The sequence below is a fragment of the Kitasatospora sp. NPDC097643 genome, from assembly GCF_040302625.1.
Lineage (GTDB): Bacteria > Actinomycetota > Actinomycetes > Streptomycetales > Streptomycetaceae > Kitasatospora.
The window spans coordinates 1-54271 of sequence record NZ_JBEOSA010000065.1 but is presented as its reverse complement, the minus strand read 5'-3'; the positions used below and the strand labels follow the sequence as shown (position 1 = coordinate 54271).

49 protein-coding genes are annotated in these 54271 nt (G+C 72.5%); 18 read left to right on the top strand and 31 right to left on the bottom strand.

The features are described 5' to 3' along the window. Positions 1-109: 109 nt before the first annotated feature. Positions 110-1354, bottom strand: a complete 1245-nt coding sequence (purD, locus tag ABTY15_RS31700; protein WP_350602841.1) for a phosphoribosylamine--glycine ligase — start codon at positions 1352-1354, stop codon at positions 110-112. 367 nt (positions 1355-1721) lie between these two features. Here purD and ABTY15_RS31695 point away from each other — a divergent pair, with 367 nt between their 5' ends. Next, entirely contained in the window at positions 1722-2507 is a 786-nt protein-coding gene (locus ABTY15_RS31695; protein WP_350602837.1) for an SLATT domain-containing protein, read from the top strand. Positions 2508-2561: 54 nt separating this feature from the next. Here ABTY15_RS31695 and ABTY15_RS31690 read toward each other — a convergent pair whose 3' ends face one another. From ABTY15_RS31690 to ABTY15_RS31680, 3 genes are all read right to left on the bottom strand, one after another. Continuing rightward, positions 2562-3209, bottom strand: a complete 648-nt coding sequence (locus tag ABTY15_RS31690; RefSeq protein WP_350602834.1) for a putative DNA-mimic protein — start codon at positions 3207-3209, stop codon at positions 2562-2564. A 127-nt stretch (positions 3210-3336) separates the two neighbouring features. Next, complete coding sequence (locus ABTY15_RS31685) at positions 3337-4332, bottom strand: GntR family transcriptional regulator (RefSeq protein ID WP_350602831.1); 996 nt, start codon at positions 4330-4332, stop codon at positions 3337-3339. 198 nt (positions 4333-4530) lie between these two features. Next, the gene (locus tag ABTY15_RS31680; RefSeq protein ID WP_350602828.1) at positions 4531-5328 is read right to left on the bottom strand and encodes a carbon-nitrogen family hydrolase; all 798 of its coding nucleotides are present in this window, start codon (positions 5326-5328) and stop codon (positions 4531-4533) included. A 172-nt stretch (positions 5329-5500) separates the two neighbouring features. Here ABTY15_RS31680 and ABTY15_RS31675 point away from each other — a divergent pair, with 172 nt between their 5' ends. Together ABTY15_RS31675 and ABTY15_RS31670 are read left to right on the top strand one after the other, a co-directional pair. Beyond that, a complete protein-coding gene (locus tag ABTY15_RS31675; protein WP_350602822.1) occupies positions 5501-6322 on the top strand; it encodes a maleylpyruvate isomerase family mycothiol-dependent enzyme in 822 nt (273 codons plus the stop codon). Between the two features lie 151 nt (positions 6323-6473). After that, on the top strand, positions 6474-7295 hold the full coding sequence (locus ABTY15_RS31670) for a BRO-N domain-containing protein (RefSeq protein ID WP_350602817.1): 822 nt from the start codon (positions 6474-6476) through the stop codon (positions 7293-7295). Between the two features lie 110 nt (positions 7296-7405). Here ABTY15_RS31670 and ABTY15_RS31665 read toward each other — a convergent pair whose 3' ends face one another. The 6 genes from ABTY15_RS31665 to pdhA all read right to left on the bottom strand — a co-directional run bounded on the left by ABTY15_RS31665 (position 7406) and on the right by pdhA (position 15262). Beyond that, positions 7406-8761, bottom strand: a complete 1356-nt coding sequence (locus tag ABTY15_RS31665) for an MFS transporter (protein ID WP_350602814.1) — start codon at positions 8759-8761, stop codon at positions 7406-7408. A gap of 73 nt (positions 8762-8834) precedes the next feature. After that, positions 8835-10013: a M64 family metallopeptidase gene (locus tag ABTY15_RS31660; RefSeq protein ID WP_350602808.1), complete on the bottom strand. Its 1179-nt coding sequence runs from the start codon at positions 10011-10013 to the stop codon at positions 8835-8837. A 251-nt stretch (positions 10014-10264) separates the two neighbouring features. Continuing rightward, positions 10265-11542 carry a benzoate/H(+) symporter BenE family transporter gene (locus ABTY15_RS31655; protein ID WP_350602805.1) on the bottom strand — a complete coding sequence of 426 codons (1278 nt, stop codon included), beginning with the start codon at positions 11540-11542 and terminating at the stop codon, positions 10265-10267. 121 nt (positions 11543-11663) lie between these two features. Continuing rightward, positions 11664-13118, bottom strand: coding sequence for a dihydrolipoamide acetyltransferase family protein (locus ABTY15_RS31650; RefSeq protein WP_350602803.1), 1455 nt, complete (start codon positions 13116-13118; stop codon positions 11664-11666). A gap of 15 nt (positions 13119-13133) precedes the next feature. Then, positions 13134-14108, bottom strand: coding sequence for an alpha-ketoacid dehydrogenase subunit beta (locus ABTY15_RS31645; protein WP_502893638.1), 975 nt, complete (start codon positions 14106-14108; stop codon positions 13134-13136). After that, on the bottom strand, positions 14108-15262 hold the full coding sequence (pdhA, locus tag ABTY15_RS31640) for a pyruvate dehydrogenase (acetyl-transferring) E1 component subunit alpha (RefSeq protein ID WP_502893637.1): 1155 nt from the start codon (positions 15260-15262) through the stop codon (positions 14108-14110). Before pdhA ends, ABTY15_RS31645 begins: the two co-directional genes overlap by 1 nt. Positions 15263-15688: 426 nt before the next feature. Between pdhA and ABTY15_RS31635 the strand changes: the two genes are divergently transcribed. Continuing rightward, on the top strand, positions 15689-16348 hold the full coding sequence (locus ABTY15_RS31635) for a response regulator (RefSeq protein WP_350602795.1): 660 nt from the start codon (positions 15689-15691) through the stop codon (positions 16346-16348). A 67-nt stretch (positions 16349-16415) separates the two neighbouring features. Beyond that, positions 16416-17504 carry a phosphotransferase gene (locus tag ABTY15_RS31630; protein WP_350602792.1) on the top strand — a complete coding sequence of 363 codons (1089 nt, stop codon included), beginning with the start codon at positions 16416-16418 and terminating at the stop codon, positions 17502-17504. A gap of 96 nt (positions 17505-17600) precedes the next feature. Here ABTY15_RS31630 and ABTY15_RS31625 read toward each other — a convergent pair whose 3' ends face one another. The 11 genes from ABTY15_RS31625 to ABTY15_RS31580 all read right to left on the bottom strand — a co-directional run bounded on the left by ABTY15_RS31625 (position 17601) and on the right by ABTY15_RS31580 (position 28996). Continuing rightward, on the bottom strand, positions 17601-19361 hold the full coding sequence (locus ABTY15_RS31625) for a protein kinase domain-containing protein (protein ID WP_350602788.1): 1761 nt from the start codon (positions 19359-19361) through the stop codon (positions 17601-17603). 112 nt (positions 19362-19473) lie between these two features. Further along, positions 19474-20895, bottom strand: a complete 1422-nt coding sequence (locus ABTY15_RS31620) for a protein kinase domain-containing protein (RefSeq protein ID WP_350602782.1) — start codon at positions 20893-20895, stop codon at positions 19474-19476. 221 nt (positions 20896-21116) lie between these two features. Next, positions 21117-21722, bottom strand: a complete 606-nt coding sequence (locus ABTY15_RS31615) for a bacterial proteasome activator family protein (RefSeq protein WP_350602777.1) — start codon at positions 21720-21722, stop codon at positions 21117-21119. Positions 21723-21946: 224 nt separating this feature from the next. Further along, entirely contained in the window at positions 21947-22804 is an 858-nt protein-coding gene (locus ABTY15_RS31610) for a hypothetical protein (protein WP_350602775.1), read from the bottom strand. 125 nt (positions 22805-22929) lie between these two features. After that, the gene (locus ABTY15_RS31605) at positions 22930-23907 is read right to left on the bottom strand and encodes an NAD(P)H-quinone oxidoreductase (RefSeq protein ID WP_350602772.1); all 978 of its coding nucleotides are present in this window, start codon (positions 23905-23907) and stop codon (positions 22930-22932) included. 47 nt (positions 23908-23954) lie between these two features. After that, positions 23955-25013 carry a potassium channel family protein gene (locus ABTY15_RS31600; protein WP_350602769.1) on the bottom strand — a complete coding sequence of 353 codons (1059 nt, stop codon included), beginning with the start codon at positions 25011-25013 and terminating at the stop codon, positions 23955-23957. A gap of 13 nt (positions 25014-25026) precedes the next feature. Beyond that, complete coding sequence (locus tag ABTY15_RS31595) at positions 25027-26265, bottom strand: molybdopterin molybdotransferase MoeA (protein ID WP_502893636.1); 1239 nt, start codon at positions 26263-26265, stop codon at positions 25027-25029. Continuing rightward, the gene (locus ABTY15_RS39910; RefSeq protein ID WP_502893640.1) at positions 26262-26525 is read right to left on the bottom strand and encodes a DUF6457 domain-containing protein; all 264 of its coding nucleotides are present in this window, start codon (positions 26523-26525) and stop codon (positions 26262-26264) included. The genes ABTY15_RS31595 and ABTY15_RS39910 overlap by 4 nt, the downstream gene beginning before the upstream one ends. 97 nt (positions 26526-26622) lie before the next feature. Then, positions 26623-27204 (bottom strand): molybdenum cofactor guanylyltransferase, encoded by a 582-nt coding sequence (gene mobA, locus ABTY15_RS39905; RefSeq protein ID WP_502893641.1) that lies wholly within the window; start codon positions 27202-27204, stop codon positions 26623-26625. Between the two features lie 28 nt (positions 27205-27232). After that, positions 27233-28228, bottom strand: coding sequence for an MBL fold metallo-hydrolase (locus ABTY15_RS31585; protein WP_350602767.1), 996 nt, complete (start codon positions 28226-28228; stop codon positions 27233-27235). A gap of 132 nt (positions 28229-28360) precedes the next feature. After that, complete coding sequence (locus tag ABTY15_RS31580; protein ID WP_350602765.1) at positions 28361-28996, bottom strand: FMN-dependent NADH-azoreductase; 636 nt, start codon at positions 28994-28996, stop codon at positions 28361-28363. Positions 28997-29102: 106 nt separating this feature from the next. On the opposite strand from ABTY15_RS31580, the gene ABTY15_RS31575 reads away from it, so the two are divergent. After that, positions 29103-29513, top strand: coding sequence for a winged helix-turn-helix transcriptional regulator (locus ABTY15_RS31575; protein ID WP_350602762.1), 411 nt, complete (start codon positions 29103-29105; stop codon positions 29511-29513). Positions 29514-29604: 91 nt separating this feature from the next. On the opposite strand, the gene ABTY15_RS31570 is transcribed toward ABTY15_RS31575, so the two are convergent. Next, positions 29605-30369, bottom strand: coding sequence for a polyprenol monophosphomannose synthase (locus ABTY15_RS31570; protein WP_350602761.1), 765 nt, complete (start codon positions 30367-30369; stop codon positions 29605-29607). 249 nt (positions 30370-30618) lie between these two features. Between ABTY15_RS31570 and manA the strand changes: the two genes are divergently transcribed. Then, on the top strand, positions 30619-31818 hold the full coding sequence (gene manA / locus ABTY15_RS31565; protein WP_350602759.1) for a mannose-6-phosphate isomerase, class I: 1200 nt from the start codon (positions 30619-30621) through the stop codon (positions 31816-31818). A gap of 87 nt (positions 31819-31905) precedes the next feature. On the opposite strand, the gene ABTY15_RS31560 is transcribed toward manA, so the two are convergent. After that, complete coding sequence (locus ABTY15_RS31560; protein ID WP_350602756.1) at positions 31906-33315, bottom strand: acyltransferase family protein; 1410 nt, start codon at positions 33313-33315, stop codon at positions 31906-31908. A 162-nt stretch (positions 33316-33477) separates the two neighbouring features. Here ABTY15_RS31560 and ABTY15_RS31555 point away from each other — a divergent pair, with 162 nt between their 5' ends. Beyond that, positions 33478-34044, top strand: a complete 567-nt coding sequence (locus tag ABTY15_RS31555; protein ID WP_350602755.1) for a dihydrofolate reductase family protein — start codon at positions 33478-33480, stop codon at positions 34042-34044. Between the two features lie 19 nt (positions 34045-34063). Here the strand turns inward: ABTY15_RS31555 and dnaB are convergent, their stop codons facing one another. Next, positions 34064-35671 carry a replicative DNA helicase gene (gene dnaB, locus ABTY15_RS31550; RefSeq protein WP_350602752.1) on the bottom strand — a complete coding sequence of 536 codons (1608 nt, stop codon included), beginning with the start codon at positions 35669-35671 and terminating at the stop codon, positions 34064-34066. Positions 35672-36096: 425 nt separating this feature from the next. Between dnaB and ABTY15_RS31545 the strand changes: the two genes are divergently transcribed. Continuing rightward, entirely contained in the window at positions 36097-37422 is a 1326-nt protein-coding gene (locus tag ABTY15_RS31545; protein WP_350602750.1) for an MATE family efflux transporter, read from the top strand. A 93-nt stretch (positions 37423-37515) separates the two neighbouring features. Here the strand turns inward: ABTY15_RS31545 and rplI are convergent, their stop codons facing one another. The 4 genes from rplI to rpsF form a co-directional block, all read right to left on the bottom strand. After that, complete coding sequence (gene rplI, locus ABTY15_RS31540) at positions 37516-37962, bottom strand: 50S ribosomal protein L9 (RefSeq protein WP_350602746.1); 447 nt, start codon at positions 37960-37962, stop codon at positions 37516-37518. A 17-nt stretch (positions 37963-37979) separates the two neighbouring features. Continuing rightward, positions 37980-38216: a 30S ribosomal protein S18 gene (rpsR, locus tag ABTY15_RS31535; RefSeq protein WP_030304537.1), complete on the bottom strand. Its 237-nt coding sequence runs from the start codon at positions 38214-38216 to the stop codon at positions 37980-37982. Positions 38217-38295: 79 nt separating this feature from the next. Then, complete coding sequence (locus ABTY15_RS31530; protein ID WP_350602742.1) at positions 38296-38892, bottom strand: single-stranded DNA-binding protein; 597 nt, start codon at positions 38890-38892, stop codon at positions 38296-38298. 96 nt (positions 38893-38988) lie between these two features. Beyond that, positions 38989-39279 carry a 30S ribosomal protein S6 gene (gene rpsF, locus ABTY15_RS31525; RefSeq protein WP_049651111.1) on the bottom strand — a complete coding sequence of 97 codons (291 nt, stop codon included), beginning with the start codon at positions 39277-39279 and terminating at the stop codon, positions 38989-38991. Between the two features lie 313 nt (positions 39280-39592). Between rpsF and ABTY15_RS31520 the strand changes: the two genes are divergently transcribed. The 3 genes from ABTY15_RS31520 to ABTY15_RS31510 all read left to right on the top strand — a co-directional run bounded on the left by ABTY15_RS31520 (position 39593) and on the right by ABTY15_RS31510 (position 42225). Beyond that, positions 39593-39892, top strand: a complete 300-nt coding sequence (locus ABTY15_RS31520; protein WP_350602738.1) for a hypothetical protein — start codon at positions 39593-39595, stop codon at positions 39890-39892. A 166-nt stretch (positions 39893-40058) separates the two neighbouring features. Then, positions 40059-41177: a lipid II:glycine glycyltransferase FemX gene (locus tag ABTY15_RS31515; RefSeq protein ID WP_350602733.1), complete on the top strand. Its 1119-nt coding sequence runs from the start codon at positions 40059-40061 to the stop codon at positions 41175-41177. 13 nt (positions 41178-41190) lie between these two features. Beyond that, positions 41191-42225, top strand: coding sequence for an alanine racemase (locus ABTY15_RS31510; protein ID WP_350602729.1), 1035 nt, complete (start codon positions 41191-41193; stop codon positions 42223-42225). Positions 42226-42235: 10 nt separating this feature from the next. Here ABTY15_RS31510 and ABTY15_RS31505 read toward each other — a convergent pair whose 3' ends face one another. Both ABTY15_RS31505 and ABTY15_RS31500 read right to left on the bottom strand, forming a co-directional pair. Further along, positions 42236-43810, bottom strand: a complete 1575-nt coding sequence (locus ABTY15_RS31505) for a glycosyltransferase family 87 protein (protein ID WP_350602726.1) — start codon at positions 43808-43810, stop codon at positions 42236-42238. Between the two features lie 164 nt (positions 43811-43974). Next, on the bottom strand, positions 43975-46635 hold the full coding sequence (locus ABTY15_RS31500) for a transglycosylase domain-containing protein (RefSeq protein WP_350602723.1): 2661 nt from the start codon (positions 46633-46635) through the stop codon (positions 43975-43977). Positions 46636-46988: 353 nt separating this feature from the next. Here ABTY15_RS31500 and ABTY15_RS31495 point away from each other — a divergent pair, with 353 nt between their 5' ends. The 5 genes from ABTY15_RS31495 to ABTY15_RS31475 all read left to right on the top strand — a co-directional run bounded on the left by ABTY15_RS31495 (position 46989) and on the right by ABTY15_RS31475 (position 52210). Continuing rightward, positions 46989-47690 carry a PadR family transcriptional regulator gene (locus tag ABTY15_RS31495; RefSeq protein ID WP_350602718.1) on the top strand — a complete coding sequence of 234 codons (702 nt, stop codon included), beginning with the start codon at positions 46989-46991 and terminating at the stop codon, positions 47688-47690. 126 nt (positions 47691-47816) lie between these two features. Next, positions 47817-48899 carry an inositol-3-phosphate synthase gene (locus ABTY15_RS31490; protein WP_097236946.1) on the top strand — a complete coding sequence of 361 codons (1083 nt, stop codon included), beginning with the start codon at positions 47817-47819 and terminating at the stop codon, positions 48897-48899. 147 nt (positions 48900-49046) lie between these two features. Further along, on the top strand, positions 49047-50384 hold the full coding sequence (locus ABTY15_RS31485; protein ID WP_350602712.1) for an MFS transporter: 1338 nt from the start codon (positions 49047-49049) through the stop codon (positions 50382-50384). A gap of 96 nt (positions 50385-50480) precedes the next feature. Continuing rightward, entirely contained in the window at positions 50481-51179 is a 699-nt protein-coding gene (locus ABTY15_RS31480) for an LppU/SCO3897 family protein (RefSeq protein WP_350602709.1), read from the top strand. Positions 51180-51214: 35 nt separating this feature from the next. Then, complete coding sequence (locus ABTY15_RS31475; protein ID WP_350602707.1) at positions 51215-52210, top strand: LppU/SCO3897 family protein; 996 nt, start codon at positions 51215-51217, stop codon at positions 52208-52210. Positions 52211-52311: 101 nt separating this feature from the next. On the opposite strand, the gene ABTY15_RS31470 is transcribed toward ABTY15_RS31475, so the two are convergent. Beyond that, complete coding sequence (locus ABTY15_RS31470; protein WP_350602843.1) at positions 52312-53745, bottom strand: CCA tRNA nucleotidyltransferase; 1434 nt, start codon at positions 53743-53745, stop codon at positions 52312-52314. Positions 53746-54153: 408 nt separating this feature from the next. On the opposite strand from ABTY15_RS31470, the gene ABTY15_RS39900 reads away from it, so the two are divergent. Continuing rightward, positions 54154-54271: Rieske 2Fe-2S domain-containing protein (locus tag ABTY15_RS39900; RefSeq protein ID WP_502893639.1), on the top strand; the 118-nt coding region annotated here is incomplete at its 3' end.

Here is a 54271-nt window from a genome sequence, read left to right as displayed (position 1 = left end):
GACTGTTGTTCTCAGGTTTCATCTACCCACCCCCCCCCGCGCGCCAACCCGGGCGAAACCCCCGGGGCCCCCGGGGGCCCGCCCCCGGGGGCCCCGCGTCGACGGTCTGCTACCGGGCCGCCTTCAGCGCGATGTCGGTGCGGTGCTGGCCGCCCTTGAGGGCGATCCGGCCCACGGCGGCGTACGCGTGCTCGCGCGCCTCGGCGAGGTCGGCGCCGGTCGCGGTGACCGACAGCACCCGGCCGCCGGCGCTCAGCACCCGGCCGTCCTCGTCCGCCCTGGTGCCGGCGTGCAGCACGTACGCGGAGCCGTCCGCCTCGGCCTCGGCCAGGCCCTCGATCGGGTCGCCGGTGCGCGGCGCGGCCGGGTAACCCTCGGAGGCGACGACCACGGTGACCGCGGCGCCCTCGTCCCAGCGCAGCGGCTCCAGCTGGTCCAGCGTGCCGTTGGCGGCGGCCAGCAGCACGCCTGCCAGCGGGGTGCGCAGCCGGGCCAGCACGACCTGGGTCTCCGGGTCGCCGAAGCGGGCGTTGAACTCGATCACCCGGGTGCCCCGGGAGGTGAGCGCCAGGCCCGCGTAGAGCAGGCCGGAGAACTCGGTGCCGCGGCGGCGCAGCTCGTCCACGGTCGGTTGCAGGACGGTCTCCAGGACCTCCTCGACCAGCCCGGCGGGCGCCCAGGGCAGCGGCGAGTAGGCGCCCATGCCGCCGGTGTTGGGGCCCTCGTCGCCGTCCAGGGCGCGCTTGAAGTCCTGTGCGGGCTGGAGCGGCAGGACGGTCGTGCCGTCGGTGATCGCGAACAGCGACACCTCGGGGCCGTCCAGGTACTCCTCGATCACCACGCGCTCGCAGGAGGCGGCGTGCGCCAGCGCGGCCTCGCGGTCGGAGGTGACCACGACGCCCTTGCCGGCGGCCAGGCCGTCGTCCTTGACCACGTACGGCGCGCCGAAGGCGTCCAGCGCCTCGGCGGCCTCGGCGGCGGTGGTGCAGACGTAGGAGCGGGCGGTCGGCACGCCGGCGCCGGCCATCACGTCCTTGGCGAAGGCCTTGGAGCCCTCCAGCTGGGCGGCGGCACCGGACGGGCCGAACACCGGGATGCCGGCGGCGCGCACGGCGTCGGAGACGCCCGCGACCAGCGGGGCCTCCGGGCCGACCACGACCAGCTCGGCGCCGAGCCGCACGGCCAGGTCGGTGACCTGGGCGCCGTCCAGCTGGTCGACCGGGTGGACCGTCGCCACCTGCGCGATCCCGGCGTTGCCCGGGGCACAGTGCAGCTCGGTCACGGCGGGATCTTGGGACAGAGAGCGGCACAGGGCGTGTTCGCGGGCGCCGCCGCCGATGACGAGGACCTTCACGGTTGGCAAGGGTAGTCGGTGGCCTGTTCCGGCCGCTCTCCGGTCCCGTCGGATCGTCCAGCGGAAGACCTCCGTACGCCGACGATGTCGGAGGAACCTCCAAGTCGAGGGCCGGCCGGTGAGCAACGGGTGTCCGGGTCAGGACGGCGGGTCACCGGCCCCTCGCTCGGACGGGTGAAATCTCGCCGACCCCCGCATCCCGCTCACCTCGGGTTCCGGTGGCCGAATCCGATAACGATCATCGGTGAAGCGCCCCACGGTCAGCCATTTGGCGGTAAGAAGTGCTGTTGGACAAGCACCGGCAGACGCCGCGTCAGCCAATGGACAGCCAGACCCAGCAGCCCGCCCGCCACAGGGAGCCTCACAGGTGAGCCAGCCGGAAATGCAGCCCGAGGAGAGTGCCTGGGGCAAGGAGATCGGCGAGGAGGACCAGCCCGCCGCGACCGTCGCCCGGCGGGCCTCCACCCGCCGCCGGACCGATCTGAGCACCCGCCAGTTCCCGCTCGGCGACTGGGGTGAGCCCGCCGAGCGGCTGGAGGAGCTGTACCGCTGGTCCGAGGAGCGGGCGGTCGAGGCGATCGACTGGTACCGCCGGGACCGGGTCTGGAAGCGCCGCTGGGCGCGCCTGCTGCGGTTCGGCACGGCCGGTTTCGCGATCGGCGGCGTCACCGCCCCGCTGGTCGACCTCACCGGCACCGTCGCGCACGGCACCAGCTGGGGCTACGTCGGCCTGGCGCTCGCCGCCGCCTGTTACGGCACCGACCGGGTGTTCGGCCTCACCTCCGGCTGGATGCGCGACGTCAGCACCGCGCAGGCGCTGCAACGCCGCCTGGAGGCCTTCCAGTTCGACTGGGCGTCGGAGTGCGTGCGCGAGGTGCTCGGCCCGACCGAGGGCACCGCGGGCGAGGCCGCCGAGCGCTGCCTCGGCGTGCTGCGCCGGTTCTGCGAGGACGTCTCGGACATGGTCCGCACCGAGACCTCGGAGTGGATGCTGGAGTTCCGCGCCTCGATGACCCAGCTGCCCACCCAGGCCCCCGGGACGTGGGGCGGGCGCAGCGAGACCGGGGTGGGCGCCCAGGTGCGGATCCTGCCGCCGCCGGGCACCCGGCCCACCATGCCGCGCCAGCGGCCGCCGGAGGGGCCGCTGCGGTAGGGCCGCTGCGGCGGAGGGGCTGCCGGAGGGCCGCGGCTGAGGGGCTGCGGCGGCTCAGGCGAAGACGATCATCGAGCCCTGGGAGACGCTCCGGGTAGCCGCCGCGTACAGGCCCGACCAGGCGTGCCGCTCCCGGGCGAAGGGGTGCAGGTCGTCCAGCGGCGGCCCGAACGGCTGCTCCAGGCCCGTCGGCCCGAGCGGCCGGGTCGGCGCCGGCGGGTTGAGCGGGTCGATGCCCAGCGCCGGGGCCACCGCCTGGAGCTCGCGCAGCAGCCCGTGGCTGGAGCCGAGCGGACCGCCGGAGGCCAGCAGCGTGTCGTCCACCAGCGGCAGCGCGAACTCGATCGGCACGTACGCGCCCGCGTGGTCGAAGTGCCACACCAGGTGCGACTGTTCGGCGCTGCTCTCGAACATCTCCAGCAGCTGCTCGTAGTCGCCGCCGAGCGAGTCCACCGGCGTGATGTCCAGCCCGGTCAGGCCCAGCAGGTAGGCGCGGCGCAGGAAGTGCAGCGAGTCGTAGTCGAAGGCGGCTATCGGCTCGACCGCCCCGCTGATCCCCGGCACGTACTGGTAGACCGGCACCTCGGGCAGCCCGTGCGAGGTCAGCACGGCGTTGTAGAGGGCCAGGTCGTCCCGGAAGGGGTTGTCGGGGCTGTGGCTCAGCACGTCCACGAGCGGGACGAGCCAGAGGTCGCAGGCCATGGCCGGCAGTTCCTCTCCGGGCGGCGGGGGTCGCCGTACGGGGGCGGTACGACGACGCTGGGGACGGGGGTGGGATCGGCACCAGGACGGCCGTTTATCCGAGCGCCCGGTTCGACGACCGCCCACCTTACCGGCCCGGAGCGCGGTGCGGGTCGGACCGGCCCCGCGGTGCCTCGGGGGGCGGCTCGGGCAGCCGCCGGCCGAACCGGCCGTACGGCACCGAGCGCGGCTGCGGCACCAGACCGAGCCCCAGCCCGAGCTCGCGCCCGAGCTCCCGGCCGACCTCCTCGCCCCGCCGGAGCCCCTCCGGCCGCGGCTGCGGCTGCGGCGGCTCGGGCTGCGGCGACGGTGGTGACGGCTCGGGGGCCGGGGGCTCCGCAGGCTGTCCGTCCACCACCTCGGTGAGCAGCCCCAGCACGCTCACCGACTCCAGCGGGTGCCCGGTCAGCTCGGCCAGCAGCCGGACGGTGAACAGGTTGTACTCGCTGATGATCCGGTGCGACCCGGCCAGGTCCCCCGCCTCGACCGCGTCCACCAGGTCGAGGTGGCGGTCCCAGCACACCCCGCCCAGCACCCGCATCTCCCGCAGGTAGGGCGCGGCGAACATCCAGGACTGCACCCGCAGCCAGTCCAGGTAGTCGCCGACCCGGCGGTTGTCGAGCAGCCCGGCGACCTCCTGCCAGAACCGGCGGTCGCAGCCCACCATCACGTCCAGGTTCCCGGCCCGGGCGGCCCGCACCGCCGCGTCGGCCCGGCGGCGCAGCGAGGGCAGCCGGCTCAGGTCCGGCAGCGCCCGGCGGGCGGTGAACTGGCGGAAGTAGCTGTCGGTGAGCAGGACCCGGGCTTCGAAGATCTCCAGGAAGTCCTCCCAGCCCAGCTCGGGCACGGTGAACCCGCGGTGGTGCTCGGTCCGCAGCAGCCCCTGCGCGCCGAGGTCGACCAGCGCCTCCCGGGCCGGCGTCGCGGAGACGCCGTACAGCTCCGCGATCTCCTTGACGGTGAAGTTGCGGCCGGCCGCCAGCCGGCCGGCCATCATCTCCTCGCGCAGCGCCCCGGCGATCTGCTCGCGCAGGCTGTTGCGGTGGATGACGGGGCGGGTGTCGCCTGCGCCGTTGCCGGACATGCGCGCGACCTCCTCGGGCGGGACGGCCGGTCCGACCCTCGACGGACCGGCCGGAAACGGCGGGGAACACGACGAGTACTCATCTTCTCAAACCCGCCCCGACCGGGTTCGAACCAACCCCCGGCCGGACCGACCCTGACCCGGACCGGGGCGTCCGGACCGGCCCTGACCCGGAGCGGCCCTGACGCTGGACGGGCTCTAACGCTGGACCGGCGCCGGGATCCCGAGCAGCCGGTCCCGCAGCACCGGGAACTCCGCGCGGGCCTTGGCCACCTCCGCCGGGTCGAACTCGACGGTCAGCACCTCCTCCTCGGTGCCCGCCTCGGCCAGCACCCGGCCCCACGGGTCCACCACGATGCTGTGCCCGGCCTGCTCGACCCCGGCGTGCGTCCCGGCGGTGTTGCAGGCCAGCACGTACGCCTGCTCCTCCACCGCCCGCGCCCGGGCCAGCAGCGTCCAGTGCTCGCGCCGCCGGGCCGGCCAGGCCGCCGGGACCACCAGCAGCTGCGCCCCGGCGTCCAGCAGCGCCCGGAACAGCTCCGGGAAGCGCAGGTCGTAGCAGGTCGCCAGGCCCAGGGTGGCGAAGTCGGTGGGGGCCGTGACGATCTCCTGCCCGGCGCCCATCACCACCGCCTCGCCGCTGTCGAAGCCGAAGCGGTGGATCTTGCGGTAGGTGTGCACCAGCTCGCCGTCCGGGGCGAACAGCAGCGAGGTGTTGTAGATCGGCCCGTCGGGATCCCGTTCGACGATCGACCCCGCGTGCAGCCAGACCCCGGCCGCCCGGGCCGCCGCCGCCATCGCGTCCGAGGTGGGCCCGTCCAGCGTCTCCGCGCCGTCCGACCAGAGGTCGTAGGCGAAACCACCGAGCGGCCACAACTCCGGCAGGACCACCAGGTCGGCGCCCTGCTGGGCGCGCACCAGAGCGGCCGCCCTGGCCCTCCGCTCGGAGGGCGGCTCGGCGTCCGAGACCGCGAGTTGGATCAATGAAGCGCGCACAGTACCACCGTCCACGGCAAGAGACCTACGATCGTCACCCGAAAGCGCTGCCCAGCTGTCTCCCGGCAGCGTAACGTGCGGTTAGCGTGCGTGCCCGGAAGCCGGACCATCCCGGCGACCCCCGAGGCCGGGCGCACACGGCAAGGAAGCTGACGGAGGGCCGGAGATTCCCGTGACGGACAACCAGACCGTGCAGGCTTACACCGAGGCGTGGACCCAGAGCATCGAGTCCATATCGGAGCTGGTCGCCCCTCTCCCCGGGGACTCCTGGAACCGGGCCACCGAGTGCCCCGGCTGGTCCGTCCGGGACGTCGTCTCGCACATCATCGCGGTCGAGTCCGACCTGCTCGGCGACCCCCGCCCGATCCACTCGCTGCCGCGTGACCTCCGTCACGTCACCACCGAGTTCGCCCGCTACGTCGAACTGCCGGTCGACAAGCGCCGCTGCCACACCGCGCTGGAGATGACCAGCGAGCTGGAGTACACGATCATCCGCCGCTCCCGCGCGCTGCGGAACGCCAAGCAGACCCCCGACGAGGCCGTCCGCTGGCCGGCCGGCCCGTACAGCCAGGACGTGCCGTACCACGAGCTGCTGCGCCGCCGGGCCTTCGACGTCTGGGTGCACGAGCAGGACCTGCGCCGGGCCCTCGACACCCCGGGCAACCTGGCCAGCCCGGCCGCACTGATCAGCCGGGACGTCCTGCTGGAGCTGCTGCCCAAGGCGGTCGCCCACCACGCCGGCGCCCCGGCCGGGACGACCGTCGTCCTGGACGTCACCGGCCAGGTCGAGTTCCTGCGCACCGTCCGGGTCGACGCCGCCGGCCGCGGCAGCGTCGACGAGTCCGTCAGCCTGGCCCCCGACGTCCAGCTCACCATGGACTGGGAGACCTACGTCCGCCTCGCCTGCGGCCGCGGCCGCCCCGGTCCGGTCGGCATCGAGGGCGACAAGGAACTGGCCGAACGCCTCCTGGCCACCTTCGCCGTCACCATCTGACCCCCCGGCGCACACGACCCGGCGTACACGCACGAGTGCGCGCCGGGTCGGCACCACTCGTGCATCCATACGTCAATGCGGCACCAGCACCTCACCCGTTCGACCTCGTTGTTCCGGGCATCCGTCACCCGGAATGAGGAGGGGCGTCCCGATGGACGACGCACAGCAGCAGATGGTCCTGGTCCGGTCGAGCTTCCCGGTCACGGGGCAGCCGATCAGAGTCGTGATGATCGACGGGGAGCCGTGGTTCGTCACGGCGGACGTGTGCCAGGTCCTCGGTCGACGAAACTCGACCACTGCCGCAAATGGACTGGAGCCCCACCAGCACCGCACCGTCGACCTGCGATCGGTAACCACCCATCAGATGGGTTGTTACGACGTTTCCGCAGGTCGGAAACTCTACCGGCGGGGAAACCCATTGCTCGGCGTGGTGAACGAGGCAGGGCTGTACAGCCTCCTCATGAGGTCGGACAAGAAGTCCGCCCGACCGTTCCGGACCTGGGTCACCGAGGAGTTGCTCCCCTCCATCCGCCGCGGGGACACCGACATCCCCACCCAGCAGCGGCGGATGGCGGAGACCCTGGCCGAGGCGATCGGGCAGCAGGTGCAGATCGTCGCGGAGATCAACCACGAGGACTGGCCCGGCATGACCGTCCACTCGGACGGGACGGTCCACTGCCGACACGGCGAGATGGTCCTCCACCTGCCGAGCCGGGAAGAGGACAGTGGACCACCCTTCGGCGCGTACTTCTCCTGCCCGGGTGAGGAACGGGTCGGGATCCGGGGCAGCCGAATCGTCCCGGGCTGCCCGAAGCTGAAGCTGGTGGACCTGATCCGCCTCCGGCGTGACGCACAGCCGGAGCCCACACCCGTGCCTGCTCAACGGAGCTGGTTGACCGTGGAGATGCACGGCGCCCGGATCTACGGAACAGCTCCGCAGATCGCCGAGCTGATGCGCGAATACGGAGGCTGAGCGGTCGTCCCATGTGGGTGCACCCGCTATGGGTGAGTTCAACTCACCCATAGCGGGTGCAAACCATCACTTGAAGTGATGGTTACCGGCATTTCCGCAGGTCAGAAACCCTACGCATCCGCCGCCTCGACCCTCCGCCGGAGCCGCAGGATCATCGTCGTCCCGACCGCGAGCGGGAGGTAGAGCCAGCAGAACGCCCCGCGGAAGGCCTCGGCGGAGTAGGTGCCGGACGGGGAGAGGGTGTCGAGCAGGACGCCGATGCCGAAGAGGGTGATCATCGTGCCGATGAAGCCGCCCATGTTGACGATCCCGGAGGCGGTGCCGAGGCGTTCGACCGGGTTGCGGGCGCGGGCGTAGTCGAGGCCTACCAGGGAGGCCGGCCCGTTGGTGCCCATCACCAGGATGATCCCGACCAGCAGCCACATCGGGGGGTGGCCGCCGGGCCAGGCCAGCACCAGGGCCCAGCCGAGTCCGGTCACGGTGAGGACGGTGAACACGATCGGCAGCCGGGCCCGGACGGAGGCCGAGAGCAGCCGGCCGAAGAGCAGGCCGGAGGCCATGCTGCTGAGCACCAGCAGGGTCAGCAGCCCGCCCGCCTCGGTGCGGGTCAGCCGCTGCCCCTCCACCAGGTACGGCATCCCCCAGAGCAGCCCGAATGCGTTGCCGGGGAACTGGGTGGTGAAGTGCACCCAGAAGCCGAGCCGGGTGCCGGGCTCCCGCCAGCACGCGCGGATCTGCCGCCCGACCTTCGGGCGCTCGACGACCGGCCCCACCGGCCCCACCGCCGCCACCGCCGCCGGGGCCTCCCGCAGGAAGAGCGCGACCAGCGCGAACACCGCGACGCCGAGCAGCGCGATGGCGGTGAAGGTGGGGGTCCAGCCCTCGCTGTGCAGGGCCTGGGCCAGCACCACGGTGGTGACCAGGTTGCCGCCCATCCCGGCGAGGCCGGTCAGCTGCGCCACGAGCGGGTTCCGGGCGGCCGGGAACCACCGGGCGGCGATCCGGAGCACGCTGATGAAGGTCATCGCGTCGCCGCAGCCGAGGACGGCCCGGGAGGCGAGCGCGGGGGCGAAGGCGGAGCTGAACGCGAAGGCCAGCTGGCCGCCGCTGAGCAGCAGCACGCCGAGCAGCAGCACCCGGCGCGGCCCGATCCGGTCGACCAGCAGGCCGACGGGTATCTGCATGCCCGCGTAGACCAGCACCTGGAGGATCGAGAAGGTGGAGAGCGCGGAGGCGCCGATGCCGAAGCGGTCGGCGGCGTCCAGCCCGGCCACGCCGAGGCTGGTGCGGTGGATGACCGCCAGGACGTAGACGCTGACGCCGATGGACCAGGCCAGCCAGGCCGCGCGGCCGCCGGGCGGCGGGGCGGGCGCGGTCGACGACGGGGCCGACGGCGCGGGCGCGGCGGTGGATCGGGGAGCGGGGACGGACAGGGACGGGGCTGGACTCGCGGGCTCCACGGGCATAGTGCGTCCAGACTAGTCATCCCATCATTGGCTGCCCAGATCGAATCCGGCCCGGGCCCGCGCTCACCGCCCCTCAGCCGGTGACCGTCCAGGCCACCGACCGGGTCATGTACCGGTCCCGGAAGGCCTCGTCCCGCACCCAGTCGGTGGTGTCCCGGACGGTGGCCGTCACGGTGACCGTCCGGCCCGGGGCCAGGTCCAGCAGGGCGGTGTCCAGCCAGCCGCGGTCGGCGGTGGGCGGTTCGACCGCGACCCCGTCGACCTTCCAGTCCACCCGCAGCTGCCGCGCCCCGAACAGCGGCAGCGGCCGGACCTCCAGCCGGGGGCGTCCGGTCACCTCGCCGGGCGGCGGCACCGGGGCGTCGGTGGGCCGGACCCGGCGGTACAGCTCCTCGACGATCGCCTCCCGGGACGGCAGGTTGTACGCGCTGCCCAGGGTGCGCATCACCGAGTCCGGGGTGGGCCGGTAGAGCCCGTTGGCGCCGCGGTACGCCCCGACCGTGCCGGCGCCGTCCGGGGATTCGGCGCCCAGCCAGCGCCACCACTTGGTCTGCTTCCGGCGCATGTCGTCGGCGTTGAGGGTGGAGAGGTTGGGGTAGTCGGCGTCGTCGGGGGCGCTGTCGTACTCGTCGCCGAGGTCCCCCACGGTGTGGCCGATCTCGTGCTGGATGATCCGCCCGGCGTCGGGGCTGCCGCCGGCCAGGGTGGTCACCCCGGTGCCGCCGGCGCCGCCGTACTCGCTGGAGTTGGCGAGCGCGATCAGGTACTGCGGCCCGGCGCCGTCCCCGGCGACGCGGGCGGTGGCGGCCTCGTCGGCGCAGAGCAGCCGGGCGGTGCCCTCGCACCAGAAGTGCATGCCGAGCGGGGTGGCGGGGTTGCGGCCCCGGGTCTCCCCCTCGGCTATCCCGGAGACCGGGGAGACCACCTCGACCCGCCGTATGTTGAAGAACCCCTGGTAGGTGCGGAACGGCTCGATGTCCATCAGCGCGTGCCAGGCCCGGTCGGCCTGCTGCCGGAACAGCTCCTGTTCGACGGCCGTGTAGCCGTCGCCGAGCAGCACCAGGGTGATCCGGTTGGCCGGGTCCCCGGTGCGGCGTATGTCGACGGTCGGGGCGGCCTCGGCGCCCCGCACATCGGCACGTTGCGCGGTGTGCGGGGGCACCGCCCGGTCGGCCGGGGCGCCGGGCCCGATCACTCCGAACGGCGAGGGGCCGACCAGTTCCAGGGCGGCCGGGAGTACGGCGGTGGACACCAGCACGAGCGCGGCCAGACTCCGGACGAGACGGCCAGGGTTGCCAGGCGGCATACGGGTGCGTCCTCGGGGCTCCGGTCACCCGGCGTCGCCCGGGTGGTGGAGCGGAGACGTACCCGCACCGGCGTGTCGCCCCTACCGGCCGACGAAAATGTCACCGACCTGGCCGAACGACCCTGATCACACCAGTCATCCCAACCAATCCCCCTGCCGCTCTCTCACCCGGCCCTGACCCGGCCGTCGACCGGCCCTCACCCGGCCGTCGACCGCCTCGGCCGGGCGGTCAGCACCAGATGGGTCCCGAGCCCGAACAGCAGCCCCCAGAAGGCCGAGCCGATGCCGAACAGGCTCATCCCCGAGGCGCTCGCGAGGAAGGTCACCACCGCGGCGTCCCGCCCCCGCTCGTCCGCCACCGCCGCCGCCAGGCTGCCCTGCAACGAGGCCAGCAGCGCGACCCCGGCGACCACCGCGACCAGTTCCTTCGGCAGCCCGGTGAACAGGCTCACCAGCACCCCGCCGAAGCTGCCCACCAGCACGTACAGCACGCCCGCGGACATCCCCGCGACGTAGCGCCGGCGCGGGTCCGGGTGGCTCTCCGGCCCGGCGCAGATCGCCGCCGTGATCGCCGCCAGGTTCACCCCCGGCGAACCGAACGGCGCCAGCAGCAGCGAGACCGCGCCGGTCGACCCGATCAGCAGCCGGTCGTCCGGCCGGTAGCCGGAGGCCCGCATCACCCCGAGGCCGGGCGCGTTCTGCGAGGCCAGCGCGACGATCGTGAGCGGCAGCGCCACTCCCACCATGGCCGGCCAGGAGAAGGCGGGCACGGTGAACACCGGCCGGGTCGGCCCGCCCGAGCCCAGGTGCAGCGGCAGTCCGACGGTCAGCGCCGCCAGCACCCCGCCGACCAGCAGTGCCAGCGGGACGGCGTACCGGGGGACGGTCCGCCGGGCCAGCAGGAAGGCCGCGAAGGCGCCCACCACCAGCACCGGCGCGCTGTGCACGGCCCCGAAGATCCCGGCGCCGAAGGAGAACAGGATTCCCGCCAGCATCGCGTTGACGATCCCCACCGGGACCGCCGCGATCAGCCGCCCGAACCAGCCGGTGACCCCGAACAGCGTCACCACCACCGCGCTCACCAGGAACGCCCCGACCGCCTCCCGGTAGGGGTACGCGCCGAGGCTGGTCACCAGCAGCGCCGCGCCCGGGGTCGACCAGGCCGTGATCACCGGCATCCGGGTCCACCAGCTGAGCAGCAGGCCGCTCAGCCCGCTGCCGATGGACACCGCCCAGATCCAGGACGCGGTGTGCGCCTCGTCCAGCCGCCCGGCAGCGGCCGCCGCGAGCACCACCACCAGCGGGCCCGAGAAGGACACCGCGACGCACACCAGCCCCGCGAGCAGCGCCGGTCCGGACACGTCCCGCCGGAGCGACCGGCGCTCGCCGCCCCCGCGCGCGTCCCCGTCCCCGTTCACGTCCCCGTCCGGCAGTTCCCCCGGACGGATGGTCAGTTGATCCGTCTTATCCGTCATCCCGGCAGTATCCCGAAGCCCGTCGAATCCCGTCGGAGCCCTCCGAGGAACGGACCACAACCAAAGGGGCCCTGTTCCACACCACGGTGCGGAACAGGGCCCCTTCGACGATCGCGGCTCGTCAGCCCCAGGTGATCAGACGCTTGGGCTTCTCCAGCAGCGCGGCCACGTCGGCCAGCACCTTGGAGCCCAGCTCCCCGTCCACCAGGCGGTGGTCGAAGGAGAGCGCCAGCGTGGTCACCTGGCGCGGGACCACCTGGCCCTTGTGCACCCACGGCAGTTCCCGGACCGCGCCGAAGGCGAGGATCGCGGCCTCGCCCGGGTTCAGGATCGGGGTGCCGGTGTCGACGCCGAAGACGCCGACGTTGGTGATGGTGACGGTCCCGCCCTGCATGTCGCTCGGCGAGGTCTTGCCCTGGCGGGCGGTGTCGATCAGCTCGCCCAGCGAAGTGGCCAGCCCCGCAAGGGTCTTGGCGCCGGCGTCCTTGATGTTCGGGACGATCAGGCCGCGCGGGGTGGCCGCGGCGATGCCGAGGTTCACCTGGCCCCTGATGACGATCTCCTGGGCCGCCTCGTCCCACTGGGCGTTGATCTCGGGGTGCCGCTTGATCGCGACGAGCAACGCCTTGGCGACCAGCAGCAGCGGGCTGACCCGGACGTCCCGGCCCAGCTCGCCGGTCTCCTTGAGCCGGCGGACGAACTTCATCGTGCGGGTGACGTCGACCTGGACGAACTCGGTGACGTGCGGGGCGGTGAAGGCCGAGGCCACCATCGCCTGCGCGGTCGCCTTGCGGACGCCCTTGATCGGCACCCGGACGTCGCCCGCGGTGGACCCGAGCACCGGGGCCGGGGCGGCCGCCTCGACCGGCTCGGCCGCGACGGGCTGCGCCGCCGGGGCGGCCTGCGCGGCGACGACCGCCGACGCGTGGGCGTGCACGTCCTCGCGGGTGATCACCCCGTCCGGGCCGGTCGGGGTGACCGCGCGCAGGTCGACGCCGAGGTCCTTGGCCAGCTTGCGCACCGGCGGCTTGGCCAACGGCCGCTCGCCACCCAGCAGTTCGGCCACCGGGGCCGCTGCGGACACCGGGGCGACGGGCGCCGCCGGGGCGACCGGGGCCACCGGCGCGGCCGGCGCCGCAGCCGGCTTCGCGGCGACGGCGGCCGGGGCGGTGCGCCGCGCCCGGCGCTGGGCGGCACCGGTGCGCGGGCCGTAGCCGACCAGCACCTCGCGCCGCTCCGGCTCGGCCTCGGCCGCGGGAGCGGCGGCAGCGGCGACCGGAGCCGCCGCGGGGGCCGCAGCAGCCGGCGCCCCGGCCGCCCCGGCGACCGCGACCGAGATGATCACGGTGCCGACGTCGACCGTCGAGCCCTCCGGGAAGAAGAGCTGCTCGACGACCCCGTTGAACGGGATCGGCAGCTCCACCGCCGCCTTGGCGGTCTCGACCTCGCAGACGACCTGCCCGTCGGTGACGGTGTCACCCGGCTTGACGTACCAGCTGAGGATCTCGGCCTCGGTGAGGCCCTCGCCCACGTCGGGCATCTTGAACTCGCGGAGCGAGCGAACTTCGGTGGTCATCAGCGCTCCCCGGGATCAGTACGCGAGCGCGCGGTCGACGGCGTCGAGCACGCGGTCCAGGTCGGGGAGGAAGGCCTCCTCGACGCGGGACGGCGGGTACGGGGCGAAGTAGCCGCCGACCCGCAGGACGGGCGCCTCCAGGTGATAGAAGCACCGCTCGGTGAGCCGGGCGGCCAGCTCGGCGCCCATGCCCAGGAAGACCGGCGCCTCGTGCACCACGACGGCCCGCCCGGTGCGCTTGACCGACTCCTCCAGGGTGGCGAAGTCCACCGGGGAGAGCGAGCGCAGGTCGACGACCTCCAGCCGGCGGCCGTCCTCCTCGGCGGCCGCGGCGGCCTCCAGGCAGACCTTGACCATCGGGCCGTAGGCGATCAGCGTGGCGTCGGCACCCGGGCGGACGATCCGGGCGGAGTGCGCGTCCAGGTCGGCCGCGTCGCCGACCTCGCCCTTGTCCCAGTAGCGGCGCTTGGGCTCCAGGAAGATCACCGGGTCGTCCGACTCGATGGCCTGGCGCAGCATCCAGTGCGCGTCGTGCGCGTTGGACGGCGAGACCACCCGCAGACCGGCGGTGTGCGCGAAGTACGCCTCGTGCGACTCGCTGTGGTGCTCCACCGCGCCGATGCCGCCGCCGTACGGGATGCGGACGGTGATCGGCAGCTTCACGTGGCCGAGCGCACGGGCGTGCATCTTGGCCAGCTGGGTGACGATCTGGTCGAAGGCCGGGTAGACGAAGCCGTCGAACTGGATCTCCACCACCGGGCGGTAGCCGCGCAGCGCGAGGCCGATCGCGGTGCCCATGATGCCGGACTCGGCGAGCGGGGTGTCGATCACCCGGTCCTCGCCGAAGTCCTTCTGGAGGCCGTCGGTGATCCGGAAGACGCCGCCGAGCTTGCCGATGTCCTCGCCCATCAGGACGGTCTTCGGGTCGTTCTCCAGCGACTTGCGCAGCGCCTCGTTGAGCGCCTTGGCGATGCTGAGCTGACCGGCCATCAGAGGTTCTCCCCCGCCTCGAAGGAGGCCGCGTACTCGAGGTACTCGGCCCGTTCCTCATCGACCAGCGCGTGCGGCTCCGCGTAGACGTGGTCGAAGATCAGGGTCGGGTCCGGGTCCGGCATGCTGCGCACGCCCTCGCGCACCCGCAGCCCCAGCTGCTCGCTCTCGGCGTCGACCGCGGCGAAGAACTCCTCGTCCGCCAGGCCCTCCTTCTCCAGGTGGGCCTTGAGCCGGGTGATCGGGTCCTTGGCCTTCCAGGCCTCGGTCTCCTCGGCCAGCCGGTAGCGGGTGGGGTCGTCGGAGGTGGTGTGCGCGCCCATCCGGTAGGTGAACGCCTCGATCAGCACCGGGCCGTTGCCGGTGCGCGCGTGGTCGAGCGCCCAGCGGGTGACCGCGAGGCAGGCCAGCACGTCGTTGCCGTCGACCCGGACGCCGGGGAAGCCGAAGCCGGAGGCGCGGCGGTACAGCGGGATCTTGGTCTGGTTGGTGGTGGGCTCGGAGATCGCCCACTGGTTGTTCTGGCAGAAGAACACCACGGGGGCGTTGTAGACCGAGGCGAAGGTGAAGGCCTCGTTGACGTCGCCCTGGCTGGACGCACCGTCGCCGAAGTACGCGATGACCGCGTCGTCCGCGCCGTCCTTGGTGATGCCCATCGCGTAACCGGTGGCGTGCAGCGTCTGCGAGCCGATCACGATGGTGTACAGGTGGAAGTTCTTCTCGTTCGGGTCCCAGCCGCCGTGGTTCACGCCGCGGAACATGCCGAGCAGGTTCAGCGGGTCGACGTCGCGGCACCAGGCCACACCGTGCTCGCGGTAGGTGGGGAAGGCGTAGTCGCCGGTGCGCATGGCCCGCCCGGAACCGACCTGGGCCGCCTCCTGACCGAGCAGCGAGGCCCACAGGCCCAGCTCGCCCTGGCGCTGGAGCGCGGTGGCCTCACCGTCGAACCGGCGCACCAGCACCAGGTCGCGGTAGAGGGCGCGCAGCTCCTCCGGGGTCGTGGTGAGCGGGAAGTCCGGGTGCTCGACCCGCTCGCCTTCCGGGGTGAGCAGCTGTACGAGCTCCGGCTGGGCGTCCTTCCCCGTGGCGCGGAGGGTGTCAGGGACGCCGGGGGCCGCCTTCTTGCGAGCCCTCGCCGTGCTTTTGACGGTCACGTTCACTCCTCGGTCTGTCCGGCCGCCCGGGGTCGCCGGTGACCGGTCCGGTCACCGCCTCGCGGGGCGCGCGTGGGTGTGCGCACCTACTGCGGGGCAGGTGGTGATCCTGTTCCGACGGCGTCCCTCACGAGAACGTTACCCAGCGTCCGCCCTTGGCGCGTCGGCGCTAGGACGTCCTACTTGTTCAGGGTCTACAACCCCGCGGGTGCCGCGTGCCGCCTCGCCGTCGAATGGGTGGGGGTGACGGGAGGGTGACGCAGCTCTCAATTCGGTCGCCTTCAGGACACCTGCGCACGTTATCCGGGCTGCGGCCCGTACGTAAGGGGGTTCTCGGTATCGGTTTCGGACGGCTCTGGCCGGATAACGCCCTTCCCGGGGTACGGGCGATAGGTCTTTCCTACGGTGATATGGGAGGCTTTGGGCGTGACTGATAACGGACAAATCAGGGTATTCCTTCTCGACGACCACGAAGTCGTCCGACGGGGCGTGCACGATCTGCTCTCGGTCGAGGACGACATCGAGGTGGTCGGCGAGGCCGGCACCGCCGCCGAGGCGATCACCCGGATCCCGGCGGTCCACCCCGACGTCGCCGTGCTCGACGTCCGACTGCCGGACGGCAACGGCGTCGAGGTCTGCCGGGAGATCCGCTCCCGGCTGCCGGAGATCAAGTGCCTGATGCTGACCTCGTTCTCGGACGACGAGGCGCTGTTCGACTCGATCATGGCGGGCGCCTCCGGCTACGTGCTGAAGGCGATCCGCGGCACCGACCTGATCACCGCCGTCCGGGACGTCGCCGCCGGGAAGTCGCTGCTCGACCCGGTCGCCACCAGCCGCGTGCTGGCCCGGCTGCGGGACGGCGGCGAGAAGGAGGACGAACGGCTGGCCCAGCTCACCAAGCAGGAGCGCCGGATCCTCGACCTGATCGGCGAGGGGATGACGAATCGTCAGATCGGCAACGAGTTGCACCTGGCCGAGAAGACGGTGAAGAACTACGTCTCCAGTCTGCTCGCCAAGATGGGCATGGAGCGACGCACCCAGGCGGCGGCCTTCGTCGCCCGGCACCAGGCGGACCAGCAGCACTGACCGGAGCCTCTTGCACAGACCTGACGACTTGTCAAGGGCCCCCGCCAGGGGGCCATAACCTCTGGCTGTGACTTTCAGCCAGACCCTCGCCGGTGCCCCGGCCCGCCCCGACCTCGCCGCACCCCCGATAGGGACCCTCAGTCCGCCCGTCCCGCACGCCGCCCTCGCCGAGGTCCTCGACCGCTACCGGGTGGGTCGGCTACGGACCGCCGAACCGGTCGCCGAAGGCCTGCTGAACCGGGGCTACCGGGTCACCACCGAGGCCGGCACCTACTTCCTGAAGTGTTACGTCGACGCCGCCACCGCCAACCGCCCGAAGATCGTCGCCCACCACCGCGCGATGGCCGCGCTGGACGCCCTCGGACTGCCCGTCGCACCCCCGCTGGCCTGCGCCGGCCACTCCGGCACGGTGGCCGGCTACGGCGGCCGGCTGTTCGCGCTGTTCCCCTGGACCGATGGCCGGCACCGGCACGGTACCGAGCTCTCCCTGCCGCAGTGCGACGTGCTCGGCGCGCTGCTCGGCCGTCTGCACGGCGCGCTCGACGACGTGTGCGCCCCCCTCGACCAGCCCGCCGGCTACCGCAGCGCCGACCCCCTCGACAGCGCCGAACTCGCCCGCGAGCTACGGCACCGCGCCGGCCGCCACCGCCCGTACGACGACCTGGACGCCCTGGTCGAACAGCGGCTCGCCGAACGGCTGGAACTGCTCGCCGAACACGCCCACCGCCGCCCCGGACCGCAGGCCGCCCCGCCCACCGGCTGGACCCACGGAGACTTCCACGGCCTCAACCTGCTGTACCGCGCCGACGCGGTCGCGGCCGTGCTGGACTGGGACAAGCTCGGCCCGCAGCCACGCGCCGAGGAGGCGGTCAGAGCCGCCACCCTGCTGTTCAACGACCGGACCACCGGCACCCTCGACCTGGTCCGGGTCCGGCACTACTCGCAGGCCTACCGCGCCACCGGCGCCGCCACCGCCGAGCACCTGGCCGCCGCCGTCCACCGGGTCTGGTGGGAGCGACTGAACGACTTCTGGATGCTCCAGTGGCGCTACCAGCGGGCCGACCACCGGGCCGACCCGCTCTACCCCGCCTCGGCCGGCCAGCTGGCCTGGTGGTGCCAGGAGTACGAACAGGTCCTGGACGCCTTCGCCAACTGACCCGCACCCCGTGGCAGCAGGGGCGTGACCGCTCCCGGGCCCCGGAAACGAGCGGGCGCCCCGCTCGCGGTCATCCGTGAGCGAGGCGCAGCACCCTCAGCCGGTGGCGGGGGTCGCCGGCGGCGTCACCGGCGGCGGCGGCGTCACCGGCGGCTTGGCCGTCTGGGTCGGCGGCACCGGCTGCGCGGACGGCGAGGTACCGCCGCCGGTGCTCGACGCGGTCGGCGCCGTCGTCGGCGTGCTGCTCCCGGTGGACGTGGCCGTCGGTGTGTGGGACGCGGTCGCGCTCGGCGTCGGCGTGTAGGCCGGCGTGTGCCGGCCCGAGGTCGGTGCCGGCGACATGTTGCCGTTGGTGTTGCCGGTGTCGGTCGGCTGCTGGGGCCGCCGGGTGCCGGTGTTGGTGGCCGCCGGGCTCTGGGTGCCGCTCTGGGTCGGCGTGGTGGCCTCGGTGGTGCTGACCACCGGGGCGGGCGTGGTCGGGGTGACCGGCGTCTTCACGTCGTTGCCGCTCAGCGCGAGCGCGATGCCGACCCCGGCCGCGACCAGCACGGCCGCCGCGCCGGCCACCCAGCCCCACGGCCCGCGCCGCCGGCCGTGCCCGTCGTCGCCGTCCTCCGGCCCGCCGCCCCCGCCGTACGGGCCGCCGGCCCCCTGGTAGGGCCCCGACGGGGTGTGCGGGCCGCCCGAGCCGTACGGCATCATCGAGGTCTGGTCGCCCGCGCCGACCGCACCGAACGCCGCGGTGGCCGCGGTCTCGTCCGGCCGGATGATCTGGGTGGCCCCGGTGTTGCCCTGGCCCGCCGCGGCCAGCCCGGCCGCCGCGCCGGCCCAGCCGGCCCCGCCCGCGCCGTGCATCTCGCGCAGCGCGTGCTGGACGTGCGCGCGGAACTCGTCGGCGTCCTGGAAGCGGTCGTCCGGGTTCTTGGCCAGCGAGCGCAGCACCAGCGGGTCGAGCCCGGCCGGCACCCGGCTGTTGGCGTGGGAGGGCGGCACCGGCGGGTCCTGGACGTGCTGGTAGACCACCGACAACGGGGTGTCCCCGGTGAACGGCGGGCGCAGCGTCAGCAGCTCGTAGAGCATGCAGCCGGCCGCGTACAGGTCGGAGCGGTGGTCGACCGGCTTGCCGAGGGCCTGCTCGGGCGACAGGTACTGCGGGGTACCCATGACCATGCCGGTCTGGGTCATGGTGCTGGCGGTGCCGGTCAGCGCCCGGGCGATGCCGAAGTCCATCACCTTGACCGCGCCCGCGGTCGTGATGATCACGTTGGCGGGCTTGATGTCGCGGTGGACGATGCCGTGCCGGTGGCTGTAGGCCAGCGCCTCCAGCACCCCGGCGATGATGATCAGCGCCTGGTCGACCGGCGGCGCCGCCTCGTCGACCAGCAGCTCGCGGACGGTCCGGCCCTCGACCAGCTCCATCACGATGTACGGCGTGGACTCGTCCCCGACGTACTCCTCGCCGGTGTCGTAGACCGCGACGATCGAGTGGTGGTTGAGCGCGGCGACGGCGTGCGCCTCGCGGGTGAACCGCAGCCGGGCGATGTCGTCCTGGGCCAGCTCGCCCCGGAGCAGCTTGACCGCGACCGTCCGGCCGAGCCGCACGTCCTCGGCGGCGAACACCTCGGCCATGCCGCCCCGGCCGAGCCGGTGGGTCAGCCGGTAGCGGCCGTCGCCGACCGTGCCCAGCGGGGCCGCGGTGCCGCGGCCGGGCGTCTGCGGGCCGCTGCCGGCCCCGATGACCGGCGGGAACGCGGTGGTCGCGGCGCCGTCGCTGCCGAGCTCGGGCATTCCCGGCGTGCCGCCGGTGTGGCCGGCCGCGCGGGCGCCCTCGTCGTCCGGCTGCTGCGTCTGTGCCATCGCTCCTCGCCCCGGGCCTTCGCTCGGATCGCGGTGCCCTGTCGCTTACGTATCCCCGAACGCTACCGCTTCCGGCGCAGCCCCGTAGCACGGCCGAACCGGCCGGAAAGCGTCAGAGCCGGCCATTCCGGTCGGCCGGGAGGTCCACCACCAGCACGGCGGCGGGGCGCTCGCCGGTGTAGTGGCCGGTCTTGGACTTCGTCTTCTCGTCCGCCTTGTTGACCACGATCGCGATGATGATGCCGGCCAGCACCAGCACGCCGACGATGATCCCGATGACGACCAGCGCGGTGGAGCAGCCGCCGCCGCTGGGGGCCTTCGGCTGCTGGTACGGCGGCATCGGCTGCGGCATCGCCTGCGGCGGCGGGGTGTGCGCCTGCTGCGGGAAGGGCCGCGGGGTCTGGAAGGCCGGCGGCGGGGTCTGGTACTGCTGCGGCTGCGGCCCCCCTTGCGGCATGAACTGGGGCTGCGGCGTCGGGAACGCCGGCGGCGGCGTCCGGAAGGCCGGCGGCGGGGTCTGGTACTGCTGCGGCTGCGGCTGCGGGAACGGCTGCGGCGTCTGCTGGGCCTGCGGCGCGGCGTGCACCGAACGCGGACCCTCGTTGATCACCAGCGGGGTGCTGGCCTGCAACTGCTGCCCGTTGCCGCCGCCCTTGGCGGCGGCGATCAGCCGCTCGGCCTCGTCCCGCATCGCGGCCGCGCTCGGGAAGCGGTGCGCCGGGTCCTTGCGGAGCGCCTGCGCCACGAAGGCGTCCACCGCCGGGTTGAGCGAGCGGTTGAAGGTGGAGGGCGCCGGCGGCTCCTCCTGGACGTGCTTGTAGGCGATCGAGAACGCCGAGTCGCCGTCGAAGACCAGCTGACCGGTGAGCATCTCGAAGAGCATCACGCCGACGGAGTACAGGTCGGAGCGGGCGTCCACCGGCTTGCCGAGGGCCTGCTCGGGCGACAGGTACTGCGGGGTGCCGACCACCATGCCGGTCTGGGTCATCGAGGTGACGCCGGATTCCAGCGCCCGGGCGATGCCGAAGTCCATGACCTTGACATTGCCCTTGCGGTCGAACATCACGTTGCCGGGCTTGATGTCGCGGTGCACCAGGCCCATGTCGTGCGAGGCCTCCAGCGCGTTCAGCACGCCGACGGTGACCTTCAGGGCCTCCTCGGTCGGCATCGCGCCGTACTGCGCGACCGCCTCGTTCATCGCCTCGCGCAGGCCCTTGCCGTCGATCAGCTGCATGACGATGTACGGCGTGCTGGAGCCGTCCGGGGCGATGTCCTCGCCGCTGTCGTACACCGTGACGATGTTCGGGTGCTCCAGCCGGGCCACCGCCTGGGCCTCGCGGCGGAACCGCTCCTTGAACGAGTCGTCCCGGCCGAGCTCGCTGTGCATGCTCTTCAGCGCGACCTGCCGGTCCAGCACGCTGTCGTAGGCGAGGTGCACGGAGGCCATGCCGCCCTCGCCCAGCAGCCGCTGCAACACGTAGCGGCCGTTGCCCAGGGAGAAGCCCTCGACCGCCGCGTTGCCGTGCTCGCTCATGGTCCTCTGCTCCCCCTCGGCGCGGCCGTGGCGCCGCGACCGTGACGTTCGGTCTCGTCCGTGCGTGGTGTGCCCGGCCCGCCGGGCCTGGCGGACCCCTGTCGCGGCGGTGCGACCGGCCTGCGACAGGGGTCAGGGTATCGGCTCACGCCGACGGTGACCGGCCCAGGGCCGGTCCTCGGTCCCGGAGCCGGGCTGCGGTTGCGGGCTCCGGGTACGGACTACAGGTACGGGCCGGAGCGGATGCCGCGGCCCGGGCCCGGCTCGTCGTCGTCCGGCTCACCGCCCTGGAGGCCGGGCGGCAGCGCCCGCCGCATCTGCTCCAGCTGGGCCCGCGCCGCCATCTGCTGGGCGAACAGGGCGGTCTGGATGCCGTGGAACAGGCCCTCCAGCCAGCCGACCAGCTGGGCCTGGGCGATCCGCAGCTCGGCCTCGGTCGGGATGCTGTCCTCGGTGAACGGCAGCGACAACCGCTCCAGCTCCGCGACGAGTTCGGGAGCCAGACCGAGCTCCAGCTCCTTGATCGAGCTGGCGTGGATGTCCTTCAGCCGGGCCCGGCTGGCCTCGTCGAGGGGTGCCGCCCGGACCTCCTCCAGCAACTGCTTGATCATGCTGCCGATCCGCATGACCTTGGCGGGCTGCTCGACCATCTCCGTCACGGGGAGCTCGCGCGGCGTGTCGTCGTCGTCGCCCGCCGGGCCGGCGAAGCCCTGGCCCACCGGCAGCCCGTCCGGTCCGACGATCAGCACCTTCTGGCCGTCCTGCGACTGCCCGCCCGCGACCTGGAACGGCTCGTGCGACGAGCGCTCGTTCATCGGATTCGTCATGAACAACATTCTCTCTCACTGGGGTTGGTCGGACGGAAGCCCCCGATCGCCCCCGCGGCCCGGTACCACCGCCCATGACGGTACGCCCCGGAGGGCCGGCCCGGAATCCGTACGGATACTCAGATCCCGCCGCCGCCCGGCGCCTCCGGCACCCCACCACCCCCGCACCGAACCCCCCACCAACCCACACAGCAGCCCCCGCCCACCTGCCCCCCGGCTGCGGCTCAGCCCTTCCGCAGCCGCAGCCCGATCAGCCCCAGCCCACACCCGATCAACCCCAGGCCCGCGCCCAGCGGCAGCTGGACCGTGGAGGCGTCGCGCCAGCGGGCGGGCAGGACGGTGGGCGCGGCGGCGACCACCGTCGGCCCCGCCGCGGTGACCACGTCCGGGGCGGCGTCGTCCGCCGGGGCCGACGGGTCCGGGGTGCCGGGGTCGGCCTCGGACTGGTCGGCTCCGGCGGTCCGGTCCGGAGCCTGCTCGACGCTCTGGTCGGGGGCCTGGTCCGGGCTCTGCTCCGGGGCCCGGTCAGGGGTCCGGTCGGGAGCCGCGTCGGTGCGCTCGGGCGCGAGCGCCGGCCGGTGCCGGTACGCCCGCGGGTCGCCGCCGTCCGGTCGCGGGTGGGACACCGGGTGCCGCGGCAGCTCGGCGCCCGGGAGCGGCGGGGCCGCCGAGGGCACCGTCGCGGTGCCGGACGCGGCCTCCCCGCCCACCGTCGGCGCGGGCGTCTCCGCCGGCTCGACCACCGCGGCCGAAGCCGAACCCGCAGCCGAATCCGAGACCGAGGCCGAAACCGAGGCCCCGCCCGGCACCCCCTCCACCCCCTCCGGCCGGCTCGGCCCACCGGACGTCTCGGCGGCCCCGGTCGGCCCCACCGGCAACACCGGCAACACCGGCGACGGCGAGGGAACGGCGACCGCCACCGAGGCGGCGGCCAGCGGGAGGGTGAGCGCGAGCCCCAGCAGGGCCGAGGAGAGCAGTCGTCCGGCCCGGCCCGGATACGGGCGGCGGGCGCTGCGGCAGGTACGACGGTGGTGCGGCGCGGCGGGCAGCGGCCCGAGGGAGGCGTGCGTTGGTGCGGCCACGGTCGGAGGTCCTTCCGACGGCCGACCGCGCGGGGCGGGGTCGGCGGCGGGACAGCTCCGGACCAGCGTCACACAACCCGACAATTAAGTCATTTCGGACACCGCTGCCGTCGCCGGCACCGCCCTCAGGCCCGCAGCACCACCTTCCCGACCTGCTCCCCCGCCTCCAGCACCCGGTGGGCCTCGGCGGCGTCGGTCAGCGGCAGCACCCGGTCGATCACCGGCTTCACCACCCCGGACTCGACCAGCGGCCACACGTGCTCCCGCACCGCCGCCACGATCGCCGTCTTCTCCGCGAGCGGCCGCCCGCGCAGGTTGGTGGCGATCACCGCCGCGCGCTTGCGCAGCAGCGCGTTGAGGTCGAGCTCGCCCTTCACCCCGCCCTGCAGCCCGATGATCACCAGCCGCCCGTTGACCGCCAGCGCGTCCACGTTCCGCTGGAGGTACTTGGCGCCCATGATGTCCAGGATCACGTCCGCCCCGGCGCCGCCGGTGGCCTCCTTGACCGCCTCGACGAAATCCTGCTCCCGGTAGTTGATCGCGATGTCCGCACCGAGTTCGGTGCACCGGGCGAGCTTCTCCGCACTGCCCGCGGTGACCGCGACCCGTGCGCCGACCGCCTTGGCCAGCTGGATCGCCATGGTCCCGATGCCGCTCGCGCCGCCGTGCAGCAGCACGGTCTCGCCGGGCCGCAGGTGGGCGGTCAGGAAGACGTTGGACCACACCGTGCAGGCGACCTCCGGCAGCGCGGCGGCCTGTTCCGGGCTCAGCCCCTTCGGCACCGGCAGCAGCTGCCCGGTGGGCACCGCGACGCGCTGCGCGTAGCCACCGCCGACCAGCAGCGCGCACACCTCGTCGCCGACCGACCAGCCGGCCACGCCCGGCCCGAGGGCGACGATCCGCCCGGCGCACTCCAGCCCGGGGTAGACCGGACTGCCGGGGGGCGGGTTGTAGAAGCCCTGCCGCTGGAGCAGGTCGGCACGGTTGACGGCGGTGGCCGCCACCTCGACCAGGACCTCGCCCTCGCCGGGCACCGGGTCGGGCACCTCGGCCCAGACCAGCGCCTCGGGGCCGCCGGGTACGGGAATCGTCATCGCATGCATGCCCCGAAACCTACTGCGCGTCAGGACGTCCGGCGGGCAGCCCCGCGTCACCGCCCCGGGGTGATCACGATCACCCGGTCGGTGAGCCGGAGCACGGCGGCCTCCGGCTCGGTGTAGTTGAGCACCCGCCGGCCGCGCACCACCGCGACCACCAGGTCCTGGCAGTCGCGCGGGCCGTGCCCGGCCTCGGCCTTGGTGACCGGGCGCTCGACCAGGTCCAGGCCGGTGCCGTAGGTCAGCAGGTCCTCCATCACCGCACCGGCGTGCGGGCTGACCATGGACAGGCCGAGCAGCCGCCCGGCCGAGCTGGAGCTGGTGACGACGACGTCGGCGCCGCTCTGCCGCAGCAGCGGCGCGTTCTCGTCCTCCCGGACGGCCGCGACCACGGTGGCGGCCTTGTTCAGCTGCCGGGCCGTCAGGGTGACCAGGACGGCGGTGTCGTCCCGCTCGGGCGCGACCACGACCCGGGCGGCGGTGGGCAGGGCGGCCCGCAGCAGGGTGTCGGTGCGGGTCGCGTCGCCGACCACCCCGACCAGGCCGTGCCGGGAGGCCTGCTCGATCACCTTGCGCTGCGGGTCGACGACGACGATCGCCTCCTTCGGCACACCCTGGCCGAGCAGGGTGTCGACGGCGCTGCGGCCCTTGGTGCCGTACCCGATGACGACGGTGTGCTCGCGCACGGTGGACCTCCAGCGGTTCAACCGCCACTGCTGGCGGGTGCGTTCGGTGAGCACCTCCAGCGTGGTGCCGACCAGGATGATCAGGAACAGCACACGCAGCGGGGTGATCACGAAGATGTTGGTGAGCCGGGCGCCGTCGCTGTACGGGGTGATGTCGCCGTACCCGGTGGTGGAGAGGGTCACCGTGGCGTAGTAGGCGGCGTCGAGGAAGCTGAGTCCGTCGCCCGCGTTGTCGTGGTAGCCGTCCCGGTCGAGGTAGACGATCAGCGTGGTGGCGACCAGGACGGCGAGGGCCAGCAGCAGCCGCGAGCCGACCTGCCGGAGGGCGGGCGCGGCCCGCCGGGCCGGCAGCACGATCCCGGCGTCCGCCCACGGCTCGGTGATCGGGGCAGCCGCCCCCCGCAGCCGGGACCGCACCGAGCTCATGCGCCCGCCTCGCTCACGGGGTCTCCAGCAGTTCCACGACCTCCCCGGCCGCCACGCCGCCGGGCGGGACGACGGCGAGCGCGTCGGCCCGGGCGAGTCCGCGCAGCATGGCCGGTCCGTCGAAGGCGAGCGCGGCGACGCCGCCGGTGGTGCGCCGGACGGGCAGCAGCCGGGTGTCCGCCGGGTGCCCGGGCAGGGCGACGGCGGCGGGCGCGACGACCGGGCCGGTGGCCATCCGGCCGCTGCGGGCGTGCAGCAGCGGCAGGGCCAGCGTGACGGTCCCGGCGACGGCCGCCAGCGGGTTGCCGGGCAGCCCGACCAGGTGGCGGCCGCCCGACGGGCCGTCGCCCGCGGGCAGTTCGGCCAGCAGCATGGGGTGGCCGGGGCGGACGGCCACGCCGTCCACCAGCAGCCGGGCGCCGGCCTCGGCGAGGGCCCGGTGCAGGAAGTCGACCGGGCCGGCGGCGGTCCCGCCGGTGGTGACGACGACATCGGCGGTGGAGTGCCGCAGGGCGTCCCGCAGCAGCCCGAAGTCGTCCCGTACCGCCCGGACTTCGGCCACCTCGGCACCGGCGGCGCGCAGCCAGGGCGGCAGCAGCGGGCCGAGCGCGTCCCGGACCAGGCCCGGGCCGGGGAGCCCGGAGTCGAGCAACTCGTCACCGAGGACGAGCAGTTCCACCACCGGACGGCGGCGGACGGCGATCCGGTCGTGGCCGCAGGCGGCGGCCAGGCCGAGCACCGCCGGGCCGACCGTCATCCCGCCGGGCAGCAACGCCTCACCGCGGCGGCACTCCTGGCCGCGCGGACGGACGTCCTGACCGGTGGTCAGCGGACGCGGGCCGCGGTCGCGCAGCAGGCTGCCGTCCGTCTCGCCGTGTTCGCGGCGCAGCACGGCGGTGGCGCCGGGCGGCAGTTGGGCGCCCGTGGCGATCTCGACGGCGGCGCCGTCGGCGAGTGGCGCGACCTCGGTGCACCCGGCCAGCACCCGTCCGGCGACCCGCCAGGGGCCGGGGCCGGCGACCGCCCAGCCGTCCATCGCGGAGGTGTCGAAGGCGGGCAGGTCGGTCAGCGCGGCGAGCGGTTCGGCGAGGGTGTGGCCGAGCGCCTCGGCGAGCGGGAGGCCGACCGGCGGCAGCGGGCGCAGCCCGGCCCGACGGGCCACCTCCCGGGCCTGCGGCCAGCTCAGCACGCCGGGGCCGGGGATCGGGTCGGCCACGGTGGTCTCCTGATCGGCGTGGTCGACGGTGCTCACGGCTCGCCCGGTCCGGCGGCGGCGCTCCAGCGTTCGGCGAGCGCGGCGGTGCGCCGGGCGGCCTCGGCGACGGCCTCCGGCCCACCGCCCTGCTGGGCGGCGGCGTAGCCGATCAGGAAGGTGGTCAGCGGTGCGGCCGGCCGGTCCACTCCGTGGGCGACCACCCGGGCGAGGTCGAGCAGTCCCCGGACGTCGACGTCCAGGTCGATGCCCAGGTCGGCCCGGACCTCGGCAATCCAGTCTTCCAGCGTGCGCTCCATGCGCCCATGCTGCCTGATCGGCGGTTTCCCGAAGGTGTTCCCCCCGTGTGCGGCGCGCGTCGTTTCGCTCACGGGCCCGCCGTGGGCCGGTGAGGAGTCAGCCCCGGTCCCGCTCCCGGGCCTGTTCCAGGTCCTCCCAGGTGTCGCAGTCGTAGGCGACGTTGTCGATGTCGGCCACCAGGATCCGGGCGAGGCCGCCGACGAGCCGGCGCAGCGGGAGGCCCTCCGGGTCGCCGAGGCCGGCCAGCGCGGTGCGCAGCGGGGCGGTGCGGTAGGCGGCGGCGAGCGGCTGCTCACGGCCGCCGGCGTCGACCAGCACGGCGGCGTCCGCGGTCGGCCCGGCGCCGTCCAGGGCGGCGACCAGCCGTTCGACCGTGCGCCGGTCGAGGAAGGGCAGGTCGGCGGCGAGCAGCAGCACCGTCCCGGCGGTGACCAGGTCGAGTCCGGCCGCGACGGCGGCGACCGGCCCGCCGCCGGGCGGCTGCTCCCTGGTCCAGCGGACGCCGGTGCGGGCGGTGAGCCGGGCCGGGCCGACCACGACGGTGGTCCGGGCGCCGGCGCAGGCGGCGAGCACCCGGTCGAGCAGGCTGGTCTCGCCGACGGTCAGCCCGGGCTTGTCGGCCCCGCCGAGGCGCCGGGCGGCCCCGCCCGCCGGAACGATCACGTCGTACGGCGTCATGCGGCCAGTATCCGCCCCCGGCCGTGCCCTACCCGGCCGGGCGGTCCCCCTGCGGCCCCTCCCCCGGCGTCCCGTCCCCCTCCGGGTCGTCCTCGACGATCTCGGCGTCGACGATCCCGTCCTCGTCCGGTTCCACCACCACCACCCGGGCGGTGTTCGCGGCCGCGCCGAGCTCCAGGATGACCGGCAGGGTCAGCTCCCCGTACCGCTGGTTCATCGCGGTGACCAGCCCCTCCGGGTCGTGCGGGTGCTCGGCCAGCAGCCGGTCGAAGTCCTGGAGGTACTCGCCGGTGAAGGCGAGCACCCGGGCGGCCTCGTCGCCCTGGTCGGGCGCCCGGTGCCCGGCGATCACCCGGTCCACGCCGAGGTCGGCGATCCGTCCGAGGTTGTGCCCCCAGGTGACGCGCTGGGCGGGGGTGGTGTCGGCGGTCCAGACGTGGGTGCCGTTGTAGACGAAGTCCCCGGCGATGACGGTCCGCACGCTCGGCACGTGGACGACCGTGGAGTCGCCGCAGTCGCCCTGCCCGAGCAGCAGGACGGGGATCACCTGGCGGTCGAGCATCAGCGGCTGCGGCAGCAGCGGGGCGGGGATCAGCGGGTGGTCCGGGATGTCGTCGCCGTAGACCGGCTTCCACTGCGCGACCTTGGCGGCGGCGGTGCGCCGGATGCCCTCCACCACGGCCGGCGCGGCCAGCAGCCGGGCGTCCGGGAAGAGCTTCAGCACCTCCTCGGCGCCGAAGTAGTGGTCCGGGTGGTGGTGGGTGACCACGATGGCGAGCAGCCGGCGGCCCTTGCCGGCCACCCACTCGGCGAGTTCGCGGCCGGCGCTGCGGGTGAGCTGGGCGTCCACCAGGATCGCGGCCTGTTCGCCGAGGACCAGGGTGGAGGTGGCGAAGAAGGCCGATTCGGGCCCGGTGAAGACGGCGACCTCCAGCGGCCGGGCGGGGCGCTCGCCGTTCGAGGTGGCGGCCCGGGCATCGGTGCGCTCCGCGCCGGCGCTCTCCTCGGGCGGGGTCGACGTCACGGGGTGCTCCCTGGGTAGGCGGTCGGTGTTCCTGCGCCCTACAGCATGGGAGTTCCGGCGGCCGAATGCGCGGAAGGCGCGCCCGACGGGGCGCGCCTTCGACCCGGCTCACACACCGGCCCGCACCGCGGCTCAGGCGGCCAGCGCCTTGGCCCTGCGGGCGGCCTCCTCCAGGGCCTGCGCCTTGGACTCGGCGGCCTGCCCGACGAACTCGGCCAGCGCCGGGACCTGCGCCGCCATGGTGAACTCCGGGACAATGAAGTCCACCTCCAGCCCGAGCCCGCCGCCCAGCACCTTCTCCAGGTAGGTGGTGACGAACTCGTACGGCTCGCGCGGGGCACCGGGAGCGTACGAGCCGCCGCGCGCGGCGATCACGGTCACCGGCGTGCCCTTGGCCGAGGGCTCCTCACCGGCCGTGCGGCCCATCAGGATCACCTGGTCCAGCCAGGCCTTGAGGGTGGACGGGATCGTGAAGTTGTACATCGGGGTCCCGATGACGATCGCGTCGGCCTGCTCCAGCTCCGCCATCAGCTCCTCGCGCAGGGCGAGCGCGGCGTTCTGCTCGGCACTGCGGGCCTCCGCCGGGAGGAAGGTCGCGGTGATCCCGTGGGCATCCAGGTGCGGGATCTGGTCGGCGGCGAGGTCGCGGTAGATCACCGTGCCCTCGGGGTGCTGGGCCTGCCAGGCGGCCCGGAACGCCGCCGAGACCTCGCGGGAGACGGAGCCGTCCGCGATGGCGGAGGAGTCGAGGTGCAGAAGCGTGGACATGGCGGTACCTCCATTGATTCAGTAGCTGCTATTTCCCCCGCAGCTGCAAGTACCGTAGCAGCTTACTTTTCTATAGTCACTAGCGGCCGCCAGGTACCCTGGAGCCATGTCCGAGCACGAGGTAACGACCGAGCAGGTCCCGACCGCCTCCGAGCCGTGCGACGGTGCCGACCAGCGCGCCTGCTTCAGCGTCGAGCTGGCACTCACCCGCGTCTTCGGCCTGCTCGGCAAACGCTGGACCGGCCTGGTGGTGGGCGTCCTCAACCACGGCGGCCCCGCCTACTTCTCCGAGCTGCGCCGCGCCATCCCCGGCATCAGCGAGCGCATGCTCTCCGACCGCCTCACCGAGCTCGCCGACGCCGGCCTGGTGCTCCGCGAGGTCGACGCGGGCCCGCCGCTGCGGGTCAGCTACCGGCTGACCGAGGCCGGCCTCGCCCTGCGCCCCGCGCTCACCGAGCTGGCCGTCTGGGCCGACCGGCACCTGCCGGAGAGCGCCCTGCGCCGGGGCAACTGCTGAACCCCACGCGCTGACCGCGCCCGACAAAGCAAAAGCCCGGGGCCCGTCCGCTGTGACAGCGGACGGGCCCCGGGCCTTCGTACAGGGGGGATCAGCGCTTGGCGCCACCACGCAGGCGGGCCACCCGGTCGGCGACGCCCCAGGACGTCACCCGCCACAGCGCCTCGACCACGATGTTGCGGCTCATCTTGGACGCACCCAGCTCGCGCTCGATGAAGGTGATCGGCACCTCGGCGACCTTGAACCCGGCCTTCACCGTGCGCCAGGCCAGGTCGACCTGGAAGCAGTACCCGGCCGAGGCGACCTCGTCCATGCCCAGGCCCAGCAGGGTCTCCTTGCGGAACGCCCGGTAGCCGCCGGTGACGTCCCGGATCGGCACGCCGAGCATCAGCCGCGAGTACGTCGAGCCGGCACGGGAGAGCAGCAGGCGCGACTTCGGCCAGTTCACCACCCGGCCGCCCGGCACCCAGCGGGAGCCCAGCACCAGGTCGGCACCGCGCAGCGCGCCCAGCAGCCGGTCCAGCTCCTCCGGCTGGTGCGAGCCGTCCGCGTCCATCTCGACCAGGACGTCGTAGCCGTTGTCGATGCCCCAGCGGAAGCCCGCGAGGTAGGCGGCGCCCAGGCCCTCCTTGCCCCGACGGTGCATGACGTGCACGTTCGGGTCCTCGGCGGCCATCTTGTCGGCCAGCTCGCCGGTGCCGTCGGGGCTGTTGTCGTCGGCGACCAGCACGTGGACCTCGGGCACGGCAGCCCGGACCCGGCCCACGATCCGCTCGACGTTCTCCGCCTCGTTGTAGGTCGGAATGATCACCAGCACCCTGCCGAGGTCGGCAAAACGCTGCTGGTTCACGGTCACGTACAAACCTCTCGGCCGGTGGCGGGAAGTGCCAGTCACCGTTGCCCGCACTCTGAACGCAGTCCCCCTCGGCAACCCCGCCGACCGGTCACCACTGTGGAGACCACTGCGTTCCGGCATCCTACTACCGCTCCCTCGCACCCCCGGAACCGCCGGGGCCCGTCGTCGCGCCACCCGCCGTTTCCCCGGCGGCGACGTCGGTCGGCTAGGGTCGATCCCCAGCCTTCGAGAAGGAGCAGGACCGCGCGCATGGACAGGCTCGTCAACACTGTCCGCCCGTACGCCTGGGGGTCGGTCACCGCACTCCCCGAGCTGCTAGGGCAGGAACCCACCGGCGAACCGCAGGCCGAGCTCTGGATGGGCGCCCACCCCGGCGACCCGTCCCGCGCCGACCGGGGACACGGCCCCCGCCCGTTGGACGAGCTGATCGCCGCCGACCCCGAGGGCGAGCTGGGCGCCGCCACCGTCTCCCGGTTCGGCCCCGCCCTGCCGTTCCTGTTCAAGGTCCTCGCGGCGGGCATCCCGCTGTCCATCCAGGCCCACCCCACGCTCGACCAGGCCCGCGCCGGGTTCGCCGCCGAGAACGCCCGGGGCATCCCGCTGGACGCCCCCGACCGCAGCTACCGCGACGCCAACCACAAGCCCGAACTCATCTGCGCGCTCGGCGAGTTCGACGGCCTCTGCGGGTTCCGCAGCCCGGCCGACGCGGCCGCCCTGATGGCCGGGCTGGGGGTGCCCGCGCTCGACCCGCTGATCGCCCTGCTCGGCGCCGAGGACGAGTCCGAGGCCCTGCGCGCCGCACTCGTGGCCGTCCTCACCATGGCCGACGACGCCGCCGCGGCGGCCGTCCGGGACACCGCCGCGGCGGTCGACAAGGCCGTCGCCGAGGACCCGGACGGCCCGTACGCGCTGTACACCCGGATCACCCGGGACTTCCCCGGCGATCGCGGCCTGATCGCCGGGCTGCTGCTGAACGCCGTCCGGTTGCAGGCCGGCCAGGCGCTCTACCTCGGCGCCGGCGTCCCGCACGCCTACCTGCACGGCGTCTGCGTCGAGCTCCAGGCCAACTCCGACAACGTGCTCCGGGCCGGCCTCACGCCCAAGCACATCGACCTGCCGGAGCTGCTCAAGGTGGTCGAGTTCGCCGCCGGCGCGCCGGACCCACTGCTCCCGACCGCGGTCGACGGCACCCCCGGCGAGGAGCTCTACCCCGTCCCGATCGACGAGTTCCGGCTCTCCCGCTTCCTCCTCGACGGCCGGGAGCGCGAGATCGACGGCCGCACCCCGCAGATCCTGCTCTGCACCGCCGGCACCGCCCGGCTCACCGCCGCCGACGGCACCACCCTGGACCTCGCCCGCGGCGAATCCGCCTTCCTCCCCGCGACCGGCACCCCCACCCGCCTCACCGGCACCGCCACCACCGTCTTCCGCGCCACCGTCACCCTCTGACGCCCCGGCGGGACGCGAACACGCCGAAGGGCCCGGAGCGATCCTGCTCCGGGCCCTTCGGCGCGCTTTCGTGCGCTTCCGCGCGGCTCAGCGGTGCGGCGGACTTCCGCCCCCCACCTCGACCGGCACCGGCTCCGGCTCCGGCACGACGGGCGTCCGCACGGCGCCGTCCGTGTTCACCCCGGCCGGCGACAGCGGGCCGGTGGCCGGCCAACGCCGCTCGACCGCCTTCAGCACCTTGCGGCCGACGTTCTGCAGCGGGATCTCGACCAGCTTGTACATCAGCCAGCTCGCGAGCAGCACGACCGCCAGGTACTCGGCCGTCCAGATCAGCTTGCCGCCGGTCGTCGGCGGCACCTTGGGGACGTGCAACTGGTACCGGAGGGTGTGCAGCAGCGGGACGTGCAGCAGGTACAGCGAGAAGCTGATCGTGCCGAGCCAGGTCAGCACCCGCGGGAAGCGGCGCTTGCGCAACGCCATGCCGATCCCGAAGGTGATCCAGGCTCCGACGAAGGAACCGGCCCAGGCCCGCGGGCCGGCCGTCCAGGTGTTGTTCTCCATGCCGTTGCGGTTGTACATCCACGCCACCGCGATGCCCGCCGCGATCACGAAGCCGCAGTACAGCACGGCCTGCAAGCGGTCGATCTGACGGTTCTCGGCCCGGTACAGCGCGGTGCCCGCGAACATCGTCGCGAAGATCATCAGGGTCTCGAACATCGGCGCCCGGCTGTTGTTGTACATCAGCACCAGACCCAGCAGGCCGAGCGCCAGCGATCCGGTTCGGATCAGGTTCGCGCGGCCGCTGAGGATGCAGGCGAAGCCGAAGACGACGATCAGCACCGAGCCCCAGACCAGGTTCCGCATCGAGGTCACGTCGTGGGTCAGCGTGTTCGAGGCGATGGTGGTGCCGAACAGCACGGCCACGGCGGCCAGGGCCACCGCGATCTGACCGCTCTTGCGGTGCAGACCGACCGCGAAGAGCGCCGTGACGGCGTAGTAGAAGACCATCTCGTAGGTGAGGGTCCACATCACGCCGAGACCGTTCCACACGCCCATGAAGTCCTGGAGCATGGTCGAGTTGGCGGCCACGTAGATCCAGTCGTGGTCGGTCGCGAAGAGCGCGACCGAGCCGTCCCCCTTCGGGATGATGGCCAGTGCCACCGCGATGCCGATGATCACCGGCGGCCAGAGCCGGAAGAACCGTCCGATCCAGAACGCCCGGACGTCCCCGCGGCGCTCCAGCGACGCCGGAATGATGTAGCCGCTGACCAGGAAGAACAGCATGACGCCGTAGAGACCGAGGTCCGCGTGCCACCAGATGAAGCCGGCCAGGCGGTCCGGCAGCAGCTTCAGGACGTCGAAGTGGTGCAGGGTGACCACCAGGGCCGCCACGCCGCGCAGAGCGTCCAGCCAGCCCAGTCGACTGGCTGCCCCGCCCGCCTTGGCCTTCGTGCTTCCCCCGGCCCGGCGGGCGGACAGCAGTCGTATCGTTTTCACGGCAGGGACAGTAGCTCATCGAACTGCTGCCTTCGCTCCGGAGATCGTCCCCGTGGGCTCCCGCCGCCGATGACATTTCCTCGGCGGCACGACGAGCCTGCGGCCGGGCCACCCAGTACGAGGAGTACATGTGGGTGAGACCGACTCACGGAAGGCTGGGCCATGCGGAAACTGATCTACGGCATGAACCTGACCCTGGACGGCTACATCGCCGCGCCCGGCGACGACATCAGCTGGAGCGGACCGCCGAGCGACGAGCTGTTCCAGTGGTGGCTCGAGCACGAGCAGGCGAGTGGCCTGACGCTGTACGGGCGCAAGCTGTGGGAGACGATGAGCTCCTACTGGCCGACCGGCGACCAGCAGCCCGACGCCACCCCGGCGGAGATCGAGTTCGCGCGGAACTGGCGGGACACGCCGAAGGTGGTGTTCTCCTCGACCATCGACACGGTCGACTGGAACACCCGTCTGGTCACCGGCGACGCGATCGCCGAGATCACCCGGCTCAAGGCCGAGGACGGCGCCCCGATGGACATCGGCGGCGCGACGCTCGCCGGGGCGGCCATGCGCTCCGGGCTGATCGACGAGTACGTGATCGCCGCCCACCCGGTCCTGGTGGGCGGCGGCACGCCGTTCTTCACCGCGCTGGACAGCTGGGTGAACCTGAGTCTGGTGGAGACCCGGACGTTCCCCGGCGGCGTGGTCCTGACCAGGTACGAGACGAGGCGCTGAGCAGCTGCCCGCCGTCGGGTCAGTCCCGGGTCATGTCGACGAAGCGCGAGTAGTGACCCTGGAAGGCCACCGTGATGGTGGCGGTGGGGCCGTTTCGGTGCTTGGCGACGATCAGGTCGGCCTCGCCCGCCCGCGGGGACTCCTTCTCGTAGGCGTCCTCGCGGTGCAGCAGGATGACCATGTCGGCGTCCTGCTCGATCGAGCCGGACTCACGCAGGTCGGAGACCATCGGCCGCTTGTCGGTGCGCTGCTCGGGGCCACGGTTCAGCTGGGAGAGCGCGATGACCGGCACTTCCAGCTCCTTGGCCAGCAGCTTGAGGTTCCGGGACATGTCCGAGACCTCCTGCTGACGGTTCTCGGCCCGGCGGGAGCCGCCGGACTGCATCAGCTGGAGGTAGTCGATGACGATCAGCTTGATGTCGTTGCGCTGCTTGAGCCGGCGGCACTTGGCGCGGATCTCCATCATCGACAGGTTCGGGGAGTCGTCGATGAACAGCGGCGCCTCGCTGACGTCCGGCATCCGGCGGGCGACCCGCGTCCAGTCGTCGTCCGTCATGCTGCCGGAGCGCATGTGGTGCAGCGCCACCCGGGCCTCGGCGGAGAGCAGGCGCATGGCGATCTCGTTGCGCCCCATTTCGAGCGAGAAGATCACGCTGGGCAGCTTGTGGTGGATCGAGCAGGCGCGGGCGAAGTCCAGCGCCAGGGTGGACTTACCCATGGCGGGGCGGGCCGCGATGACGATCATCTGACCGGGGTGGAGGCCGTTGGTGAGCGCGTCGAAGTCGGCGAAGCCGGTCGGCACGCCGGACATCTGGCCGTTGCGCGAGCCGATCGACTCGATCTCGTCGAGGGCGCCCTCCATGATGTCCGCGAGCGGCGCGTAGTCCTCGTTGGTGCGCTGCTCGGTGACCGCGTAGATCTCCGCCTGGGCGGCGTTGACGATCTCGTCCACGTCGCCCTCGGCCGCGTACCCCATGCCGGCGATCCGGGTGCCGGCCTCGACCAGCCGGCGCAGCACCGCGCGCTCGTGGACGATCTGGGCGTAGTACTCGGCGTTGGCCGCGGTCGGGACGGAGTTGACCAGGGTGTGCAGGTAGGAGGCGCCGCCGACGCGCTGGAGCTCGCCGCGCTTGGTCAGCTCGCCGGCCACCGTGATCGGGTCGGCCGGCTCGCCCCGGGCGTAGAGGTCGAGGATCGCCCCGTGGATCAGCTCGTGCGCGGGCCGGTAGTAGTCGGCCGGCTTGAGCACCTCGACCACGTCGGCGATGGCGTCCTTGGAGAGCAGCATGCCGCCGAGGACGGACTGTTCGGCGGCGAGGTCCTGCGGGGGGACGCGCTCGAAGCCCTCGGCGCCGCCCGCACCCTCGTCGTCGCGGCGGTCGCGGCGGTCGCCCTTGCCGTTCTGGAACCCGCCGCCCTTCTGGAACCCGCCCCCCTTCTGGAAGCCGCCGTCCCGGCCGCCCTGACCGCCCTGGCCGCCGCGGCCGCGGGAGACCGGGAGCCGGTCGCCGGGCCCGTCCGGGAAGGGTGCGTCGTCGAAGGCGCCGGCCGGGAAGGGGTCCTCGGCGGTCTGCCAGTCCTCCTCCGGCGGCGGGGCGTCGTGGTCGTCGTACTGGGGGCCGGTCACGCGTGTTCCCCGATCAGCGAGTGGTGCGAGTTGGAGCGGAGCCGCTCCTCTTTGTACGTCACGGCACCGACAAATCGGACGCCGGGACGGTGGGAGTGTCGGGCGGAGGGCCCACGCTAAGGCGCTGGGAGCCCTTGCGCCAAGACGGTTATCCACAGGGGGTGTGGATGAAGGGCCCCGGGCTGTGGAGAACTGCCGCAAAGCTGTGGACACCCCTGTGGACACCCCTGTGGATAACCGGACGATCGCTCCACCGTCAACCTCCTGACCTGGGACTACCTCTTCCGGGGCCTGTGCATGAGAAATTCTTCACACACCTCCGAACGGCTGTGGGCACGGAGCGCACCGGGCAGGTCGCTCAGGAATGCGAGTAATGAGCGACTGGCACTGGTGGTCATTACCTGTGGATGAGTAGCCTGGTGGCCATGACCGCCACGCCCGCCAGCCGCCGCCACGACCGGGAGATCCTCGCCCTGGCCGTCCCGGCCTTCGGCGCCCTCGTCGCCGAGCCGCTCTTCCTGATGGCCGACTCGGCGATCGTCGGCCACCTCGGCACCCCCCAGCTGGCCGGCGTCGGCGTCGCCTCCGCCGCGCTCACCACCGCGACCGGGGTGTTCGTTTTCCTCGCCTACGCCACCACCGCCGCGGTGGCCCGCCGGATCGGCGCCGGGGACCGCCGCGCGGCCGTCCAGCAGGGCGTCGACGGGATCTGGCTCGCGCTGGCCCTGTCCGTCCCGGTGGTCGCGCTCAGCCTGCTGCTGGCCCCCTGGACGGCCGACCTGCTCGGCGCCTCGGCGACTGCCGCCCCGTACGCCGTCACCTACCTGCGGATCAGCGCCCTGGGCATCCCGGCGATGCTCATGGTGCTGGCCGCGACCGGCGTGCTGCGCGGCCTCCAGGACACCCGCACGCCACTGCTGGTGGCGGTCGCGGGCTTCACCGCCAACATCGGCCTGAACGTCGGCCTGGTGTACGGCGCCGGGCTCGGCGTGGCCGGCTCGGCCTGGGGCACGGTGCTGGCGCAGACCGGGATGGCCGCCGTCTACCTGGTCGTGGTGGTGCGCGGCGCCCGCCGGGAGCGGGCCTCGCTGCGACCGGACGCGGCCGGCATCCGGGCCTGCGCCCGGGCGGGCGGTCCGCTGCTGGTCCGGACGGTGAGCCTGCGCGCGGTGCTGATCATCGCCACCGCGGTGGCCGCCCGGCTGGGCGACGACCAGGTGGCCGCGCACCAGATCACCATGACGGTGTTCAGCTTCCTGGCGTTCGCGCTGGACGCCATCGCGATCGCCGGCCAGGCCATCATCGGCCGCTACCTGGGCGCCTCGGACGTCCCCGGGGCCAGGGCCGCCACCCGGCGGATGGTCGAGTGGGGCGTGGGCTCCGGCGTGCTGCTCGGCCTGCTGGTGGTGGCCGCCCGCCCGCTGTACGTCCCGCTGTTCACCCCCGATCCGGCGGTGCAGGCGCAGCTGGACACCGTCCTGCTGCTGCTCGCGCTCAGCCAGCCGGTGTCCGGCCTGGTCTTCGTGCTGGACGGGGTGCTGATGGGCGCCGGGGACGGCCCGTACCTGGCCTGGGCGGCGATCGCCACGCTGGCGGCGTTCGCCCCGGCGGCCCTCGCGGTACCGGCGACCGGGGCCGGGCTGGCCGGGCTCTGGTGGGCGATGAACCTGTTCATGCTGGTCCGCGCGGCGTTCCTGGTCGGCCGCGCCCGCGGCGGCCGCTGGCTGGTCACCGGGGCCGTCCGGGGCTGAGCCGGGCCCGGAACCCGGCCGCGACCGGGCCGGAGAACGACCGAGGGCCGGACTCCCGGGAGGAGTCCGGCCCTCAGGCCACTGCTACGGAGCTCAGGCAGCCACGACGGCGACGTCGAGGTTGGCCACGACGTCCGAGTGCAGCTTGACCGAGACCTTGTGGGTGCCCACGGTCTTGATCGGCGAGGCGATCGCGACGGCGCGCTTGTCCACGGCCGGGCCGCCGGCGGCCTTGATGGCCTCGACGACGTCGGACTGGGTCACCGAGCCGAACAGGCGGCCGGCGTCACCGGAACGGACGGCCAGCTTGACCTGGACGCCCTCCAGCTGACCCTTGACCTCGTTGGCGGCCTCGAGGGTCTGGATCTCGTGGATCTTCCGGGCGCGACGGATGGCGTCGACGTCCTTCTGACCACCCTTGGTCCAGCGGATCGCGTAGTTACGCGGAACCAGGTAGTTGCGGGCGTAGCCGTCCTTGACCTCGACGACCTCGCCGGCGGAGCCGAGACCCGGGACCTCGTGCGTGAGGATGATCTTCATTACTCGGTCACCCTCTCTTAGCGCGCGGTGCTGGTGTAGGGCAGCAGCGCCATCTCACGGCTGTTCTTCACGGCCGTGGCGACGTCACGCTGGTGCTGGGTGCAGTTGCCGGTGACCCGGCGGGCACGGATCTTGCCGCGGTCGGAGATGAACTTCCGCAGCAGGTTCGTGTCCTTGTAGTCAACGTAGTTGACCTTGTCCTTGCAGAAGACGCAAACCTTCTTCTTCGGCTTGCGAGCAGGCGGCTTCGCCATTGTGTGCTCCATTTGGGGTTCACGGCCCGCCGGGCGTCTCTCGACACCGGCGGTCGGGCCGCACGAAATCTGTCAGCTCTTAGAACGGGGGCTCTTCCGCGTAGCCGCCACCGGACGGGGCACCCCAGCCGCCGCCCTGGTTGCCACCGGACGGGGCGCTGGACGCCCACGGGTCGTCGGAGGGGCCGGACTGGCCGCCGCCGGAGTTTCCACCCCAGCCGCCGCCGCCCTGCTGGCCGCCACCGCCGCCCCAGTTACCGCCCTGGCCGCCACCCTGCTGGCCGCCGAAGCCGCCGCCGGGACCGCCGGAGCGGTTGGCCCGGGTGACCTTGGCGGTCGCCGAGCGCAGGCTCGGGCCGACCTCGTCGACCTCGACCTCGAAGACCGTCCGCTTCTCGCCTTCCTTGGTCTCGTAAGACCGCTGGCGCAGTCGGCCCTGCACGATGACGCGCATGCCGCGCTGCAGCGACTCGGCCACGTTCTCCGCCGGCTGCCGCCAGACGTTGCACGTGAGGAAGAGGCTCTCGCCGTCCTTCCACTCGTTCGTCTGACGGTCGAAGGTGCGGGGGGTGGACGCGATACGGAACTTCGCGACCGCCGCACCCGACGGGGTGAAGCGCAGCTCGGGGTCGTCGACGAGATTGCCGACGAGGGTGATGACGGTCTCGCCTGCCATGGTGGTGATGACCTCTCGGGAAGATGTCCGTTCACCGCTGTTTCACGTGAAACAGCGGTCGCGAGCTACCCGAGACCCGAAGGCCTCAGAGGTGGCTCAGTGGGTGTCCGGGCGCAGGACCTTGGTCCGCAGAACCGACTCGCTCAGGCCCAGCTGGCGGTCGAGCTCCTTGACGACCTCAGGCGTGGCCTTCAGGTCGATGACCGAGTAGATGCCCTCGGACTGCTTGTTGATCTCGTAAGCCAGACGGCGGCGACCCCAGGTGTCGACCTTCTCCACCTTGCCACCCGCGTTGCGGACGACGGTGAGGAAGTTCTCGATCAGGGGGGAGACAGCGCGCTCCTCGACCGAGGGGTCGAGGATGACCATCAGCTCGTAGTGACGCATGAGTAACCCACCTCCTTTGGACTCAGCGGCCACGGTCTCTCCGTGGCAGGAGGGTTGTGCAGCGTCGGCACCGGAGTTGTGACGACACCGGCCACCGTAGCGGCCGGGTCCGACAGTCGGACCCCGCTCACCCCGGAGGGGTGGCCCGGAAGAGGGCGCAAGGGGGCACAACTACACCAGTGCAGACGGCACAGCCTACCCGCACCCGTACGGCCGAACAAAACGCATAGGGGTTGTGAGACCGGCCCAACCGCCGCAATCTGGACGGAACGGGATTCCTGCCCGTTCGTCTCCACGCCAGGAGGTGGGACTCATGGCCCAGTCCGTCCACCGCATGCCCGCCCTCACGCTGAACACCGACGGCCACCCGCACCCCCGAGAGAACGCCCTGGTGGGTATCACCGCCGTGCTGGGTGTGATCGCCTTCACGACCTCGTTCTTCTACAACCTGCACGCACTGACCTCGTGGACCGGCCTGTTCGGGATCATCACGGGGCTGTGGGGCATGTTCGTCTCGGTCACCACCGCCGAACGCTTCGTCCTGATGATCACACTCGGCGCCTCCGCCGTCGGCTTCTACCTCGGCATCGCCCGCGGTGGCCTCCTGGGCTGAGCCCCCTGCCAGGAACCCTCGGCGCCCCCGTCGCGTATCTGCCTACAGACAGGTACGCGACGGGGGCGCCGTCGCGCCCGCCGGAGCGGGCGCCCGGACCCCGGACGATAGGGTCACCCCGAGAACCTGGGGCCCACCGCAGCCCGACCGACGAGGAGCACCGAGCATGAGCCTGCGCCTGAGGACGATCACCCGCGAGGAGCACCTCGCCTTCATCAGGAGCCGCGCCTCGGCCAGCCACATGCAGGTGCCGTCGTGGGGTGACGTGAAGGCCGAGTGGCGCTCCGAGTCGATCGGCTGGTTCGACGACGCCAACCAGCTCGTCGGCGCCGGCCTGGTGCTCTACCGGCAGCTGCCGAAGCTCAAGCGCTACCTGGCCTACCTGCCCGAGGGCCCGGTCATCGACTGGTTCGACCGCGACCTCGACCGCTGGCTCTCGCCGATGCTGGCGCACCTCAAGTCGCAGGGCGCGTTCTCGGTGAAGATGGGCCCCCCGGTGGTCATCCGCCGCTGGAACGCGCCGACCATCAAGGAGGCCATCGGCGCCAAGCAGGCCAAGCGCCTGCGCGACGTCGAGGCCGACTGGTACGAGCCGCGCGCCTTCGAGGTGGCCGACCGGCTGCGCAAGGCCGGCTGGCTTCAGGGCGAGGACGGCGGCGCCGGCTTCGGCGACGTCCAGCCCCGCTACGTCTTCCAGGTGCCGCTGGCCAACCGCTCGCTGGACGACATCCAGAAGGGCTTCAACCAGCTCTGGCGCCGCAACATCAAGAAGGCCGAGAAGAGCGGCGTCGAGGTGGTCCAGGGCGGCTACGACGAGCTGCCGATCTTCCACCAGCTCTACCTGGTCACCGCCGAGCGCGACAAGTTCACCCCGCGCCCGCTGGCCTACTTCCAGCGGATGTGGAAGGCCCTCACCGCCGAGGACCCGAACCGCATGCGGCTCTACATCGCCTACCACGAGGGCGAGCCGCTGGCCGCGACCACCATGCTGGTGGTCGGCGAGCACGTCTGGTACTCCTACGGCGCCTCGGCCAACCACAAGCGCGAGGTCAAGCCGTCCAACGCCATCCAGTGGCGGATGATGCGCGACTCGTACGCGCTCGGCGGCGGCGTGTACGACCTGCGCGGTATCAGCGACACCCTGGACGAGAACGACCACCTGTTCGGTCTGATCCAGTTCAAGGTCGGCACCGGCGGCCAGGCCGCCGAGTACCTGGGCGAGTGGGACTTCCCGCTCAACAAGCTGCTGCACAAGGCCCTCGACCTCTACATGTCCCGCCGCTGAGGAGGCTGACCCGATGACGTTGTCGCTCTACCTCGACACCGAACGCTGGCGCACCCACCAGCGCTCCGTCCTGGCCGAGTTCCCCGGTCTGGTGCCGGTAGCCAAGGGGAACGGCTACGGCCTGGGCAACCACCGGCTGGCCGAGGAGGCGACGCTGCTCGGCACCGGTGTGCTGGCCGTCGGCACCGCGTACGAGGCGGCCGACGCCGCCGAGTGGTACGGCGGCGAGCTGCTGGTGCTCACGCCGTACCGGGTCGGCGAGGAGGTGCTGCCGCTGCCGCACGCCCGGGTGATCCGGACGGTGGCGAACCTGGACGGGCTGCGGGCGCTGCGCGGCGCCCGGGTGGTGCTGGAGTGCATGACCACCATGCGCCGCCACGGCGTGGGCGCCGCCGACCTCCCGGCGGTCGCCGCCGAGCTGGACGGCGTCTCCTTCGAGGGCCTGGCGCTGCACCTGCCGATGGACCGGCCGGACGGCTCCAGCCCGGTCGAGGAGGTCGCGTACTGGGTGGACACCGCCCGCGCGGCCGGCATCCCGGTGCACACCGTGTTCGTCAGCCACCTCGGCTCGGCCGGCATGGACCAGCTGACCGCGCGCTACCCGGGCACGGTCTTCCGCGCCCGGATCGGCACCCGGCTCTGGCTGGGCGACCACGGCGCGCTGGAGGTCCGGGCCACGGTGCTGGACGTCACCCCGGTGAAGAAGGGCGACCGCTACGGCTACCGCCAGCACCCGGCGCCGTCCGACGGCCACATCGTGGTGGTCGCCGGCGGCACCGCGCACGGCATCGGCCTGGAGGCACCGAAGTACGTGGCGAGCATGGGCGCGCGCGCCAAGGGCATCGCCCGGGCCGGTCTGGCGACCGTCAACAAGACCAAGTCGCCGTTCCACTGGGCCGGCAAGCAGCTCTGGTTCGCCGAGCCGCCGCACATGCAGGTCTCGCTGCTCTTCCTGGACGGGGAGACCAAGCCCCCCGTGATCGGCGACGAGCTCGGCCTCCAGGTCCGGCACACCACCACGCACTTCGACCGCGTGGTTGACCGCTGACCGACCCCGGCTACTTCTCGGCCGGCTCCGACAGTTCGGGCTCGTTCAGCCACTGCTCGGGGCCGGCCGGCGCGTACGCGGCGTAGCTCTCCTCCTCGCGCAGCCGCCGGGCGGCGCCGAGGACGAACACGTCGGGAGCCCGGTCGAGCACCCCGCCGGACGGGTCGTCACTGCCGTCCCAGCGCACCGGGTCGCGGTCCGGCAGCAGGACGTCCCGGACCACCAGGGCGACCAGGTAGAGCGTGCCGAGCAGGTGCAGCACGATCGCGAAGTGGTACCAGGACTCGCCGATCCCGTGCTGCTTGGGCCCGGTGACGAAGCCCAGGTGGGACCAGATGCCCAGGGTGTAGAGCACCTCGCAGGCCTGCCAGATCAGGAAGTCCCGCCAGCGTGGCCGGGCCAACACCGCGAGCGGCAGCAGCCAGAGCGCGTACTGCGGCGAGTACACCTTGTTGACCAGCACGAACAGGGCGACCACCAGGAAGGCCAGCTGCGCGAAGCGCGGGCGGCGGGGCGCCGACAGTCCGAGCCACGCTATGGCCAGGCAGCCCAGCACCATCAGCAGCCCGATGTAGAGGTCGAGGTTCTCCAGCCCGACCCCCCGGCTCTGCATCAGGATCAGCCAGAACGAGCCGTAGTCCTCGGCGCGGTGCTTGCTGAAGACGTAGAAGGTCGACCAGCCCTGCCAGTTGGCAATCATGATCGGCAGATTGACCAGCAGCCAGGCGCCGACCGCGCCGCCCAGCACCGCCCGGAACTCGCGCCACTTGCCGGCCCGCCAGCAGAGCACCAGCAGCGGGCCGATCAGCAGCAGCGGGTAGAGCTTGGCGGCGGTGGCCAGCCCGATGAAGACGCCCGCCCAGAGCGGCCGCGAGCCCGCCCACCAGGCCATCGCCACGGCGGCCAGCGCGACCGCGAGCAGGTCCCAGTTGACGGTGCCGTTCAGCAGCAGGACCGGCGCGAGCGCGAACAGCAGGGCGTCCCAGGGCCGGCGCCGGTGGGTGCGGGAGAGCGCCACCACGGCGACCACCGCGCAGGCCATCAGCAGGCCCGCGTTGATCGCCCAGAACCACTGCTCCTGGTCCTGCTGGGTGCCGCCACCGGGCGTCAGCCAGGCCGCGACCTGCATGAACAGGCCGGTCAGCACCGGGTACTCGAGGTACTGGAGGTCCCCCGAGGTGCCCGGGATCCGGTCCACGTACGGGTGCAGGCCGGCCGCGAAGCCGCGGCCGGAGAACAGGTGCGGGATGTCGCTGTAGCAGGCGTGGATGTACTGCGGCGACCCCGGCTGGAACCAGGCCTCGTTGTAGCAGGGCAGCTTCTGCACCATGCCGAGCACCGAGACCACGATGACCGCCAGCGCCAGGAAGCGCGCCGGGATCCACCAGGAGACGCCCAGCAGCGCCCGGCGCCCGGGCGGGCCGCCGATCACCTCACTGCCGGCCGCCGCCACCGGGTCCTCGTCGGCCGGGACGACCACGGTGTTGGCCGGCGGCGCGGCCGTGGCGACGGCGGCCGGGGTCGGCCCTGCGGCGTCGCCGGGCCCGGCCGGACCGGCGGATTCGTCACGATCGCTCGACGTCATGCCGGACATCCTGCCGCACCGGCTCCGCTTCGACGAGGAGGACCCCGCCACGGGGCGGACCGGGCCGGGCGCATCGTCGGCGAATCATGACGAAACGGCGGTGGCGGCCCTCCGAGGAGGACCGCCACCGCCGTTTCACCGTTCCGGGCGACCGGGGCCGCGGGCTACGGCACCGTCCCGCCGCCCGCGCCGCCCGTCGTCGTCGGGGTCGGCTTGCCGGTCGGCTTGCCGGTCGGCGGCGCGGTGGTGTCCGTCGGCGTCGGTGCGGGCGGGGTCGACGGGCAGAGCAGCGGCAGGCAGCCGCTGTTCGTCGGACCGGGGTTGGTCTTGGTGTGCTGCGTCTGGGTCGGCTGCGGGGCCGGGCAGTCCACCCCGGGGACGCAGGCCCCGCCCTGGGTGGGCGCGGGCGGCTGCGGCTGGTTGGGGTTGCCCGGCTGCGGCTGGTTGGGGTTGCCCGGCTGCGGCGTGGTGGTGGGGGCGGCCGTCGGGGTGTCGGTCGCGGTCGGCGAGGCCGTCGGGGACTGCGAGACCGGAGCGCCGGAGGAGTCGACCTCGGAGCCGACCGGCTGCGGGGTCGGGAAGTCCATCTTCTTCTCGTTGGCCAGCGCGGCCTTCATGTACCGGGTGAAGACGTCCGTCGGGATGTCACCACCGTGGATGGACTCCTTGCCGCCGGTGCCGTTGAGCGACAGCCGCTCGTGCTTGGTCGGGTCCTCGCGCCACATCGCGACGCTGGTGACCAGCTGCGGGGTGTAGCCGACCCACCAGGCCGACTTGTTCTGGTCGGTGGTACCGGTCTTGCCGGCCACCGGGCGGCCCAGCGCGTTGCTCTTCGAACCGGTACCGTTCTTCGCCACGTTCACCAGCACGTCGGTGACGTTGTCGGCGACGGCCGGCTCCAGCGCCACCTTCAGCTCCGGCTTGGCGAAGCCCGGCCGCTCCTTGCCGTCCAGCTCCACCTTGGTCACCGAGTAGGGCTCGGCCTCCTTGCCGCTGGCCGCGAGCGTGCCGTAGGCGGTGGCCATCCGGATCGGGCTGATGGTGGAGGTGCCGAGCGCGAAGGTCGGGGTCTTCGGGTCGGCGAAGCTCTCCTTCTTGATGCCCATCTGCTCGGCGATGTTGGCCACGTTCTGGCCGCCGACGTCCTGGTTCAGCTGGACGAACGGCACGTTGTACGACCACTGCATGGCCGACCGCAGCGAGACGTAGCCGCGCTTGCCGGAGTCCTCGTTCTTCTGCCGGTAGGGCTTGCCGTCGTCGCCGATCACCAGCGAGCCGTCCGGCTTGCGGATCTCGGACATGTCGTCGGAGAGGTAGCGGCTGTCCGCGTTGATCCGCTTCGGCTTGCCCTTGTCGTCGGTCGCGGTCTGCACGCCGATCTGCATCGCGGTGGCCAGCACGAAGGGCTTGAAGGTCGAGCCGACCTGCACGCCGATGGCGTCGGCGTTGTTGTCGAAGTGGCCGTTCTCCACGCCCTCGCCGCCGTACAGGGCGATGATCGCGCCGTCCCCGGGCCGGATGCTGGCGGAGCCGAACTGCACCCACTTGTCCTGGTCGGGGCGCTTCTGCAGGTTGAGGTTCTCGCCCTTGACGTCGTCGACGGCCTTCTTCAGGGCGTCGACCTTGTCCTTCTCGAAGGTGGTGTAGACCTTCAGACCACCCTTGTCGATCACCTGCTGGGTGATCGACTTGTCCTTGAGCATCAGGTACTTGTTGGCGGTGTCGACCAGGTAGCTGATCTCACCGTTCATGCTGGAGTTGATCTTCACCGGGATCGGCTCGGGGAACGTCGTGCACTTGGCCCGCTCCTCCGGGGTGGTGTTCTTGGTCTCCACCATCCGGTCCAGGATCCACTTCCAGCGCTCCTCGGCGCGCTGGTGGTTGGCCGGCTTGGAGGGGTCGTAGTAGTTCGCACCCTTCAGCAGACCGGCCAGCATGGCGCTCTGGCAGAGGTTGAGGTCCTTGGCGTTGACGCCGTAGTACGCCTGCGCGGCGGCCTGCGCACCGTTGGCGTTGCGGCCGAACCAGCTGGTGTTGAGGTAGCCCTTCAGGATGTCGGGCTTCTCCATCTTCTGATTGATCTTCAGCGTGATGAAGAACTCGTTTATCTTGCGGCTGAGCGTCTGCTCCTGGCTCAGGTAGGCGTTCTTGACGTACTGCTGGGTGATCGTCGAGGCGCCCTGGGTCTCACCGCCGCGCGCCATGTTGTAGACCGCGCGCAGCATGCCCTTGGGGTCGATGCCGCTGTCGGTGCGGAAGGTCTCGTTCTCCGCCGCGATCACGGCGTTCTGCAGGTTGGGGCTGATGTCGGTGAGCTCGACGATCTGACGGTTCGTCTCGCCCTTGCGGGTCATCTCGCTGCCGTCGGCCCAGTAGTAGATGGTGTTCTGGTCCTTCACCAGGTCCTTGAGCTGCGGGATCTGGGTGGTCTGGTAGAGGTAGAAGACCCCGCCCACGCCGGCCGCGAAGACCAGCAGGAAGGCGCTCAGCCACTGCCGCCAGGAGGGCAGCCAGCGGCGGACGCCGGTCTTGCCCCAGCGCGGGTAGTCGATGAAGCGCTTCTTGCCCGGATCGGCCGCGGCGACGGCCGCACCGGCGGCGGCACCGCGCCGGCCGCCCTTGCCGCCCTTCTGGGCGGCCTTGCGCATCTCGGCCCGGGTCATCCGCGGCTGCTGAGCGGTCTCCCGGGCGCCCGAGGAGCGGTTCCGGCCGAGCCCGTCCGAGCTCAGCTCGTCGCGCCCCGGTCCGCCCCGACGGCCGCCGCCTCCCGGGGGCTGCTGCCCGTCCCCGCCCGGGTTGGGCGTCCTTCGCCGTCGTTCGCTCATGTTCCAGCCACTCCTCGCCAGGCGGGTTCCAGCCTGAAGGCAGGGTTCACGTTCGATGCCCGCCAACCGCCCTAACCCCGGAGGTGGTCCTCGTGCACACGCGACAGCGTACGCAGCTCGGAAACGCACCTAATCGGGCATCAAACCCGAATAGCCGCAAATGGGCAGCAGATCATTACACGCCCGTTGCCAAGCTCACCCGCGCGTCGCCTTGTGATCACATTCACGCGTGCCCCCCTTGCCCCTTTCGAGGGCCAGGTTTACTGTTCTCGATATATCGAGCCGATACATCGAAGCGGCATACCGCTCGGTGCAGCGGTCTCGGACGGTCGAGGGGAAGGAGGACGACGGCATTGAGCAGGCGCTCTGGAGTGCTGGAGTTCGCCGTACTCGGGCTGCTCCATGACGCCCCGATGCACGGCTACGAGCTGCGCAAACGGCTCAACGTCCTGCTCGGGACGCTACGTGCCTTCTCCTACGGAACGCTCTACCCGTGCCTGAAGAGCCTGGTCGCCCAGGGCTTCCTGGTCGAGGACAACCCGGACGTCGAGTACGTCCCGGCCACGGCGCTCAACGGCAAGCGGTCCAAGATCGTCTACCGGCTCTCCCCCGAGGGCAAGCAGCGCTTCGAGGAGTTGCTCGCCGACTCCGGCCCGGACGCCTGGGAGGACGAGCACTTCGGTGTTCACTTCGCCTTCTTCGGCCAGACCGACCGGGCCGTGCGGATGCGCGTCCTGGAGGGGCGCCGCAGCCGGCTGGAGGAGCGCCTCGAGCGGATGCGCAACTCGCTCGCCCGGGCCCGCGAGCGGTTCGACGACTACACCGTCGAGCTGCAGCGGCACGGCCTGGAGTCGGTCGAGCGCGAGGTCCGCTGGCTCAACGAGCTGATCGAGACCGAGCGGGCCAACCGGACCGGCCGGACCGGGCCCGCCACCGGCGGCAACACCGCCGCCGGACCCCACAAGACTTCGGACGGCCGTGGTCAGGAGGACGGGTCCTCGGATCCGCCCGGGCCACCGTACGACCGCCCGGGGCGCTCCGCCCAGGAGCGCTGACACCGCGTCAGCCCTGTGCCACGCGGCAGGAGTGGGCGCCTCGCGCCCGTACAAGCAGTCATCGAAGAAGCAGGACGAGTGCCGCCGAACCAGGCGGTGCTCATGAGATCACAGGGAGCAACCGGAATGGGTTCGGTTCGCGTAGCCATCGTGGGTGTGGGCAACTGCGCCGCGTCGCTGGTGCAGGGTGTCGAGTACTACAAGGACGCCGACCCGGCCGGCAAGGTCCCCGGGCTGATGCACGTCCAGTTCGGCGACTACCACGTCCGTGACGTGGAGTTCGTCGCCGCGTTCGACGTCGACGCCAAGAAGGTCGGCTTCGACCTGGCGGACGCCATCGGCAACAGCGAGAACAACACCATCAAGATCTGCGACGTGCCGCCGACCGGCGTCACCGTCCAGCGTGGCCACACCCTCGACGGCCTGGGCAAGTACTACCTGGAGACCATCGAGGAGTCCGACGAGGCCCCGGTCGACGTCGTCCAGGTCCTCAAGGACCAGCAGGTCGACGTCCTCGTCTGCTACCTGCCGGTGGGTTCCGAGAACGCCGCCAAGTTCTACGCCCAGTGCGCCATCGACGCCAAGGTCGCCTTCGTGAACGCCCTGCCGGTGTTCATCGCGGGCACCAAGGAGTGGGCGGACAAGTTCACCGAGGCCGGCGTGCCGATCGTCGGTGACGACATCAAGTCCCAGGTCGGCGCCACCATCACGCACCGCGTGATGGCCAAGCTGTTCGAGGACCGCGGTGTCATCCTCGAGCGCACCATGCAGCTGAACGTCGGCGGCAACATGGACTTCAAGAACATGCTCGAGCGCGAGCGCCTGGAGTCCAAGAAGATCTCCAAGACCCAGGCCGTCACCTCGCAGATCCGCGACCGTGAGCTGGGCGCCAAGAACGTCCACATCGGCCCCTCGGACTACGTGGCCTGGCTGGACGACCGCAAGTGGGCGTACGTCCGCCTGGAGGGTCGCGCGTTCGGCGACGTCCCGCTGAACCTGGAGTACAAGCTCGAGGTCTGGGACTCCCCGAACTCCGCCGGTGTCATCATCGACGCCGTCCGCGCCGCGAAGATCGCCAAGGACCGCGGCATCGGTGGCCCGATCCTGTCGGCCTCCTCGTACTTCATGAAGTCCCCGCCGGTCCAGTACTTCGACGACGAGGCCAAGGAGAACGTCGAGAAGTTCATCCGCGGCGAGGTCGAGCGCTGAGCATCGAGCACTGAGCTCGGGGCTGACGGTGGATAACCGCGCATAGCCGCTCAGAAGGGCCCACGATCACGAGATCGTGGGCCCTTCACCGTTTCCCGGCGAATGTTTCACGTGAAACAGCGCCCTGATCCATGGCACCCTGGGCGGGTGGCGATCACCGAGAACGGCAGCACCCACCAGTCCGCGCACCGCGCCACGCTGCTCGACCTGCTCCGGGGCCGGGACTTCCGGCGGCTGCTGACCGCCCGGGTGCTCTCCCAGCTCTCCGACGGCGTCTTCCAGGTCTCGCTCGCCGCCTACGTGGTGTTCTCCCCGGAGAAGCAGTCCTCCCCCGCCGACATCGCCTCGGTGCTCGCCGTGATGCTGCTGCCGTTCTCGGTGATCGGCCCGTTCGCCGGCGTGCTGTTGGACCGCTGGCGCCGCCGCCAGGTGCTGTACCTCGGCAACCTGGCCCGCTTCGGGCTCGGTCTCGGGACCGGCGCGCTGCTCCTGGTCGAGGCACCGACCTGGCTGTTCTTCGCCTCGGCGCTGCTGGTCACCGCGCTCAACCGGTTCATCCTGGCCGGTCTGTCCGCCGCCCTGCCCCGGGTGGTGGCGCAGGACCAGCTGGTCACCGCCAACGCGCTCTCCCCCACCCTCGGGACGGTCGCCGCCGCCTGCGGCGGGGGCATCGGCTTCGCGCTGCACCAGGTGATGTCCCCCGGGCCGAAGGCGGACGCGGCGCTGGTCACCGTGGCCGCGTTGCTCTACCTCTCGGCCGCGCTGGCGGCCCGCCGGATGGACCGCGACCTGCTCGGCCCCGAGCCGCGCGACGACCACCCGGCCCTCGGTCAGGCCCTGGTCCGGGCCGCCGTCGAGCTCGGCGCCGCCGTCCGCCACCTGGTCCAGGACTGCCGGCCGGCCGTGCACGCGCTGGCCGCCGTCACCGCGGCCCGGTTCTGCTACGGCGTGCTGATCGTGGTCGTGGTGATGCTCGCCCGGTACACCTTCAACGACCCGGGCGACAGCGCGGCCGGGCTGGTCACCCTCGGTCAGGCGGTCGGCCTGTCCGCCGCCGGGTTCTTCATCGCCGCGGTGGTCAGCCCCTGGTGCACCCGGCGGCTCGGCCTGGCCGGCTGGATGACGGCCTGCCTGGTGGCGCCGGTGGTCTTCGTCCCCGGGCTGGGCCTGAGCTTCGCCCTGGTGCCCTGCCTGATCGCCGCGCTGCTGCTCGGGGTGGTCACCCAGGGCACCAAGATCTGCGCCGACACCGTGGTCCAGGAGTCGGTCGAGGACGAGTTCCGCGGCCGGGTCTTCGCCATCTACGACGTGCTGTTCAACGTGGCCTTCGTGGCCGCCGCCCTGGTCACCGCGCTGGTGCTGCCGCTCTCCGGCCGCTCGGCCGGTCTGGTCGTCGGCGTCGCCGCGGTGTACGCGCTCACCGCGGTCCTCTACCTCCGGGCGGCCCGGAGGTACGGGCCGCTCCCCGGTGACCAGCCCTCCTGAACTCCCCGGGCCCTCGACACGGCCCGCGTCCGAGCGGGTCGCTAAGGTACGTCAGATCTGTCGGAGTGACAGCACTCGGCCTCGGGGGAAGAACTGATGAGCACACCGCCCAGCCCGTACGGGCCACCGCCGCAGTACGGGCCGCCGCAACCGGCCCCGGCGGGGCGGCCCGCCGCGCCGCCGTACGGTGCTGCCGTCCCCCCGCCCGCCTCGCCGTACGGGCAGGCCCCGTACGGTGCGCCGCAGCCGCAGCCGGTGCCCGCACAGCCCGGCCCGCCCGGCTACGGTCCTCCCCCGGGCTACGGCCAGCAGCCGCCCGGGTACGGCGGCCAGCCGCCGTACGGTCAGCAGCCGCCCGCCCAGCCCTACGGCTACCCGCAGCCCGCGCCGGCCGCCGGGATGCCCGCCGCACCGGCCGCCGGCATGCCCGCCGCGCCGAAGGCCAAGCGCGGCGCCAAGGCCAAACTGAAGATCGTCGGCGCGGTCGGCGGCTGCATCGCGCTGGCCGTCGGCTACTTCGTCAGCGGGCCGAGCATCAGCAGCGCCAAGCCCGGAGACTGCGTCAAGGTCAGCGGGAGCCGCGATGTCGAGATCGTCAAGTGCACTGATTCCAAAGCGAATTACCGCGTACTGTCGAAGTTCGAAGACACCACCGACGTGAACCGCTGCCGGCAGACCCCGCAGACCACCAGTGCCGTCTCCGGCAAGAGCGGACGCCGCTGGAACAAGAAGCGGTACGTCCTCTGCCTCGGCCCGCTGGCCCCCACCGGTGTCCCGCCGGTGCCCAAGTCCTGACCCTTCCCGCCGCCACCGTTCCCCTGGGGGACCTCTTGTCCGTTCCGCCGCCCCCGATGCCGTACGGCCAGCAGCCGCCCAACGACGGCAACCCGTACGCCTCCGGAAGCCCCTACACCCCGCCGACCCCCGGCTACGGCTACCCGGCCGCCCCGCCGCCGGCCGACCAGCCGTACGGCATGCCGCCCGGCTACGGCTACGGGTACCCGCCCCCGCCGCCGGCGGACGGGGTCACCTGCCGGTTCTGCGGCGGCTACCCGGCCGTGAACACCACCGTCCGCGGCCACCAGGGCATGGTCGTGATCATGCGGTTCCTGCGGATGTCGGGCCCGTTCTGCCGTACCTGCGGCACCGCGATGGTGCGCAGCATGTCCGCCAACACCCTGGTGCAGGGCTGGTGGGGCCCGCTGTCGGTGCTGCTGACGCCGCTCACCCTGCTGGTGAACCTCATCCCCAACGGGAAGATCAAGCGGCTGCCCCCGCCCGTCCCTGGCAGCCACGGCCAGCAGCTCGACCCAGGCGTCCCGCTGGCCCGCCGCCCGCACATGTTCATGCTGCTGCTGCCGGGCCTGGCGGTGCTCACCCTGGTGCTGGCCTCGCTCGGGGTGCTCGGCCCGAAGAAGGAGGACCCGGTCACCCCGGTCTCGGTGCCGACCGTGACGCTGCCCCCGGTGTCCACCTACACGCCGAAGCCGTTCCCCTCGCCGACCTTCTCGCTGCCGCCGATGCCCAGCATCACGCTGCCGCCGCCGTCCGCCCCGACCACCGCGGCGGACAGCATCGACTCGGCCAAGATCGGCGACTGCCTGCGCAACGAGAACGGCACCGGCGCCACCCACGACGCCAGCCCGAAGATCACCATGCTGCCGTGCACCGACTCCCGCGCCCAGTACAAGGTCATCTGGAAGTACTACGCGACCTCCGACGAGAAGCAGTGCGAGAAGCAGCCGAAGTCGGACAGCACCTACACCCGCACGTACTCCAACCTGACCGCGCTCAGCTACGTGCTCTGCCTGCAGTCGATGAACTGACGCCCGGCGACGAACCGCGAGGGGTGGCCCCGGCACCGGCCGGGACCACCCTCGCGTCGTTCGCGCAGCGCAGCGCTGCCGCGGCTCAGCCCTGCTGAGGCTCAGCCCTGCTGCTGGGCCCACCAGGCCCGCAGCGCCGCCACCGCCTCGTCGTGCTCCATCGGGCCGTTCTCCAGGCGGAGTTCCAGCATGTGCTTGTACGCCTTGCCGACCTGCGGGCCGGGCTTGAGGCCGAGCAGCTCCATGATCTGGTTGCCGTCCAGCGCCGGGCGGATGGCGTCCAGCTCCTCCTGCTCCTTCAGCTCGCCGATCCGCTGCTCCAGGCCGTCGTAGGTGCGCGACAACGCGGCCGCCTTCTTGCGGTTGCGGGTGGTGCAGTCGGAGCGGGTGAGCTTGTGCAGGCGCTCCAGCAGCGGCCCGGCGTCGGTGATGTAGCGGCGCACCGCCGAGTCGGTCCACTCGCCGCCGCCGTAGCCGTGGAAGCGCAGGTGCAGCTCGACCAGGCGGGAGACGTCCTCGGTGAGCTCCTTGGAGTACTTGAGCTCGCGCATCCGCTTGCGGGTCATCTTGGCGCCGACCACCTCGTGGTGGTGGAAGGAGACCCGGCCGTCCGACTCGAAGCGCCGGGTGCGCGGCTTGCCGATGTCGTGCAGCAGCGCGGCCAGCCGCAGGGTGAGGTCCGGACCCTCCTGCTCCAGGTCGATGGCCTGCTCCAGGACGGTCAGCGAGTGCTCGTAGACGTCCTTGTGCCGGTGGTGCTCGTCCCGCTCCAGCCGCAGCGCGGGCAGCTCGGGCAGCACGTACCCGGCCAGGCCGGTGTCGACCAGCAGCCGCAGGCCCTTCACCGGGTGCGTGGCCAGCAGCAGCTTGTTGAGCTCGGCCTGGACCCGCTCGGCCGAGACGATGGTGATCCGCTCGGCCATCGCGGTCATCGCGGCGACGACCTCGGGGGCCGGGTCGAAGTCGAGCTGGGCGGCGAAGCGGGCCGCGCGCATCATCCGCAGCGGGTCGTCGGAGAAGGACTCCTCGGGGGTGGCGGGGGTGCGCAGCACCCGGGCCTCCAGGTCGTCCAGGCCGTGGTGCGGGTCGACGAAGCCCCGTCCGGGCAGGTCGACGGCCATCGCGTTGACGGTGAAGTCCCGGCGGACGAGGTCGTCCTCGATGGTGTCGCCGTAGCTGACCTCGGGCTTGCGAGAGGTGCGGTCGTACGCCTCGGAGCGGTAGGTGGTGATCTCGATCAGGAAGGAGCCCTGGGGGGTGTCCTTGCGGGCGCCGACCGTGCCGAAGGCGATGCCGACGTCCCAGACCGCGTCCGCCCAGCCCTTGACCAGCTTGAGCACCTGCTGCGGGCGGGCGTCGGTGGTGAAGTCCAGGTCGTTGCCGAGCCGGCCGAGCAGGGCGTCCCGCACCGAGCCGCCGACCAGCGCCAGCCGGTGCCCGGCCGCCTGGAAGCGGCGGGCGATCTCGTCGGCGACCGGCGACACCCGCAGCAGCTCTTGCAGGCCCAGGGTCTGGGCCTCGCTCAGGCCTGGCACGACCTGGGTGGCGGTGCTGGAAGGATGGGTGCGCGCGGTGGGCTCATTGGCAGTGGACACGGCTCACAAGGGTACGTGCCCGGGCAGGTCAACCGCCCGCGCGTTTTGGGCGTCTCACCCCAAGGCCCGCAACACTGCTTCCCGGGCTGCATCGTTACCATGCCGGTGGACGAATCTCGGGCACCGGACAGGGGATGCGGTGTCGCGTGCCGCCGTGACCGGCGGAGCATCCGCGACATCGACGCGGCGGCCAGCGTCAGGCAGACAGCGTCAAGCGAACAGCATCAGCAACGAGCGATCGAGAACGGCGAGGGCGGAACGAGTGAGTGAGCCGGCACGGCACTCGGGCCTGGGGGCGCACCGACAGTCTGGACGGACCGGGCGCCCCGCCGAAGGGCGCGGCCCGGGGTGGCGCGCGGCGCGCGCGGCCCGCCGCGTCGCGGCCGCCTGCGCGGAGGTCCGCTCTCCGAGGGCACCGTGGTGGACGGCTGCCTGCGCTGCCCCTGGCACGGCAGCGAGTACCGGC

What these genes read in the sequence shown, in the direction of transcription:
- ABTY15_RS31690 (WP_350602834.1), bottom strand. Translation starts at nt 3,209, where the DNA reads ATGGCCTGCGACCTCTGGCTCGTCCCGCTCGTGGACGTGCTGAGCCAC.
- ABTY15_RS31685 (WP_350602831.1), bottom strand. Translation starts at nt 4,332, where the DNA reads ATGTCCGGCAACGGCGCAGGCGACACCCGCCCCGTCATCCACCGCAAC.
- ABTY15_RS31670 (WP_350602817.1), top strand. Translation starts at nt 6,474, where the DNA reads ATGGACGACGCACAGCAGCAGATGGTCCTGGTCCGGTCGAGCTTCCCG.
- ABTY15_RS31665 (WP_350602814.1), bottom strand. Translation starts at nt 8,761, where the DNA reads ATGCCCGTGGAGCCCGCGAGTCCAGCCCCGTCCCTGTCCGTCCCCGCT.
- ABTY15_RS31655 (WP_350602805.1), bottom strand. Translation starts at nt 11,542, where the DNA reads ATGACGGATAAGACGGATCAACTGACCATCCGTCCGGGGGAACTGCCG.
- ABTY15_RS31650 (WP_350602803.1), bottom strand. Translation starts at nt 13,118, where the DNA reads ATGACCACCGAAGTTCGCTCGCTCCGCGAGTTCAAGATGCCCGACGTG.
- ABTY15_RS31645 (WP_502893638.1), bottom strand. Translation starts at nt 14,108, where the DNA reads ATGGCCGGTCAGCTCAGCATCGCCAAGGCGCTCAACGAGGCGCTGCGC.
- ABTY15_RS31625 (WP_350602788.1), bottom strand. Translation starts at nt 19,361, where the DNA reads ATGGCACAGACGCAGCAGCCGGACGACGAGGGCGCCCGCGCGGCCGGC.
- ABTY15_RS31620 (WP_350602782.1), bottom strand. Translation starts at nt 20,895, where the DNA reads ATGAGCGAGCACGGCAACGCGGCGGTCGAGGGCTTCTCCCTGGGCAAC.
- ABTY15_RS31615 (WP_350602777.1), bottom strand. Translation starts at nt 21,722, where the DNA reads ATGACGAATCCGATGAACGAGCGCTCGTCGCACGAGCCGTTCCAGGTC.
- ABTY15_RS31605 (WP_350602772.1), bottom strand. Translation starts at nt 23,907, where the DNA reads ATGCATGCGATGACGATTCCCGTACCCGGCGGCCCCGAGGCGCTGGTC.
- ABTY15_RS31600 (WP_350602769.1), bottom strand. Translation starts at nt 25,013, where the DNA reads ATGAGCTCGGTGCGGTCCCGGCTGCGGGGGGCGGCTGCCCCGATCACC.
- ABTY15_RS39910 (WP_502893640.1), bottom strand. Translation starts at nt 26,525, where the DNA reads ATGGAGCGCACGCTGGAAGACTGGATTGCCGAGGTCCGGGCCGACCTG.
- mobA (WP_502893641.1), bottom strand. Translation starts at nt 27,204, where the DNA reads ATGACGCCGTACGACGTGATCGTTCCGGCGGGCGGGGCCGCCCGGCGC.
- ABTY15_RS31580 (WP_350602765.1), bottom strand. Translation starts at nt 28,996, where the DNA reads ATGTCCACGCTTCTGCACCTCGACTCCTCCGCCATCGCGGACGGCTCC.
- ABTY15_RS31575 (WP_350602762.1), top strand. Translation starts at nt 29,103, where the DNA reads ATGTCCGAGCACGAGGTAACGACCGAGCAGGTCCCGACCGCCTCCGAG.
- manA (WP_350602759.1), top strand. Translation starts at nt 30,619, where the DNA reads ATGGACAGGCTCGTCAACACTGTCCGCCCGTACGCCTGGGGGTCGGTC.
- ABTY15_RS31555 (WP_350602755.1), top strand. Translation starts at nt 33,478, where the DNA reads ATGCGGAAACTGATCTACGGCATGAACCTGACCCTGGACGGCTACATC.
- ABTY15_RS31545 (WP_350602750.1), top strand. Translation starts at nt 36,097, where the DNA reads ATGACCGCCACGCCCGCCAGCCGCCGCCACGACCGGGAGATCCTCGCC.
- rplI (WP_350602746.1), bottom strand. Translation starts at nt 37,962, where the DNA reads ATGAAGATCATCCTCACGCACGAGGTCCCGGGTCTCGGCTCCGCCGGC.
- rpsR (WP_030304537.1), bottom strand. Translation starts at nt 38,216, where the DNA reads ATGGCGAAGCCGCCTGCTCGCAAGCCGAAGAAGAAGGTTTGCGTCTTC.
- ABTY15_RS31530 (WP_350602742.1), bottom strand. Translation starts at nt 38,892, where the DNA reads ATGGCAGGCGAGACCGTCATCACCCTCGTCGGCAATCTCGTCGACGAC.
- rpsF (WP_049651111.1), bottom strand. Translation starts at nt 39,279, where the DNA reads ATGCGTCACTACGAGCTGATGGTCATCCTCGACCCCTCGGTCGAGGAG.
- ABTY15_RS31520 (WP_350602738.1), top strand. Translation starts at nt 39,593, where the DNA reads ATGGCCCAGTCCGTCCACCGCATGCCCGCCCTCACGCTGAACACCGAC.
- ABTY15_RS31515 (WP_350602733.1), top strand. Translation starts at nt 40,059, where the DNA reads ATGAGCCTGCGCCTGAGGACGATCACCCGCGAGGAGCACCTCGCCTTC.
- ABTY15_RS31510 (WP_350602729.1), top strand. Translation starts at nt 41,191, where the DNA reads ATGACGTTGTCGCTCTACCTCGACACCGAACGCTGGCGCACCCACCAG.
- ABTY15_RS31505 (WP_350602726.1), bottom strand. Translation starts at nt 43,810, where the DNA reads ATGACGTCGAGCGATCGTGACGAATCCGCCGGTCCGGCCGGGCCCGGC.
- ABTY15_RS31500 (WP_350602723.1), bottom strand. Translation starts at nt 46,635, where the DNA reads ATGAGCGAACGACGGCGAAGGACGCCCAACCCGGGCGGGGACGGGCAG.
- ABTY15_RS31490 (WP_097236946.1), top strand. Translation starts at nt 47,817, where the DNA reads ATGGGTTCGGTTCGCGTAGCCATCGTGGGTGTGGGCAACTGCGCCGCG.
- ABTY15_RS31480 (WP_350602709.1), top strand. Translation starts at nt 50,481, where the DNA reads ATGAGCACACCGCCCAGCCCGTACGGGCCACCGCCGCAGTACGGGCCG.